At 43.3% G+C, this 57671-nt stretch carries 55 protein-coding genes, 3 tRNA genes and 1 pseudogene (1 of these 59 only partly in view); 36 read left to right on the top strand and 23 right to left on the bottom strand.

Going from position 1 to position 57671, the window contains the following annotated elements:
* The first annotated feature begins 1240 nt into the window (after nt 1–1240).
* On the top strand, nt 1241–2200 hold the full coding sequence (locus BB427_RS03655; protein WP_069018975.1) for a glycerophosphodiester phosphodiesterase family protein: 960 nt from the start codon (nt 1241–1243) through the stop codon (nt 2198–2200).
* Between the two features lie 21 nt (nt 2201–2221).
* Here BB427_RS03655 and BB427_RS03650 read toward each other — a convergent pair whose 3' ends face one another.
* The gene (locus BB427_RS03650) at nt 2222–3118 is read right to left on the bottom strand and encodes a LysR family transcriptional regulator (protein WP_069018974.1); all 897 of its coding nucleotides are present in this window, start codon (nt 3116–3118) and stop codon (nt 2222–2224) included.
* A 131-nt stretch (nt 3119–3249) separates the two neighbouring features.
* On the opposite strand from BB427_RS03650, the gene BB427_RS03645 reads away from it, so the two are divergent.
* The gene (locus BB427_RS03645) at nt 3250–3693 is read left to right on the top strand and encodes an SRPBCC family protein (RefSeq protein WP_045990473.1); all 444 of its coding nucleotides are present in this window, start codon (nt 3250–3252) and stop codon (nt 3691–3693) included.
* A gap of 347 nt (nt 3694–4040) precedes the next feature.
* Here BB427_RS03645 and srmB read toward each other — a convergent pair whose 3' ends face one another.
* A complete protein-coding gene (srmB, locus tag BB427_RS03640) occupies nt 4041–5267 on the bottom strand; it encodes an ATP-dependent RNA helicase SrmB (RefSeq protein WP_010375986.1) in 1227 nt (408 codons plus the stop codon).
* A gap of 67 nt (nt 5268–5334) precedes the next feature.
* Here srmB and BB427_RS03635 point away from each other — a divergent pair, with 67 nt between their 5' ends.
* Nucleotides 5335–6039: a tRNA1(Val) (adenine(37)-N6)-methyltransferase gene (locus BB427_RS03635; protein ID WP_069018973.1), complete on the top strand. Its 705-nt coding sequence runs from the start codon at nt 5335–5337 to the stop codon at nt 6037–6039.
* Nucleotides 6040–6168: 129 nt separating this feature from the next.
* Complete coding sequence (locus tag BB427_RS03630) at nt 6169–7767, top strand: hybrid sensor histidine kinase/response regulator (protein ID WP_010606191.1); 1599 nt, start codon at nt 6169–6171, stop codon at nt 7765–7767.
* Between the two features lie 49 nt (nt 7768–7816).
* On the opposite strand, the gene fldB is transcribed toward BB427_RS03630, so the two are convergent.
* A complete protein-coding gene (gene fldB, locus BB427_RS03625; protein WP_010375981.1) occupies nt 7817–8341 on the bottom strand; it encodes a flavodoxin FldB in 525 nt (174 codons plus the stop codon).
* 80 nt (nt 8342–8421) lie between these two features.
* Between fldB and xerD the strand changes: the two genes are divergently transcribed.
* The 10 genes from xerD to BB427_RS03575 all read left to right on the top strand — a co-directional run bounded on the left by xerD (nt 8422) and on the right by BB427_RS03575 (nt 17652).
* A complete protein-coding gene (xerD, locus tag BB427_RS03620) occupies nt 8422–9345 on the top strand; it encodes a site-specific tyrosine recombinase XerD (RefSeq protein ID WP_069018972.1) in 924 nt (307 codons plus the stop codon).
* Nucleotides 9346–9443: 98 nt separating this feature from the next.
* Nucleotides 9444–10181, top strand: a complete 738-nt coding sequence (gene dsbC, locus BB427_RS03615; protein ID WP_045990471.1) for a bifunctional protein-disulfide isomerase/oxidoreductase DsbC — start codon at nt 9444–9446, stop codon at nt 10179–10181.
* A gap of 101 nt (nt 10182–10282) precedes the next feature.
* A complete protein-coding gene (gene recJ, locus BB427_RS03610) occupies nt 10283–12013 on the top strand; it encodes a single-stranded-DNA-specific exonuclease RecJ (RefSeq protein ID WP_069018971.1) in 1731 nt (576 codons plus the stop codon).
* A 173-nt stretch (nt 12014–12186) separates the two neighbouring features.
* A protein-coding gene (prfB, locus tag BB427_RS03605) for a peptide chain release factor 2 (protein ID WP_139052416.1) occupies nt 12187–13285 on the top strand; the annotation gives its coding sequence in 2 pieces (ribosomal slippage) (nt 12187–12261 and nt 12263–13285; 1098 coding nt in all).
* 27 nt (nt 13286–13312) lie between these two features.
* On the top strand, nt 13313–14863 hold the full coding sequence (gene lysS / locus BB427_RS03600) for a lysine--tRNA ligase (RefSeq protein WP_010375973.1): 1551 nt from the start codon (nt 13313–13315) through the stop codon (nt 14861–14863).
* A gap of 238 nt (nt 14864–15101) precedes the next feature.
* Complete coding sequence (locus BB427_RS03595) at nt 15102–15284, top strand: hypothetical protein (protein WP_010375970.1); 183 nt, start codon at nt 15102–15104, stop codon at nt 15282–15284.
* 119 nt (nt 15285–15403) lie between these two features.
* Nucleotides 15404–15496: transfer RNA gene (locus BB427_RS03590), tRNA-Ser, on the top strand.
* Nucleotides 15497–15517: 21 nt separating this feature from the next.
* Nucleotides 15518–15594: transfer RNA gene (locus BB427_RS03585), tRNA-Arg, on the top strand.
* Between the two features lie 136 nt (nt 15595–15730).
* Nucleotides 15731–15807 (top strand) — tRNA-Arg (locus tag BB427_RS03580).
* Nucleotides 15808–16491: 684 nt separating this feature from the next.
* Nucleotides 16492–17652, top strand: coding sequence for an exo-beta-N-acetylmuramidase NamZ family protein (locus BB427_RS03575; RefSeq protein WP_069018970.1), 1161 nt, complete (start codon nt 16492–16494; stop codon nt 17650–17652).
* 55 nt (nt 17653–17707) lie between these two features.
* Here BB427_RS03575 and BB427_RS03570 read toward each other — a convergent pair whose 3' ends face one another.
* Entirely contained in the window at nt 17708–18556 is an 849-nt protein-coding gene (locus tag BB427_RS03570) for a MurR/RpiR family transcriptional regulator (RefSeq protein WP_010375966.1), read from the bottom strand.
* A 212-nt stretch (nt 18557–18768) separates the two neighbouring features.
* Between BB427_RS03570 and BB427_RS03565 the strand changes: the two genes are divergently transcribed.
* Complete coding sequence (locus BB427_RS03565; protein ID WP_069018969.1) at nt 18769–20145, top strand: Na+/H+ antiporter NhaC family protein; 1377 nt, start codon at nt 18769–18771, stop codon at nt 20143–20145.
* A gap of 9 nt (nt 20146–20154) precedes the next feature.
* Here the strand turns inward: BB427_RS03565 and BB427_RS03560 are convergent, their stop codons facing one another.
* The 3 genes from BB427_RS03560 to BB427_RS03550 form a co-directional block, all read right to left on the bottom strand.
* Complete coding sequence (locus BB427_RS03560; protein WP_069018968.1) at nt 20155–20760, bottom strand: hypothetical protein; 606 nt, start codon at nt 20758–20760, stop codon at nt 20155–20157.
* Nucleotides 20753–21310 (bottom strand): RNA polymerase sigma factor, encoded by a 558-nt coding sequence (locus BB427_RS03555; RefSeq protein WP_069018967.1) that lies wholly within the window; start codon nt 21308–21310, stop codon nt 20753–20755. Before BB427_RS03555 ends, BB427_RS03560 begins: the two co-directional genes overlap by 8 nt.
* A gap of 106 nt (nt 21311–21416) precedes the next feature.
* Nucleotides 21417–22052 carry an energy transducer TonB gene (locus BB427_RS03550; protein ID WP_069018966.1) on the bottom strand — a complete coding sequence of 212 codons (636 nt, stop codon included), beginning with the start codon at nt 22050–22052 and terminating at the stop codon, nt 21417–21419.
* 169 nt (nt 22053–22221) lie between these two features.
* Between BB427_RS03550 and BB427_RS03545 the strand changes: the two genes are divergently transcribed.
* Both BB427_RS03545 and BB427_RS03540 read left to right on the top strand, forming a co-directional pair.
* Nucleotides 22222–22728: a DUF3087 domain-containing protein gene (locus BB427_RS03545; protein ID WP_069018965.1), complete on the top strand. Its 507-nt coding sequence runs from the start codon at nt 22222–22224 to the stop codon at nt 22726–22728.
* Nucleotides 22729–22838: 110 nt separating this feature from the next.
* On the top strand, nt 22839–24653 hold the full coding sequence (locus BB427_RS03540; protein ID WP_254663574.1) for a DUF3413 domain-containing protein: 1815 nt from the start codon (nt 22839–22841) through the stop codon (nt 24651–24653).
* Between the two features lie 229 nt (nt 24654–24882).
* Here the strand turns inward: BB427_RS03540 and BB427_RS03535 are convergent, their stop codons facing one another.
* Genes BB427_RS03535 through BB427_RS03525 form a run of 3 tightly spaced genes read right to left on the bottom strand, consistent with a single transcriptional unit; the run spans nt 24883 to nt 28086 of the window.
* The gene (locus BB427_RS03535) at nt 24883–26448 is read right to left on the bottom strand and encodes a sensor domain-containing diguanylate cyclase (protein WP_069018963.1); all 1566 of its coding nucleotides are present in this window, start codon (nt 26446–26448) and stop codon (nt 24883–24885) included.
* Entirely contained in the window at nt 26441–26863 is a 423-nt protein-coding gene (locus tag BB427_RS03530) for a hypothetical protein (RefSeq protein ID WP_069018962.1), read from the bottom strand. Before BB427_RS03530 ends, BB427_RS03535 begins: the two co-directional genes overlap by 8 nt.
* The gene (locus tag BB427_RS03525) at nt 26863–28086 is read right to left on the bottom strand and encodes a hypothetical protein (RefSeq protein ID WP_045989898.1); all 1224 of its coding nucleotides are present in this window, start codon (nt 28084–28086) and stop codon (nt 26863–26865) included. Before BB427_RS03525 ends, BB427_RS03530 begins: the two co-directional genes overlap by 1 nt.
* A 160-nt stretch (nt 28087–28246) precedes the next feature.
* Between BB427_RS03525 and BB427_RS03520 the strand changes: the two genes are divergently transcribed.
* From BB427_RS03520 to csrA, 6 genes are all read left to right on the top strand, one after another.
* Nucleotides 28247–28873: a GTP cyclohydrolase II gene (locus tag BB427_RS03520; protein WP_010606207.1), complete on the top strand. Its 627-nt coding sequence runs from the start codon at nt 28247–28249 to the stop codon at nt 28871–28873.
* Nucleotides 28874–29114: 241 nt separating this feature from the next.
* Nucleotides 29115–29912: a BPSS1780 family membrane protein gene (locus BB427_RS03515; RefSeq protein ID WP_069018961.1), complete on the top strand. Its 798-nt coding sequence runs from the start codon at nt 29115–29117 to the stop codon at nt 29910–29912.
* On the top strand, nt 29912–30400 hold the full coding sequence (locus BB427_RS03510) for a regulatory protein RecX (RefSeq protein WP_010375943.1): 489 nt from the start codon (nt 29912–29914) through the stop codon (nt 30398–30400). The genes BB427_RS03515 and BB427_RS03510 overlap by 1 nt, the downstream gene beginning before the upstream one ends.
* Before the next feature lie 4 nt (nt 30401–30404).
* Nucleotides 30405–33008, top strand: a complete 2604-nt coding sequence (gene alaS, locus BB427_RS03505; protein ID WP_069018998.1) for an alanine--tRNA ligase — start codon at nt 30405–30407, stop codon at nt 33006–33008.
* 7 nt (nt 33009–33015) lie between these two features.
* The gene (locus BB427_RS03500) at nt 33016–34239 is read left to right on the top strand and encodes an aspartate kinase (RefSeq protein WP_069018960.1); all 1224 of its coding nucleotides are present in this window, start codon (nt 33016–33018) and stop codon (nt 34237–34239) included.
* 90 nt (nt 34240–34329) lie between these two features.
* Entirely contained in the window at nt 34330–34515 is a 186-nt protein-coding gene (gene csrA / locus BB427_RS03495; RefSeq protein ID WP_010375935.1) for a carbon storage regulator CsrA, read from the top strand.
* 75 nt (nt 34516–34590) lie between these two features.
* Here the strand turns inward: csrA and BB427_RS03490 are convergent, their stop codons facing one another.
* Entirely contained in the window at nt 34591–35103 is a 513-nt protein-coding gene (locus BB427_RS03490) for a YcxB family protein (RefSeq protein WP_254663573.1), read from the bottom strand.
* A 440-nt stretch (nt 35104–35543) separates the two neighbouring features.
* Between BB427_RS03490 and BB427_RS03485 the strand changes: the two genes are divergently transcribed.
* The 5 genes from BB427_RS03485 to BB427_RS03465 all read left to right on the top strand — a co-directional run bounded on the left by BB427_RS03485 (nt 35544) and on the right by BB427_RS03465 (nt 39897).
* A complete protein-coding gene (locus BB427_RS03485; RefSeq protein ID WP_010375931.1) occupies nt 35544–35792 on the top strand; it encodes an OadG family protein in 249 nt (82 codons plus the stop codon).
* Nucleotides 35793–35804: 12 nt separating this feature from the next.
* Nucleotides 35805–37586: a sodium-extruding oxaloacetate decarboxylase subunit alpha gene (oadA, locus tag BB427_RS03480; protein WP_069018958.1), complete on the top strand. Its 1782-nt coding sequence runs from the start codon at nt 35805–35807 to the stop codon at nt 37584–37586.
* Nucleotides 37587–37596: 10 nt separating this feature from the next.
* The gene (locus tag BB427_RS03475; protein WP_069018957.1) at nt 37597–38727 is read left to right on the top strand and encodes a sodium ion-translocating decarboxylase subunit beta; all 1131 of its coding nucleotides are present in this window, start codon (nt 37597–37599) and stop codon (nt 38725–38727) included.
* 120 nt (nt 38728–38847) lie between these two features.
* Entirely contained in the window at nt 38848–39570 is a 723-nt protein-coding gene (bla, locus tag BB427_RS03470) for a subclass B1 metallo-beta-lactamase (protein ID WP_069018956.1), read from the top strand.
* A gap of 9 nt (nt 39571–39579) precedes the next feature.
* Entirely contained in the window at nt 39580–39897 is a 318-nt protein-coding gene (locus BB427_RS03465) for a hypothetical protein (RefSeq protein WP_069018955.1), read from the top strand.
* Nucleotides 39898–39983: 86 nt separating this feature from the next.
* Here the strand turns inward: BB427_RS03465 and BB427_RS03460 are convergent, their stop codons facing one another.
* Nucleotides 39984–41528 carry a basic secretory protein-like protein gene (locus BB427_RS03460; protein WP_069018954.1) on the bottom strand — a complete coding sequence of 515 codons (1545 nt, stop codon included), beginning with the start codon at nt 41526–41528 and terminating at the stop codon, nt 39984–39986.
* A gap of 249 nt (nt 41529–41777) precedes the next feature.
* Nucleotides 41778–42785 (bottom strand): alpha/beta fold hydrolase, encoded by a 1008-nt coding sequence (locus tag BB427_RS03455; RefSeq protein ID WP_069018953.1) that lies wholly within the window; start codon nt 42783–42785, stop codon nt 41778–41780.
* A gap of 212 nt (nt 42786–42997) precedes the next feature.
* On the opposite strand from BB427_RS03455, the gene BB427_RS03450 reads away from it, so the two are divergent.
* On the top strand, nt 42998–43180 hold the full coding sequence (locus BB427_RS03450; RefSeq protein WP_069018952.1) for an alternative ribosome-rescue factor A: 183 nt from the start codon (nt 42998–43000) through the stop codon (nt 43178–43180).
* Between the two features lie 3 nt (nt 43181–43183).
* Here the strand turns inward: BB427_RS03450 and BB427_RS03445 are convergent, their stop codons facing one another.
* On the bottom strand, nt 43184–44596 hold the full coding sequence (locus tag BB427_RS03445; protein ID WP_254663572.1) for a sensor domain-containing diguanylate cyclase: 1413 nt from the start codon (nt 44594–44596) through the stop codon (nt 43184–43186).
* A 249-nt stretch (nt 44597–44845) separates the two neighbouring features.
* Entirely contained in the window at nt 44846–45253 is a 408-nt protein-coding gene (locus tag BB427_RS03440) for an MAPEG family protein (protein WP_045989911.1), read from the bottom strand.
* A 94-nt stretch (nt 45254–45347) separates the two neighbouring features.
* Between BB427_RS03440 and BB427_RS03435 the strand changes: the two genes are divergently transcribed.
* Nucleotides 45348–46301, top strand: coding sequence for a GlxA family transcriptional regulator (locus tag BB427_RS03435; protein WP_069018950.1), 954 nt, complete (start codon nt 45348–45350; stop codon nt 46299–46301).
* A 131-nt stretch (nt 46302–46432) separates the two neighbouring features.
* On the opposite strand, the gene BB427_RS03430 is transcribed toward BB427_RS03435, so the two are convergent.
* The 4 genes from BB427_RS03430 to BB427_RS03415 all read right to left on the bottom strand — a co-directional run bounded on the left by BB427_RS03430 (nt 46433) and on the right by BB427_RS03415 (nt 48787).
* Nucleotides 46433–46720, bottom strand: coding sequence for a hypothetical protein (locus BB427_RS03430; RefSeq protein WP_069018949.1), 288 nt, complete (start codon nt 46718–46720; stop codon nt 46433–46435).
* 310 nt (nt 46721–47030) lie between these two features.
* Nucleotides 47031–47585, bottom strand: coding sequence for a hypothetical protein (locus BB427_RS03425; protein ID WP_069018948.1), 555 nt, complete (start codon nt 47583–47585; stop codon nt 47031–47033).
* A gap of 117 nt (nt 47586–47702) precedes the next feature.
* Nucleotides 47703–48437, bottom strand: a complete 735-nt coding sequence (locus BB427_RS03420; protein ID WP_069018947.1) for a helix-turn-helix transcriptional regulator — start codon at nt 48435–48437, stop codon at nt 47703–47705.
* Between the two features lie 32 nt (nt 48438–48469).
* Nucleotides 48470–48787: a hypothetical protein gene (locus BB427_RS03415; RefSeq protein WP_010606230.1), complete on the bottom strand. Its 318-nt coding sequence runs from the start codon at nt 48785–48787 to the stop codon at nt 48470–48472.
* Between the two features lie 256 nt (nt 48788–49043).
* On the opposite strand from BB427_RS03415, the pseudogene BB427_RS24835 reads away from it, so the two are divergent.
* From BB427_RS24835 to BB427_RS03405, 3 genes and pseudogenes are all read left to right on the top strand, one after another.
* Nucleotides 49044–49230 (top strand): annotated as a pseudogene (locus BB427_RS24835) (hypothetical protein).
* Nucleotides 49231–49272: 42 nt separating this feature from the next.
* Complete coding sequence (locus BB427_RS03410) at nt 49273–50283, top strand: hypothetical protein (RefSeq protein WP_069018946.1); 1011 nt, start codon at nt 49273–49275, stop codon at nt 50281–50283.
* A gap of 132 nt (nt 50284–50415) precedes the next feature.
* Nucleotides 50416–50802 carry an MmcQ/YjbR family DNA-binding protein gene (locus BB427_RS03405; RefSeq protein WP_069018945.1) on the top strand — a complete coding sequence of 129 codons (387 nt, stop codon included), beginning with the start codon at nt 50416–50418 and terminating at the stop codon, nt 50800–50802.
* Here the strand turns inward: BB427_RS03405 and BB427_RS03400 are convergent.
* Nucleotides 50780–51661, bottom strand: a complete 882-nt coding sequence (locus BB427_RS03400) for a LysR family transcriptional regulator (protein WP_083229830.1) — start codon at nt 51659–51661, stop codon at nt 50780–50782. The genes BB427_RS03405 and BB427_RS03400 overlap by 23 nt on opposite strands.
* Before the next feature lie 373 nt (nt 51662–52034).
* On the opposite strand from BB427_RS03400, the gene BB427_RS03395 reads away from it, so the two are divergent.
* Together BB427_RS03395 and BB427_RS03390 are read left to right on the top strand one after the other, a co-directional pair.
* A complete protein-coding gene (locus BB427_RS03395; protein WP_069018944.1) occupies nt 52035–52418 on the top strand; it encodes a rhodanese-like domain-containing protein in 384 nt (127 codons plus the stop codon).
* Nucleotides 52419–52522: 104 nt separating this feature from the next.
* Entirely contained in the window at nt 52523–53968 is a 1446-nt protein-coding gene (locus BB427_RS03390) for a serine hydrolase domain-containing protein (protein WP_069018943.1), read from the top strand.
* Here BB427_RS03390 and BB427_RS03385 read toward each other — a convergent pair.
* Together BB427_RS03385 and BB427_RS03380 are read right to left on the bottom strand one after the other, a co-directional pair.
* The gene (locus BB427_RS03385) at nt 53922–56129 is read right to left on the bottom strand and encodes a tetratricopeptide repeat protein (RefSeq protein ID WP_254663571.1); all 2208 of its coding nucleotides are present in this window, start codon (nt 56127–56129) and stop codon (nt 53922–53924) included. The two genes, BB427_RS03390 and BB427_RS03385, sit on opposite strands and share 47 nt — an antisense overlap.
* Before the next feature lie 96 nt (nt 56130–56225).
* Nucleotides 56226–56816, bottom strand: coding sequence for an acyl carrier protein phosphodiesterase (locus BB427_RS03380; protein ID WP_039496754.1), 591 nt, complete (start codon nt 56814–56816; stop codon nt 56226–56228).
* 155 nt (nt 56817–56971) lie between these two features.
* On the opposite strand from BB427_RS03380, the gene BB427_RS03375 reads away from it, so the two are divergent.
* The gene (locus BB427_RS03375; protein ID WP_069018941.1) at nt 56972–57553 is read left to right on the top strand and encodes a YqaA family protein; all 582 of its coding nucleotides are present in this window, start codon (nt 56972–56974) and stop codon (nt 57551–57553) included.
* On the opposite strand, the gene BB427_RS03370 is transcribed toward BB427_RS03375, so the two are convergent.
* Nucleotides 57550–57671, bottom strand: the end of a protein-coding gene (locus BB427_RS03370) for a hypothetical protein (protein ID WP_069018940.1). The gene runs 937 nt beyond the window's last position; only the last 122 of its 1059 coding nucleotides appear in the window; its start codon lies off the right edge, out of view; its stop codon occupies nt 57550–57552. The two genes, BB427_RS03375 and BB427_RS03370, sit on opposite strands and share 4 nt — an antisense overlap.

The raw sequence follows: 57671 nt of genomic DNA, 5'->3' as shown, positions 1-57671 counted from the left end.
CTTGGTTCGTTCTTTTGCGTCGTTTCAAAAGAATGAACGAGAAGCGCATGGATGCGCTTTGATATTAGCCAAGGAGGGTAAGGCTAATATGTCCTCCTGACTAGTTTCGACGCCCATCCATGGGCTACGACATACTTTTCTTTGATGCCCAAAGAGAAGTATGCAAAAGAAAGGGCACTCCCAACATCACACTGACTCCTCAAGCAAATTGCCAATATGAACGTCACCGCCGTGTAAGGGCCATCCTTGGCCCTGTCACAGCTTTTCACGCATCCATGCGTTGAAATGACTCATTGGCAATTTACTTTCGGGTGTGATGAGGGAGGAAAACGGTGCTGATAGTGTTGTTTGGTGCTTGCAGGCAAATTTGCTGCTTTGAGAGAAAAACTAGAACTCGCAGTCAAAACCAATCCCCCTCCATCACACCCGAAAAGCATAAGCTGATATGCAATGCGCCGACAGGATGTCGGCCAAGTCTTGTCTGGTATAGGGATGTGCCTTACAAGGCGGTTGCGATACCAATTGTATTAGGTAAATGAGCAATTTGAAGCGGAGAAATAGCTTTAGTAGCTAGGCAAAATTTTGCTATTTAGTTGTTCTAAATGAGAAATTTTTAACGACGCTAATATGGTATTTCACCCTTCAAATTGATTGGAGACTTAGTGCAATTGGTATTATATATCTGTTTAGGGTTTGAGGATTAAGTGTGATGCTGGGGCGACGTTTTCTTGGTTCGTTCTTTTTCGTCGTTTAAAAAGAATGAACGAGAAGCGCATGGATGCGCTTTGATAGCAGCCAAGGAGGGGGGATGCTTGATTAGGGGGATGGCTGTTAGATCCGATGTTTGGTCGACATTTATATATCTACTATAAGCGAACGAGTTAGCAGCTCGATAGCTACTTAAAATCAATTAGTTAACCTGCTTAATTGCTCAGGCTAGCGGCCTCTGTGCGCGTAAAAAATATAATTGCTTATTAAGGCAAATTTAGGTGTAATGAATACATAATAAGCGCTGAGCAATGCAGGGAAAGCTTACATATGATTACACTAACTAGGAAAGTGAGTGCCTCCAAAAAGCCTATTTTTTCTAAGTAAGCCATAGCATAGACAACATCAACTCTGCCATACCGAGCAGGTAGCGGCTCAGTCCAACATGCGATTATGCAACACAAACTGCGTGTCGCATAAATACTAAAATGTTAGCTTTTCATCGACCATCGACCGAGGAATCAGGTAATAAATGTTTATAAAAATAGTTAAGACGTTTTTGATCGCACTGTCTTGCATAATCACACTAGGAGTTGTTAACGCTTATATGTTCGTTCCTGACCTTCAGCGACATGGCGAGATCGTGGCCTATCGAGGAGGCGGAAGCGCGGTTAATTATGAAAAACTAAAGAAAACTGGCTGTACCGCCCTTTCAATAAAAGCATCAAACATCAATAATTCTGTTGAGAACACACTAGAAGCTGTGGCTTCTTCCGTTGCAGCCGGAGCGAACGTAATTCATCTAAATGTTCACAGAACTCGTGATGATCAACTGGTTGTTTTTCATGACTGGACGTTAGATTGTGCTACAAACGGGTCTGGGCCGGTACATAAAGCATCATTTGAGCAGTTGAAAAGTATTGATGCAGGATATGGATATACGTTTGATGATGGTGCGACCTTCCCATTTCGAGGAAAAGGTTTTGGGATTTCTAAGTTAGAGGCGTTTTATAAACGGTATCCAAAGCATGAGTTTTGGTTAAACCTAAAGGATAACGACATACGTTCATTCGAAACTCTATATGAGTATCTAGCTGGAAAAAAATCTAACCATATTGTGATTACCTCTTCAAAAGGTATGGATTGGTTTCGAAACAAGGATTCGTCTTTACGGTTAGCAAGCGTTGGTAGCGTAAAGAGTTGCGGCATAAATTATCTTTTAGTTGGATGGGCGGGATTAGTTCCTGAGTCCTGTAGGAACACCATTCTTTTTATACCTCCCTCGATGACAAAGTTTTTTTGGGGCTATCCTAAACGCCTCGCATCAAGATTACAGAGTTATGGTTCGGATGTTTATCTTTGGTCTCGACATGAATCGATTACCCAATCCTACTCTGATGTAGTCGCATCGGGTATTGGAGTTATCACTAGTGATCTTGATTTTATTCGTGCAGCACAAGCTAACAAACGCATCAATCAGGACGCTCGCTAACTCGCGCTTATTATGCGGGCGTTACATGTTAAGTTCAGAAAGTGTAGCTTTTATATGATCTTTAAAGGCTCGCTGCTTCTTAGTTTGCCATTGACTTTTCTTTGAAAGGAGATGTAAACGCTTTCTGGGAAGATTGCGCTCTGATAGGATCGAGACAAACCGGCCTTCATCTAGCTCTTTATGGATTGAGACATCAAGCATCATGCCTATCCCTAAACTTGCACTGACTAGCTGATACACTCCTTCGATGTCATTTGTCGTATGTGAAACAGAGTGGGTGTAATCAAACTTTTCTTTGTTTAAAAAGCCTTTTAACTCGCCTGCAGGGTTTAGGGCGGACATAAGTATAAACTTCGCATTACCTAGTTTGGAAAAGCTTTTTGGAATGCCGTGTTTTTTAAGATAATCCGGAGTTGCGCACGCAACAAGCTGTGTCTCAATTAATGGCATAGCAGTCATTGAACTACTATCATTTAACTGTCCCAACCGAAATGCAAAATCAATATCTTTGTCATATAAGTCTTCTAGTTTATCGCTAAAATAAATGTCAAACTCAATCAAAGGATGGATGTCTACAAAGCTAGACAAAGTATCAAGTACTTTGGAACGGCACAGGGCTTTAGAAAGCGTGACAGAGATAACTCCACTCATGGCTTCTTGCTCTGATAATAGTTCCTCTTCTGCTTGAGATATAGATGAAAGTATCGCTTTACATTTGGAGTAGAACTGTTTACCAGCCTCTGTAATATCCAGTTTTTTGTGAGAACGGTGAAATAATTGTACCTGCAAACTCTCTTCTAATTGCATTAATTGTTTGCTGATAGCAGGTACCGACAGGTTTAGTACTGACGCTGCTTTAGTAATGCTTCTCCCTTCAAAGACAGCGATAAAGGCCTGATATTGAGTAAATTTTGACATATTTTCTATCTTAAATGCAGTTTGGTTTCCATTTGGTTAATCTGGGGTGTTGTATTGTTCAATTTATATTAATCTAAATCACCTATATAGTCACATCTTGATCTGTTTAAAGAAACTAATGTGAGAAGGAAATGATTGAACTTACCAAAGCCAGTGGCACTATCTCTGCGACTGTAAATACTGTATTTAAATATGTTACTAATATGGAGAATTACGGGGACTGGTTTCCCGGAGTGCAAGCTATAAAGTCAAAAAACAATTTGCCTCATGCTACCGTTGGAAAAACCTATTTAGAGACATTGTTGTTTCCAGATGGCGAATATGAATTAACCATCGAAGTTGCCCACTGTGAAGTTAACCGCTTTTTCTTAACAAAAGGAGATTTAGAAGGGGTATTGCCCCAAATGACGATCGAATTTTATGCTGATGAAGAAAACAAATGCTGCATGACTTTGCAATACCACAGTCGAAGTTCAAGTTTAACTGAGGAGTCTGAGGCTATTATTTCATTAAGGAAAGATCTGGCAGATAGAGTTTCTGTTGGAATAGCTAACCTGAAGAAAAAATTGGAATAATGAACAAAGATATGGGATATCTTTAAGGTAGTAAATATGTGCGTTAGAATATCATCTAGAAGTCAACACATAACAAGCTCATTAAAAGTCGCCGGCAAAATTACGCCAGCTGGACGCCCAACACTCAGGGTAAATAAGTCACACCCATCACTATTAACATCCAAGCTGAGGAAGTGAAGTAAACACTTAATGCGATGTTTCCATCGCTCGCTATTGGTACATATACGACCGTTAGATTTAGCTAAGTTCTACCAATCAAATCTAACATAGCAAGTTAAGGCTTATCCAGATTAGCACTTGCTCAAATTAACATAAAAAAACCAGCGTACTGACGCTGGCTTTTTGGGTTACTTTTTCTTTTTAACCTTGGCGGCTTTCTTTTTCGCCTTGATTTTCACCGGATCTTTTTTCTTCTTCGGTGCTTTTGCTTCTTTATGTTTAGGTTCAAGGCCTTTAATTACACGGCGCTTAAGTTTTTGGTCGGTGTAACGCTCAACCTTACCTAAAACTTCAACATCGTGGGCTTCAACCAAAGAAACCGCGGTGCCTTTTTTACCAGCGCGGCCTGTACGACCAATGCGGTGTACATAAATATCTGCGGTGCGTGGCATATCAAAGTTAAATACGTGGCTGATATCCGCAACGTCGATACCACGGGCTGCAACATCTGTTGCCACTAAGATATTCGTCTTACCACTGTGAAAACTTGCCATCGCAGCCATGCGCTTGTCTTGTGGCATTTCACCACGCAGCCAAGTGGTTTTAATGCCTTTAGCAAATAGCTCGCCAACGAGTGTTTCTAGGCGTTCACGCGTTTTTACGAAGATAACCGCTTTGGTTACTTCTTCGTCATCTAGTAGTTGTGCGAGCAAATTGACTTTGTGCTCGTAGTTATCAGCAAGATGAACCCACTGATGGATTTTACCTTTTTCTTTACGTGATGGCGTGGCTTCAAGTAGTGCTGGGTCTTGTAATATACGTTCAGCAAACTTCTCAACGCTTTCGCCCTCAAGGGTCGCGGAGAACAAAAAGCACTGACGACGGTTAACCGCTTCAGAGCAAATACGTAGCATTTCTTTTCGAAAGCCCATGTCTAGCATGCGGTCGGCTTCATCTAAGATCAGTAGCTCAACATTTTCTGCGTGGAAGTTCTCGGTTTCAAGATATTCCATCAAACGACCTGGGGTTGCGATGAGGATATCATTGTTCTTTTCGAAGATTTCTTTGTGACTGCCGTAATTAATACCGCCAGTTACCACGCCTATCTTAAGGTTAACACCCGCGGCAAGGAGTTCACATTGCTCGTGTATTTGATAGGCAAGTTCACGCGTTGGCGTCATGATAAGTACGCGGGCAAAGCCTGGCTCTTTACGAGGGAAATCAAGCAAATACTGAATCGCAGGGATCAAGAATGCAGCGGTTTTACCCGTACCGGTTGGTGCGCTGGCGAGAATATCTCGGCCAATTAACGCTTCAGGAATAGCCATCTGTTGAATGCTGGTGGGAGTATCGAAACCCATTTTTTTAATCGCACTAATCAGCTTGCTGTCTAAATCAAATTCAGTAAATTGCATATTGCATCACAAATAAAGGACAATAGCGGAATTATACGTTGCTATTGCATTTTCTCAAAGGTATAGGATGTCTCAGTTTGCATTTAAACAGTTTTCGGTGACCCAGCATCATGCGGCAATGAAGGTTTCGACGGATGGTATTTTACTTGGCGCGTGGGTTCCGCTCGCTGAAGCCAACCGGGTTGTTGATGTCGGAACGGGAACTGGGCTTATCGCATTGATGTGTAAACAGCGAAGTCCAATGAGCACAGTCCATGCGGTTGAGCTTGATGACGATGCGTTAAAGGATGCAGAGTTTAATATCAAGCACAGCCCGTGGCCTGATATTGAGCTGCATCGCTGTGCAATACAAAAGTTTGATAGCGAGCTGCGCTTTGACCTCATGGTATCAAACCCACCTTACTTCAACGCGAGTTTGAAAGGAGAAAATCAAGCGAGAAATAGAGCTAGACACACGGACAGCCTAAGTTTTGATGCGTTGCTTGATGCCTTCGAAAAGTTTACGACGGATGCTGGGCAACTTGCGGTAATTTTACCCTATCAAGAGAGTTTGCTCTTTTGTCGGCTTGCCAAAGCGCGAAATTGGTTTCTTGTTTCAAGCTGTGCGATTAAAACTACCCCGAGTAAATCTTACTCTCGCAGATTGCTACTGATAGGCAAACAAAGCATAGCACAACCAAGTCATGAGCAATCGTTGGTGATATACGATGTAGATAACCAATATACGAATGATTTTGTTTCTTTATGTCATGAGTTTTACCTAAAAATGTGATGGATATTTTTTGTTCGTATCGTGATTTATCTTCTACACTTTAGCTGAGAAATAGTCAGAATCATCGTGTCAAAAGTGCAGTCTGATTTACGTGTACTTAGCTGGTTTAATTCGCTTGTGTAGGTGTTCATGAAAAAAGCCGAGATCCCAAATAACGAAGAAAATCGTCTCAAAGCGCTGCGCGAATATAAGGTATTGGATACTGCTGCAGAAGCAAACCTTGATGAAATTACGCAGCTGGTGTCAGAGATCTGTGAAACGCCTATCGCGCTTATTAGCTTGATAGACACAAATCGCCAATGGTTTAAGTCTAAAGTGGGGCTGGATGTGGATGAAACCCATCGAGATATCTCCTTTTGTTCTCATGCTATTTTGCAAGAAGATGTATTTGAGGTGCAAGACGCCCTAGAAGATGAGCGCTTTTTTGACAATCCACTGGTTACTGGCGGCCCGAAAATCCGTCACTATTCTGGTGCACCGCTGATTAGCTCAGGCGGTTATAAGGTAGGCACTATTTGTGCTATCAGTGATAAGCCCAAAAAACTCACCGATTTGCAAAGGAAAACACTCGCCACCTTGGGTCGTCAGGTAATTCGGCAACTTGAACTGCGCAGAGAAGTAAACGTACTTAAGCTGCTCAATGATTCCAAGGACAGTTTTTTATCTGATATCAGCCATGAATTACACACTCAACTTAACGCCATCATTGGCTTTAATGATGTGGTACTCAACTCAGCTGAAGCTGAAGGGTTTTCTGAATCTACGACAAGCTACCTGCAAAATATAGAAACGGGGGGGAGTAAACTGCTTACTGTCATTGATTCCGTATTAGAGCTTGAGCTTATTGAAGGTGAAAAAGTTCAGTTTGAACCCATTCTTTGTTCATTATCTGATCTACTCAAGCAGTCAGTTGCTCGCTTTGCTACTGAGGCAAAACAACATGATATTACGATTACGCACTCTATTGCTGGCGTCTATAAAGGTGAGGCTTTGATGCTCGATAAGGATAAAGTGTCGCGCGTCATAGAGACTTTACTCGACACTGCAATTCAGAGCAGCGAGGCTGGGCAAGAAGTGGTGCTCAGAGCATATGTCATTGGTAATGAAATACAGTTTATTGTAAAAGACAGTGGTAAAGGCCTTTCGGCGCTTGAGCAAAGTAATCTATTTGACCGCTTTAGCATGTTTGAGGGCAGAGGAAACTTAGGGGTTGGATTAAGCCTATGTGTGACTAAAGCACTTATTGATATTATGGGGGGGCGGATCAGCGTTTCCAGCCAAGAGGGTGAAGGGACTGAGGTGGTGTTTATTATTCCATGCAAAAGCGAAAGTGGAGTAAAAGTCGCTTCGCCACCAAAAACAGAGCATATCGCCATTTTCTATCATCAGATTGGTGTAATAGAAGACAATCCGCTTAATCAGCTACTGATCACTGCGATACTCGACAAACTTAGTTGTAGCTATGATATTTTCGAATCTGCTGAAGCCTATTTTGAAGTGGCAAAAGAAAAACACTTTGACATCATTTTTATGGATGTGAATCTTCCGGGTATGAGTGGTACAGAGGCGGCACATTTAATCAAACAAGAAAATTCAAGGTTACCGATCTTGGCGATAACCGCTGATATTTTCTTAACTCAAGCTCAAAATGAAGTTTTTGATAATGTGATCCATAAGCCGTATAAGCTATCACAAATTGAGGCTGCATTGAGTCAGTTTTACAGATGATATTAGGAATGGGCGTTAACACTTTGGATTAGTGCTAACGCTTACTGCGCTAAACATCTAATTCGGCGTATTCCGTCATGATTTGCTCTATCCAAGTTGCGATACGCTCGTCGCTTTTGTCGTATTGACTGTCTTCATCTAGTGCCAGGCCAACGAACTGACTTTTATCTTCGGTAAGTGCTTTTGACGCTTCAAATTCATAGTCGTCTGAATTTGGCCAGTAACCTAAAAAGGTGACGCCTTGAGGGGCAATTTTTTCATGTAGCATGCCTAGTGCATCTTGAAACCATTCACCATAACCTTGTTGGTCACCCATGCCGAATAGCGCTATGACTTTGTTGCTCAGATCAACGCTGTCGATATCGTCCCAGTGAGACTCCCAGTCTTCCTGAAGTTCGCCGAAGTCCCATGTTGAGATACCAAAAATGAGGAAGTCAAACTGCTCAGCTTGTTTTAGCGGCTCGTCCTTAATATTAAATAAGGTAATTGTGTCTTTGCCGATGATTTCCTGAATCTTTTCTGCGGCCATTTCTGTGTAACATGTTGTCGAGCCGTAAAATAACCCAATTTGCATTGTATTTATCACTTTCAATTTGACTGGTATTATAGGTGGCAAGTCTACATCATGACGTTAATAATTAATACAGGTACTCTGTGAGCGAACACCAAGCAACTACCCATACACTGTCCGATCTGCAATATATAGAAGCCTTTTTAGATGCGCTATTTTTGGAGCAAGGGCTCAGTGAAAATACCATTGCAGCCTATCGCAGTGACCTTGAAAAGTTTCTCTTATTTATAAAAACAGAAACCTCGGTGTCTTCTTTACTGGCAATCACAAGCCAAGACGTCGAGGCTTATTTGGCACACAGAATAGACAAGGGCTTAAAAGCAAAGAGTAACGCGCGAGCCATCAGTGCATTAAAGAGATTTTATTTATATTGGTTGCGAGAAAAACAAATCGCGCAGTCTCCACTGGATACTATTGCGCAACCCAAAACAACCCCGTCGCTGCCAAAAACCTTGTCAGAGCAAGAAGTTGAGGCCTTGTTAAATGCTCCTGATTGTGACGACCCGATGGGGTTGAGAGATAAAGCAATGCTCGAGCTCTTGTATGCCACGGGGTTGCGCGTGACTGAGTTAGTCGGGCTAAGAATGGAGCAAGTCAACATGAGACAAGCTGTTGTACTTGTGCGTGGTAAGGGAGGCAAGGAGCGCTTAGTGCCTATGGGTGAAGAAGCATTGCATTGGATCGAACAATTTCTCAAAAAAGGGCGGGGCTTAATGATCAAGCATGCTACCGATTTTGTCTTTCCATCCAAGCGAGGCATAGGTATGACGCGACAAACTTTTTGGCATCGCATAAAACACTATGCTATTTTGGCAGACGTTAAGTCGCCGTTATCGCCACATACGCTACGTCATGCTTTTGCAACACATTTATTGAATCATGGCGCTGACTTGCGAGTTGTGCAAATGATGCTTGGCCATAGCGACTTGTCGACGACTCAAATTTATACACATGTTGCCAGTGAACGTTTAAAAACATTGCACCAGCAGCATCACCCAAGAGCTTAATTTTTGTTGCTTGGGAATTATTTATGGTTACTCCGGTCTTAGTGAGTAGCACAAAGGGGCGCGTGAACCCCTCAAATAACAGGTTTAGAGAGAACATAATGAAAAAACTAATAGTTGCCGCTTCACTGGCATTGAGCTTTGGCGCTTTCGCTGAGCAAGTTGAGGGTCCTGTCGCACCAACAGCACCAGTAGACCCAATTACGACGCAATTTAGCGGATTAGGTATAACGGTTAAGCAAATCAAAGATAGTCCGCTTGCGGGCTTAAAAACAGTGATCACAGATAAAGGGGTACTGTATTCAAGTGCTGATGGTAAATACCTAATTCAGGGCACTATGATTGATCTTGATAACCGCCGTAATATCACCGAAGACGCGTTGAGTGATGTGCGCCAAAAAGGTATTGCAGAATACGAAGACTCAATGATCGTCTACAAAGCGGAAAATGAAAAACATCAAATCACGGTATTCACAGACATTACTTGTGGCTACTGCCGCAAACTTCACCGTGAACTAGAAGATTACTTAGCAGCTGGTATTACCGTGAAATACCTAGCTTTCCCACGTGGTGGTTTGCGTGGTTCAGGCTATGAAGATTTGAAAAATGTATGGTGTGCAAAAGATGCCGCTGCTGCACTTACTGAGGCGAAAGCTGGTGGTGAAGTGAAACCAGTTGAAAACTGCCAAGCGCCAGTAGCCGAGCACTATCAACTAGGGCAAAGCTTTGGCATTTCAGGAACACCAGCGATCATTCTTGAAGATGGCTCAATGATCCCAGGTTATCAACCTGCAGCAGCTATCGCACAAATGCTAGACGCAAATAGCCCTAAGTCATAATGACTCACGCTTAGCGATGGAGTTCGCGTTGAGAACTCGATAAGATAGCAAGATAAAGAATATAAAAGGCCATTTTGGCCTTTTTTGTTTTGTGAAAAAGTATGCATACAGAAATTAAACCAAGAGAGCGGGTTGATGACAGCCATTTACCGGCTTCACTACATCCCGTGATCAAACAGCTTTATGCTGCCAGAGGGGTTAAATCGGTCGTTGAACTCGATAATAGCGCCGCAACCTTACACGATTTTAAATTATTTAAAGACATCGAGCTTGCAAGCCAAATTCTGGCTGAAGCACTTTCTTTGCAACAACAAGTGTTGATTGTTGGTGACTTTGACGCCGATGGCGCAACGAGCACCGCCGTATTAATGGAGGGGTTGCCTCAGTTTGGTTTTCAGCGTGTGGATTACCTCGTGCCGGACAGATTTAGCTTAGGATACGGCCTAAGCCCAGCATTGGCTGAGCAAATCGTTGCAATAAAACCTGATTTGGTGATCACCGTAGATAGCGGTATTTCCTGTATTCGCGGTGTCGAAATCGTGAAGCAGGCGGGTATTAAAGTGATTGTTACCGATCACCATTTACAAGGTGATGAGTTGCCGATTGCCGATGCGATTGTTAATCCAAATCGTGTTGACTGCGATTTCCCATCTAAGTCTATCGCGGGCGTTGGGGTTGCCTTTTATCTGCTGATAGCACTAAGGCATTACTTAAGAGCGCAAAACTATTTTGTGGAACAAAACGTCGCGATGCCAAATTTGGCGACATTATTAGATATTGTTGCCCTAGGAACCGTGGCTGACGTTGTGGCTCTAGACGCGAATAACCGCACTTTGGTACACCAAGGGCTCGCCCGGATCCGCAGTGGTCAAACGCGACCAGGGATCCAAGCACTTATCGAAGTTTCTAACCGTAATAATGCAAGATTAAGCGCCAGTGATTTTGGCTTTGCGTTAGCGCCAAGACTCAATGCCGCGGGTCGTCTTGACGATATGAGTTTAGGTATTGCTTGCTTGTTATCGAAAGACATTACTCAAGCTCGTCGTATTGCGTCCGAGCTCGATAGTCTAAATATAGAACGACGCGAGATTGAGCAAAGTATGCAGCAAGAGGCGCAAGCGGTATTGGAGCGTTTGGTACTTAAAAGCCAAGAAGTACCAGATGCCTTGTGTTTGTATCAAGATGATTGGCATCAAGGTGTGATAGGCATTCTAGCGGGACGCTTAAAAGAAAAATATCACCGCCCGTGTATTATTTTTGCACAAGGCGACAACGGCGAGATCAAGGGCTCATGTCGTTCTATTGAAGGTCTACACATGCGCGACCTGCTGGAGTCAATCAATACCCAGCACCCAGAGTTAATTGTAAAATTCGGTGGTCATGCGATGGCAGCAGGATTGACCATTTTAGAGTCTGAATTTGCGCGGTTTAAACAGGTATTTGAACAAAATGTTAGTGCGACGCTGAGCGAAGAAGCAAAGCAAAGCATTCTGTTGACGGACGGTGAACTGCCGGGCGATTGCTTTACCATGGATTTTGCTTTTGAACTACAGCAGGCAGGTCCGTGGGGGCAGCAATTTAGTGAGCCGGTATTTCAGGATGTATTTGAGTTGGTACAGCAACGTATTGTTGGCGACAAACATCTAAAACTTGTGCTTAAGCATCGTTCAGGCCGATTGGTTGATGCGATAGCATTTAACGTTGACGTTCGGGCTTGGCCAAATCTCCAGGTAACCCATGCTTTATTTGCTTATCAATTAGATATTAATGAGTTTCGTGGTAAATATAATTTGCAGCTCATTGTGCGTGAACTTCAGGCGCAACCGAATTAATAGAGATGTGCGTACTGAGTTTGTTAAAAAACTCCCAAAATTCTCACTTTAAGGGATGCTAAGCGCGGTTATTATTTGATACTATTGGTCGCTTAAATCTATGGTCTGACCCGTTGTCAGACCTGTTTGTGTGAATTCACAAACCGACAAATTTAGTTCTGGAGTAAAGGTAAATGTTTGAAGTGAATCCTGTGATTAACCAAATCAAGGAAATTCGCGAACGTACAGAGCTTCTTAGGGGGTATCTTTGACTACGCTCTAAAGCAAGAGCGTTTAGAAGAAGTTAATGCCGAATTAGAAGATCCTGCTGTATGGAATGAGCCGGAAAGAGCCCAAGCACTGGGCAAAGAAAAATCGAATTTAGAAGTGATTGTTGAAACCATCGATAATCTCGTGTCTGGTGCCGATGACGCAGAAGGTCTGGTTGAGCTTGCTGTAGAAGCCGAAGATGAAGAAACCTTCATTGAAGCAGAGCAAGAGGTCAACGGCCTTGTTGAGCAGCTGGAAAAACTAGAGTTTCGTCGTATGTTCTCAGGCGAGCAAGATGCCAACGATGCGTACATCGACTTGCAGTCAGGCTCTGGCGGTACTGAAGCCCAAGACTGGTGTAACATGTTGCTGCGTATGTATTTGCGCTGGGCTGAGGCGAAAGGTTTTAAAGCCGAAATCGTTGAAGCGACCGATGGCGATGTTGCTGGTATTAAGGGCGCAACAGTTAAAGTTACGGGCGAATATGCTTACGGTTGGCTTCGTACAGAAACGGGCGTACACCGCTTAGTACGTAAGAGTCCTTTTGATTCAGGCGGCCGTCGTCATACTTCGTTTGCTTCTGTATTCGTTTACCCAGAAATTGACGACAATATCGAAATCGATATTAATCCTGCAGATCTTCGTATCGATGTATATCGTGCATCGGGCGCAGGTGGTCAGCACGTTAACCGTACAGAATCAGCGGTACGTATTACGCACTTACCAACCAATACGGTAGTGCAGTGTCAGAATGACCGTTCGCAGCACAAGAACAAAGATCAAGCGATGAAGCAGTTAAAGGCGAAATTGTTTGAACTTGAACTGCAAAAGCAAAACGCTGAAAAGCAAGCCCAAGAAGATGCAAAATCTGACATCGGCTGGGGCAGCCAAATCCGTTCATACGTGCTAGATGATTCACGTATTAAAGATTTGCGTACAGGTATTGAAAATCGCAATACCCAAGCCGTACTAGACGGCGATTTAGACAAATTTATCGAAGCAAGCCTGAAATCAGGCCTTTAATCCACAAGCTAAACTAAGAGCTAAACAATGACAGATCACAATCAAGACGAAAATAAACTTATTGCTGAGCGTCGTGGCAAGCTAGATGCGATCCGGGAAAATTGCCCTGCGAATGGCCACCCGAACTCATTCCGCCGCGAAGACTACACACAAGATCTACAAGCTAAGTTTGGTGATAAATCGAAGGAAGAGCTAGTAGAACTTGATCATCATGTTTCTGTTGCGGGTCGTTTGCTTGCGAAACGTGGTCCTTTCTTAGTGTTGCAAGACATGAAAGGTCGTATTCAGGCTTATGCTTCAAAAGACGTACAAAAAGACCTAAAAGAGAAGTATGGTCAATTAGATATCGGCGATATCGTTGGTGTTAAAGGTCCGCTTCATAAATCTGGTAAAGGTGACTTATATGTCGACATGGTTGAGTATGAACTACTGACTAAGTCGCTACGTCCACTACCTGAAAAGTTCCACGGTCTGACTGATCAAGAAGCAAAATACCGTCAGCGTTATGTTGATTTGATCACTAACATGGACACGCGCGAAACATTCCGTATTCGTTCAAAAGTGATTGAAGGTATTCGCCGTTTCTTAGCTGAACGTGACTTTATGGAAGTGGAAACGCCGATGCTACAGGTTATTCCGGGCGGTGCGTCTGCACGTCCTTTTGTAACGCATCACAATGCATTAGATATTGATATGTATCTACGTATCGCGCCTGAGCTATATCTTAAGCGTTTAGTGGTTGGTGGTTTTGATCGTGTGTTCGAAATCAACCGTAACTTCCGTAACGAGGGTTTATCTACGCGTCATAATCCAGAGTTCACTATGATTGAGTTCTATCAAGCATACGCGGATTACAATGATTTGATGAACTTAACTGAAGACATGTTACGCACCGTGGCACAAGACGTGTTAGGCACTACTACAGTTGTTAATACTGTAAAAAATGCTGAAGGCGAAGTGACAGAGACGATTGAGTATGACTTTGGTAGTGCGTTCCAGCGTTTGTCTATGGCTGATGCTATTTTACAATACGGCCCAGATGCTGAAGCACAAGCTGAAATCTTTAAAGATCCAGAAAACCACTTTGAAGCACTAAAAGCATACGCTAAGAAAGTTCACGTTAAGATCCCTGAAAACTGTGTATGGGGCCCAGGTAAGTTCCTATGTGAAATCTTCGAAGAAGTCGCTGAGCACAGACTTATCCAACCGACGTTCATCACTGAATATCCTTGGGAAGTGTCTCCGCTGGCGCGTCGTAACGATGAAAATCCATTTATCACAGACCGTTTCGAGTTCTTCGTGGGTGGCCGTGAGCTTGCAAATGGTTTCTCTGAGCTTAATGACGCTGAAGACCAAGCTGCGCGCTTTGCGCGTCAAGTGGAAGAAAAAGATGCAGGTGACGATGAAGCAATGCACTACGATGCGGATTATATTCGTGCGCTAGAACATGGTTTACCACCAACAGCAGGTGAGGGGATTGGTATCGATCGCCTTGTGATGTTATTCACAGACTCACCGACTATTAAAGACGTTATCTTGTTCCCACACATGCGTCCTGAAGTGCAAGCTGAACAGTAAGTATTTTCATGTAATCTGAAAGTACATCTAGAAAAGCGCCTTATGGCGCTTTTCTGTTATTTTCGTAAGATAAATCTCACAGTATTTTTAAATACTTAGTTTTATTATGTAGTTATTGCCAACTCCTACTCATCATAAAAGTTGTTTCTCTTTTGAAACTAGATTATCCCAATTTCCTAACTAGTCTTTTTCAAGTTCTAATGCTGCGTTAAAAATAACAAATAGGGAATCCGATAAGATGAGCAATAATGAGTTTGAAAATGTCGATGAGCACGAGCAAGCGAGAATTTTATATTATCGGGCTTGTATCGCTGAGTTTCAGCAGCTTGGTTATCAAGAAGCATTTTTGGACGAAGTTTTGCGTCAACAACGTGCATTAAGAAATACCTACAGCGATCCTAACCCCCTACAAAATGAGTAAAAATTGGCGTTAGTGCCGAGTAACTAAGCAGACTGCACAATCTATCACCATTCAGTGCTTTTTTACAAGAAAAGTATTTGACATATTTTTTCTAACCTATATTATACGCCCCACAAGACGGAGAGGTGGCCGAGTGGCCGAAGGCGCTCCCCTGCTAAGGGAGTATAGGGTTTGTAGCCCTATCGAGGGTTCGAATCCCTCCCTCTCCGCCATTTTTAATGGTTGTCTTGTACGGACGCATAGCTCAGCTGGATAGAGTACCTGGCTACGAACCAGGCGGTCGGAGGTTCGAATCCTCCTGCGTCCGCCACTTCTCCTTGAGTGGTTAAATAATAAAGGTAGGAAACAGGAAGTCGGAGGTTCACCTTCACAAAATACGTCCTGCGTCCGGCACTTTTCTTTAGGTGGTTAAATATAAAGCAGTTGGAAAACTATACATTCATAACGGACGCATAGCTCAGCTGGATAGAGTACCTGGCTACGAACCAGGCGGTCGGAGGTTCGAATCCTCCTGCGTCCGCCACTTCTCCTCAAGTGGTAAAATAAAGAGATAAACAAGCCGACGACAGTCGGTTTTTTTGTGTCTAATATCCATGTAGGAGCAGGTTTACCCCGCGATCTTTTGCGGAAGTTGAAGACGACGACGCTCGGAGGTTCACTCTCCACAATATATGTCCTGCATCCGCCACTTTTCCTCAAGTGGTTAAAGAGTGAAGGTAAAAACAGGCGGTCGGAGGTTCACTCTCCACAACATACGTCCTGCATCCACTACTTATCTCAAGTGGTTAAAATAAAGAGATAAACAAGCCGACGAAAGTCGGTTTTTTTGTGCTTAAATGTCTCGTGTAGGAGCAGGCTTACCCTGCGATCTTTTACGAAAGTTGAATATGACGGCGCTCGGAGGTTCACTCTTCACAACACACATCCTGCGTCCGCCACTTTTCCTCAAGTGGTAAAATAAAGAGATAAACAAGCCGATGAAAGTCGGTTTTTTTGTGTCTAATATCCATGTAGGAGCAGGTTTACCCTGCGAGCTGTTACGAAAGTTGAATACATCGACGCTCGGAGGTTTACCCTGCGATCTGTTACGGAAGTTGAATACGACAACGCTCAGAGATTCACTACTGCATGATTAAACTCCCGAAACACTTTTCATTTTTTTTCTGACTGATACCCTAATCGCGTATTTATTTAGAGAAAGCGTTATATGTTTCAATCACTCAGAATTTGTTTACTACTTGTTTTTTGTTGTGTTCCTTTAACTGTTGAAGCGCTTACATTAGGTGCTGAGCGCGCAGAAGAGTATTTACCTGTGTTAAAAGGTAAGCGCGTCGGATTAATCGTAAACCAAACATCCCGCGTTGACGACCAACATCTAGTTGATTACTTACTTAATAAAGAAGTGGATGTTAAAAAGGTCTTTGCACCGGAACACGGTTTTCGTGGTAATTATGATGCGGGTGCTAAAGTAGATGATGCAAAGGATGTGAAAACTGGGCTACCAATCATTTCGCTTTATGGCAGTAATAAAAAGCCAAGGCCTGAGCAGCTCAAAGATATTGATGTGCTTATCTTTGATATTCAAGATGTGGGGTTGCGCTTTTATACATACATCAGCACTATGCACCTCGCGATGGAAGCCGCAGCCGATGCAAATATTGAATTTTGGGTTTTTGATAGGCCAAATCCAAATATCGCATATGTTGATGGCCCATTATTAGAAAAACCATTTCAATCTTTTGTTGGTATGCATCCCATTCCCGTATTGCATGGCATGACCGTTGGCGAACTGGCGACTATGATTAAAGGAGAAGGGTGGTTAACCTCGCTTACAGCGCTACAGTTACGTGTATTTCCAATGCGAAACTATAGCGGTAACACTGAATACAGATTGCCGATCCCGCCAAGTCCTAACCTACCAAACCAGCAAGCAATCTACTTGTATCCATCTTTATGCTTTTTTGAAGCGACACCTATTTCTGTTGGTCGTGGAACGGATTTTCCATTTCAAGTTTTTGGCTACTCAGATCCTAAATTGGGTGAGTTTCAGTTTACTCCTCAACCAGTGCTAGGTGCGGCTTCCAACCCTAAATTAAATGGTGTGACTGCGTTCGGGCAGGATTTAAGAAACAGCAATGTACGAGGTTTTGATCTAACTTGGTTTGTTGCTGCATACGCACAGTTCAAGCACGAGAATAAAGCGTTTTTTCAGTCCCCCGATTTTCTCGATAAGCTTGCAGGCACGGACAAAATCCGCAAAGCCATTGAGTCTGGCCAATCGGCATCAGAGTTGAGAACACTGTGGCAGCAGGATGTACAAGATTTTTTAAAGCAGCGGAAAAAGTATTTATTATACCCGAGACTGTAACGGGTTTTTGCTAGAGGTAAACGGCAGCACGAGTCTGCCGTGAGTGGCTTAAGTCTTACTCGCTACGCAATACTTGCATGTTTTCATTGGCCTTATCCACGCGTTTTTGCCAATGCAGGTTTGATTGGGCAAGTGCCGTGAATAACACATCAATAAGGTAGGCTTGAGAAGTACGAGACAGCATGCCTGAATGTTTAAGTGGCTCTCCTTCATTGATACAATACAGTATCGCATCTGCCATTTCCGCAAGTGAGTGGCTACCATAACGAGAAATGGCAAGACATTTACAACCATTGTCCAATGCTTGATTAGTCAAGGTTAGCAAGCTCTTACTGGTTCCTGTATTGCTGATCACAATAAAAAGATCGTCCTTCCCCATCGTTGCAATAAAGCTAGAGGCGCTGATTTCATCAACCTGAGCAATTGCCGGAATACCAAGTTTTTGGAGTTTCCAAGTTAAATCTTGGGCCATAGTGAAAGTACTACCAAGTGCACACACAATGACTTTTCGTGCGTTCTTCACCAACTGAATTGCGTTCTCAAACTGTTTTGCTGAGTTAAGTTTTCGAGTTTCGGAAATAACATTTTGCTGTTTTAGTTGTAATTTATCTGCGATTAACTCGATGGAGTCATTACTGGAAATTAACTCATCAATTGGTGCGCTGGTATCCGTTTGCTCGTTGAGCGCATCAACAACGGCAAGTTTAAATGCTGGAAATCCTTTATAACCCAGCTTTTGGGCAAATTTTACGACGCTAGATTGGCTGACACCGGCTTCGCGTGCCAGCTCAACGGAAGAAAGCGCACGGATTTTATCGCCCGAGTTCAAGGTAAAGTCAGCAAGCTTTGCTTCACTATTTGATAGTGATGGACGAAGTGCTTTTATTTTGACAAATGTAGACATGCGATACTCAATCCGAACTAAATTAATCTGTCCATATTATAGGTTCAATTGGAACGTTACGATAGACCAAAAAGGAATATAATTGCACAAAACACACTCATTGTACCAGTATTGGGGTTAAATGTTGACTTAAATTTAATTTAGTCGCAAAGACTTGGTGTTTTAAACCGCTTAACTTAAGCTAAGTGTTTTGAATTTATAGATTAAACTATATGGCTTGGTACTCGATTTTGCCACCTTTGATTGCAATTGCAGTCGTGTTTTGGCGTAAAGAAGTGATTATCGCATTGATTTTAGCGCTAGTTTCTTCCGAATTTTTATTGGCTCTACATGGTCAGCAGTCGCTAATTGCCGGCACATTCGTAGGCAGTATTGAACGTGTTATTGAGGTTGCGACATCGGCAGGTAACAGCCGGATCTTGATTTTTAGCATCGTGATAGGTGCATTGCTCGCCTACATTAGAGAGTCAGGTGGAGTTGCTGCAACGGTGAATATGCTGCTTAATCGAGGCGTCGCTAAAAGTAAACGTCAGGTTGGCTTACTAACCATGTTTACTGGCACGGCAGTGTTCATCGAATCAAATATGAGTGTACTAACCTCTGGTATTGTTGCGAGGGGACTATTTGATAAGTTCAAGATGAGTCGGGCTCGCTTGGCTTATATCATCGATAGTACTAGCGCTCCTGTATGTATTTTGATTTTGCTTAATGGTTGGGGTGCTTATGTGCTTGGATTGCTAAGTAACTACGAACTTGAGCAGTCGGCAGTGAGTATTTTATGGGGTAGTGTCGCGTTTAATTTTTATGCGATTATTGCACTGTTAATTGTTCTCTATACTATTGTCTTTGATAAAGTTCATGGACCGATGAGGGCCGCAGAGCAAGAGTTAAAGCACCATACAGCTGAAATAGGTAGTGGGCCAAGTGCCACCAAATCGCGTTATATGCTGATCCCTTTATTAACGCTGATTGTAAGTATGATTGGATTTATGTTTTGGACAGGCGATGGTGTATTGGCAAATGGTAGTGGTTCTAAGTCAGTACTTTATGCCACAATTTTAGCTTCAACCGTTGCGTACCTGCTGCTTTTAACTGGTAAGAGATTTAGTCATCACGAGCTAATGGATGTTGGCTTTAAGGGGATGGGGGAGCTGCTGCCATTGGTAAGCATTGTGTTACTCTCTTTGACTCTAGGTGCAAGTTTAAAAGAGTTGGGAACAGGGACTTTTGTTGCGTCTTTAGTTGGTGACTATCTGCCTATTTACTTGATAGTACCTGTACTCTTTATTACAGGTGCAATCATGTCATTTACAACTGGCACATCATGGGGCACCTTTGCCATATTAATACCGATTGGTGTGCCACTGATTCAAGCGCTTGGCTTGCCGCCGTCGCTTGTGCTTGGTGCTATTTTAAGCGGTGGTATATTTGGCGATCACTGCTCGCCTATCTCTGATACCAGCGCGGTATCGGCACTGGCATCAGGGTGTGACCTACTGACTCATGTTAAAACCCAATTACCCTATGCACTGGTGGGGGGCGTATTAGCTATTATCTGCTTCTTTATTGCCAGCCTTATTATGATTTAAGAGCGCCTGTTAGGGGCAAGCCAAAACTTGGTTTTGCCCTATACTTTCAATTGCAATAATTTGCCCTTGGTTGGTGGTCGACAGTGCTAGCATAACTGGCGTATTAAAATTAATGACACTGGTTTTTGGTTGCGGCATGGCGCTAAGTAAGCTCTGTTTTAACTCGATGAGAGTATGGGTATTACACTCTTCAATTAACCAAGCATCATCGTTAATCGCAACGAGTCGACCGTAACGCTGTTCTTGAACTTGTTGTTGCGCAGCCTCAAATCTAGCATCCAGCACTTTTTTCTGTTCGTCTATACGGGCAAGATACTGGCCCTGCTGTAGCTCATGCGTTTCGATGTGTTGAAAATCTCCATAACTGACTAAATGAGCACTTGAGTTATATTCTTTATCAATATCAACATGTTGATTTTGATACCATAAGGTGAAAAGTAAAGCGACTGAACAAGTAACCGCGCTCCACTGCCAAGTTTCTATACGACCCAAAAAATGATGGGCAAAGCTAACTAGTCGCACCTTGATGCGAGTAGCCAAAGTTAACGGTTTGTCCTGCTTGCTAGCTTGGTAAGCCGCTTTTAACTTGGCGTCAAATTTGTCTAAATTACTCATGGTTTTCACCCACTTGAGACTTTAGTGTCTCTTTTGCGTATCTAATTCGAGTTTTTACAGTCTCTTGTGTGGCCCCTACAATTTGCGCTATTTCAGCTAAGCTGAAGCCCTCTAACTGTAAGCTTAGCGCCTCTTTTTGTAATAAAGGAAGTGCAGCAATTTGCTGGTATAGCCACTGTTCCTCCGATGTTTTTGTAAACTCATTGGAGTTGGTCATACCTACTTTACTATCTGTCAACTCAGAGAGTTTACCTGAGGCCCTGATTGAATCGATTAGCAAGTTACGTGCAATGTGAAACAAGTAAGCCTTGGGGTGACCCTGCTGTCGATAAGCGCTTTTCTTTTCGATGATTTTTAGCCATGTTTTTTGACATATATCTTCTGCCGACGCCGCCTGTGTTTGTGTTTTTAGAAAGTGAAATAAATCACTTTGATAGCGCTCAATGACTTGCTCTAGGTATTTTACTTTACCCGTCGTCGCATATTCATAAAGCGGATCTTCTACGTTGCTGGTGGCGCGAGCACGCCACATTTTCAAGCTACTCAGCATAGGCAATCCTAAGTCTCAAGGGTCAACAGACCCTAATATCAATAAGCTAAATTAAGAAGTTTACTTCGTGACTCAGCGACTCAAATTGATTACGTATCAATGGCTGTTATTGTTCCAGTGTAAACTCTAATACAACGCGCTGAGCGTATTGCGGCTGCGGTTTTCCATCAACAATAAGTGGTCTATATTTCCATTTCCTTAGTGCTCTGACAGCAGCCTGATCAAATACTCTTTTAGGCTCCGCATTCGTCACTTTAACATCAATCACTTCGCCTTGTGGAGAAATGGCAAACTCCATTTCTACCCAGCCTTCCACTCCATCTCTAGCAGCCGCGGGCGGATAGTTAGGGTTGCTTCTAACAAGTGGAGTCGCTTGCCCATCGGTGGAGAATTGCAGCGTCATTGTGTTAGTAAACTTACCTAAATCTAAGCGAGGTGTCTCGCTACTAATTTGTAGATTATCTCCTGTATCAACGATATTTTCAGTAGGTCTAATCGGGGCCGTTATTGGTTTTGGTGGTTCTGGCATTACCCTTTTTTCTTCGACTGGAGAGTCCTCTCGATCCGCTGCAATAGTAAGATCAAATACTTCTATGTCGATAATGGGGCGAGTGAGCTCTTGAGAGACCAAGTTTTGCATAAAGCCAAAGGTGGCAAAAGTAATAATAACTGCGCCAACAAGCGATAGTGCGAGTTTTGGAATTGCTGAATTAGGCTGTTGAAGAGTGGCTAATGTCGTCATGATTTTATCCCCGTTATGTTGTTTTCGTAACATAGAACGTTTGAGTAACGGAAACGGGGTGAAAGTTTTTAGATTTTTTTGATATGTATCTTGGTTTGGTTACAGGCCTTGGATTACAATGCACGAGGAGCAGAGTACATTATTTAATTTTTCGTGATCATAGGTTGTTATGAAGTTAGTTGAGATCAACAAGGCGCGTTATCGCAAACATCTAAATCAAGTTATCATTGCTTGCGTTGCAGCGCTAACAATCGGTAGTTTAGGGATTGCTCAGTTATTGATCCAATTATTTCCTGATGTTGATGGTAGCCATTTTCATTGGAATTTAACTGGTGTAGTCGTGACCAGCATCGTCATTGGGCTCGTGCTCAAAAAGCACAAAGCGCATCCCTTTATGACCGAAGTAAGTTATGTGTGGGACTTAAAGCAATCACTGAACAAAATCACCCGTAAAATGGCAAAGTTAAAACAGGCAGCGCAGCAGGGGGATGTAGATGCGATGGCGGCGATTCAGTATAGCTATGCGGGATCTCGTCAGCTATGGCAATTGGATGACAATACCATAACGATGGATGATTTGGCGATGTGGCAAGCAGAGCTGGATTCACTGGCTAGCAAGTATCAAGTTGAAATAAAAGCAGAAAACTATAAAGAAACGATATTGAAACAGTACTAACAAAGCGACTTGTTTCGGCGTTAAACTTTTTCACAATTTTTAATGTGACACTAATATGTCAGAACGGTAATATAACAGTCAAATTTTCTATTAAAGGAACAATTTGAACTGTGCTATTGCGTCATCGGTTTCACCAGTTCGGCTGGTTGGTTCTTATCAACTCTCTTTGCTCAATCTTAATTACCATAAACGTTGTAAATACCAACCCTGCCGATTATCAAGGACTGACATTATTTTACGTTTCCGTATCAACGTGGAGCCATATGGCTTTACTCACAGCATTAGTGAGTATTGTCGCTATGCCTTTAGTATGGTTACAGTCAAATAAAGTGAGATCCGTATGCTTTGCTTTATTTTATGCATTGTTTTTCGTAGCACTTATTGCAAATAGCTTGTGCTTTGAGCTTTACAAGTTTCATATTAACGGTGTTATTGTCGATATGCTGCTTGCTGGCCAAGTTATTGAGTTCTCGCCAATTGCATGGGCTCAAGCGGTAGCCATTTTTGTTATGATATTTGTTGTCCAGTTTTACCTGTCAACATGGTTAAGTAAGCCCCGAGCCGTAATGCAGCTGCGTTTTGGTCGAAAGTTTACCAGCGTAACCATTTTTGCGCTGTTGGCGAGCAATACTATTCATGCTTGGGCAAGTGCGACGGTATATCAACCGATCACAGGTTTCAGTAAGTACTTACCTCTCTACAAACCCGCAACAGCAAACTCCTTTTTGCGTAGATATGATTTGCTAGATGAAGCTGCATTGGCGCAGCAGAAATCTATGTCTTTAACACAAGGACAATTTAACTATCCTTTACAACCTATTGAAGTGGAGCCAGTTAAGAAGCCTCTTGATATTGTTTTTGTGGTGCTGGATTCATGGCGGTATGATGCTTTTACAGCGCAAGTGACTCCCAATATTTGGCGATTCTCACAACAGGGAGTGGTCTTCAATCAACACTTCTCTACTGGAAATTCTACACGCACAGGGATAACCGGGTTATTTTATGGCTTGCCTGGCACCGCTTGGCAGGACATTTACAACAATCGTGTTACACCGTTATTGATGGACAGAATGCGGGAGTTGAACTACCAACTTGGAATATTCTCTTCTGCTCAGCTTGTTCGCCCTGAGTTCAATGAAACAGTCTTTGCCAACATTATAGGCTTGAAAACACATACTGAAGGTGATGACGTTTTAGCTAGGGATGAGCAGATCACCAAAAATTGGGCTAAATGGTATGCTAATAAAGATCCAAACCAGCCGTCTTTCAGTTTTCTCTTTTATGATGCAATCCATGGCTACGCAGTTCCTGAGGGTTACCATGCCGGGTTTGAGCCAATGCACGGTCCCATTAACCATATGTTATTGGACAACGATTATGATAGAGAATCAATTTTAAATCGTTATCTTACCAGTACACACTTTGTAGATAGTCTTGCTGCATCGGTATTAGCGCAGCTTGATATAGAGAATACACTGGTGATTATCACGTCAGATCATGGTGAAGAGCTGAATGACAACAAGCTTAATTACTGGGGACATAATAGTAATTTTACTGAGCCGCAGATAAAGGTGCCATTTATTGTTGTTGGACCAAAAAGCGAAAAGTGGCAGCATTGGCAAGCCTCAAATGTGATAACCAGTCACTTAGACCTGGCTCCAACGTTGATGAATGAGTATTTAGGGATTAAAAACACGCCTGAAGAGTATAGTACGGGTTATAACCTAACCGGGCCCGTTAAAGAGAGAAATTGGTTACTACTTAGTAGCTACAACAAATATGCGGTTGTGAGTAAGCAGCAAATTATTGAAGTCTCGCCCATGGGAACCTACGAGACGCTCGATGAAACTAACAGGCCATCAGAGCAAGAGCCAAACTTTGAATATATTCAAGAGGCAATGCAGCAGATAAGTCACTTTCAGTAGATAAAGGCAAGTTAGGTGTGCTGGTGGACTGTCGTACATCGGTACACACTAATACCAATTAGTCTTAATACTTGCTCAATTTGAAGGAGTAAATCTGACGCTAACAGCGTTAAAAATTTCTCATTTAGAATAACTAAATAGCAAAATTTTCGCCTAGTTATCGACAAGATTCTCTCGCCTCAAAATAGATCACTTAATTAAGCGAATTGGTATAACTTGAGCGGTATAATTAAGCGCTTAAAGAGTAAAATTGAAAGGCGTTTTTCTTGTCTTTTTTTACCGTATACATAGCGACATCAGCACACTCAATTAATTGGCTTAGCTCAACCGCGTCTCTTGGATAGCTTGCAATACCTATGCTCGCGCCAACTCGCAGTGGCAGTGATTTCCCTTCTGGCGTTTGCCAAATCATCTCGGTGTTTATCGCCTCTAGCAGGTTTTCAGCGATGCGCTGCAACTTTTCATTTTTGGCACAGTGCAAGGCAATTAAAAACTCATCACCTCCCCAGCGACAAACCACATCTTGTTCTCTAACCTGAGTACTAATTTGAGTGGCGATATGCTTTAACATAGCGTCTCCGGCGTTATGGCCATAAATATCATTGATTGGTTTAAACTCATCTAAATCAATAATAAATAAGCTAAACGGAGTTTCGGTATCTAACCACTCGTTGATCTTGATCTCAGTACCATGGCGATTATAGAGGCCTGTTAGCTTATCGCGGTTAGCCTTTTTATTGAGTTCTTGAAACACGGTTTTTCTCAGCGTGATATCTGATAAAAACACCTGTAAATAGAATTGTCCGCTGCTTTCCACTCTCAGCATGATGACACTCAGCCAAACAGGTTGTTCGGTCATGGGGTTGATAAACTCAAACTCTGATTGAGTTGGCTGGTTAAGCTCCAAGGTATGCTCCGTAAAGGTGTAGAGAATATCCGGAGTTTTGCAGTAGCGACCGAAGCTTTCGGGAAAATATTCATCAAGGTCAATTGCCATACCTGCCAGCAAATCACAAGCGGCATCATTAGCTAATATCACTTCACCTTTGTCTTTTACCAGTAGAGTGGGAGAAGATGAGCGCTCAAACATGAGTCTAAAGCGCTTCTCAAGGATTTCGATATCAGCTCGTAGTTGCCGTTCTTGCTCGAACATAGAAGCGGTTTTTGCAATAAGTTGATTGGTATTGCTTGCAATATCACCTATTTCACTTGATTCATGTCCTTTAGGCACGACTAAATTCAAGGGGGCTCCAGGAATAACCCTAGCAATTTGACTACTTAAATAACTCAGGGGTTTCGTTACTATGAAGTGTGTCACGACGGTAAAGATGATTAATATCGGGATGATGACGACCAACAAAGTTTGAACGCTTGAACGAGCGATATCTCTAGCACTTTGCTCGATAAAAACGGAATTTGGTTGAATATAGATCTCACCTACGATTTCACTCAACAAAAACGGATGATTAAGCTTAATAATGGTCGCATTTTTCGGCTTAAATCCTACGCTTTGAGCGAGCCACTTTTCTTCACTTTTGATTGCGGCAGAAGAGATAACGTCGTTACTGACTAGGCCATTAATAACTTCTACAGCAAGGTCTTTGTCATTGAGATAAGTCGCAATAGAGGAAGAAGACGACACGGTTTGGCCAATTTGCCCGATAATAGTATTAGAGCGCCGAAGTTCACGCTCAACAATATGGTCGTGATATAACTTAGCGTAAAGCATTGAAAAAATTAAAGTCGAGACAACAAGCACGAGTGCTAGTCGCACGATCAGCCCATATTTAGTCATCGATTTGGTAAATTACCTTCACATCACCGGTCACAAAGTCTGCTGGAACATAGCCGATTGCATTTGGCGTATTTCTGATATTTTCAAGTATAGTCGACGGTGAGGAAAATGACTGAGGGGGAGAAACTTTGCCGCTGAATTTTATTCTTGACCAATAGGCGTTGATTTGGCTTTCATTACGTCCTGTCAGTGCCAGAAAAAAAGGGCCTCTTAAAGGATGCGATTTTTCGTAGTCATAGGTCACGGCCATATCGCCGTTGGGAAAAGCAACGTATTTTCCCATGTACATGTCGATGAGTTGGCGCTGCGATATCGACTCGATGGGGTTGTCTTTGTTAACGATGACGGCAATATCGGCTGTTGCTGAAATTGGGTAAGAAACAAGGAAGAAAACAGCAATAAGTAACCTATTCATCAGAACACCCAATTAAAACTAAGCGTAAATGTGTTGAAGGAAAGGTCAGGATCACTAAATTGCTCTGTATTGTGAAGGTAGAAAGCGCTGGGCAAATGGTCAGCAGAGGTATGTTTCCAATTGAACTTTAGCGCTAATGTCGGGCTCAATTCACGTCGCCACGTTAGGGAAGTGCTATGCTGATCCAGTTGATAAAAACCAGAGTGCATGGAAGCCGCCTCGTAAATTTGCATTAATTCAGGTAATGGGACGAGTGGACCAGGCTCTACACTTGGCTCATTATCGGACTTGGCAACTGAGTAGGTGAAAGACAAGGTATTTAAATCAAAGCGCTTGCCCAGAGTGATGTAGCCTGCTTTTAAGTGGTTGAGCACGCTGGAGTTGGAATCCGTCAGCGATATTTCACTCTGTAGTAGCCAATTTGAGTCATCATATCTCATACTGACTGCGCTGTAGGTGAAGCGTTTGTCGATGATATAAAGAGAATCGATCAGCTCATTTTTGGTTGGCCAAACTTGTAGGGGAACTTGCGTGAGTGCATCACGTAACTGCTTTTGCTGCTCGTGTTCATTGGCTGCTTGTGTTGTTGTATAGTTGGCTCTAAACAGCCAATTTAACGTTTCGTACTGTACCGCTACACCCAAGATAGATTTGAGTTCTACATTCCAAAAAAACTCATAATCGCTGTAGATCGGTGACTCGGAGCGCCCCCAATATGCCTTGATACTGGCGATGCCCTGATCAAGCGGCGTGCGGTACTGAATGTCAACGCCATCCAAGTTCTGATGTGGGATAATAGAGTAAAATTCAACGGGAGGGTGTTCCATATCCATCGAGTAGCCGATATCTCGATATTCAGTCATTAAGAATAGATCTAACCCGGTACGTCCTGCCCGGAATTGCCAATTTGAGTTTAAGTGGTAACGTAAAAATGCCAGTTTAATAGCGTTTTTCACTCGGTCATCATGTTGTTCTTTTAACAGCAGCTGTCCAACAAGCTCCAAATTATCACTAGCATGCCATTCGGCTTGTAGGCCCAAAGATGAAAATGAAAAGTCGAGTTCATCTCTTTCTACACCGTGTGGTTGTGAAATGGACTCTCTGATTTTGGCAGTATGGGAGTCTGTTTTAACCGCCTTGAGCGTAGCAAAGCCACTGAAATCGATGTCAGAGCCGTAGCTGAATGTGGTTAAAAATAGTAGGCAGATAAAAACAGAGCGCATGAGTTATAAATGTTTTCGCTTTCCTTTTTATATAGCCTAGTTCGAATTTTGACATTTACCAATGCGATGTCCGTCTTGCCCTTGTATAATGAACTTAGAGACACCATATCCCATTTATGGTAGCATATTGTTATATTATCACATTAGGCAAGATTAAGACGTGGCAGAAGTAAGAGCGAGAGTCGGGCTGAATGTAGGGCAGCATAGTAATATCCCTGCAGAAATAGTTTCTTTTTCAGGGCTAAAAGACGGCCAAGAACATGTTGCGCTGGTATTTAATAGCGCAGACAGTCAGCAGCAAATTCCCCTAATTCGTATGCACTCAGAGTGTTTAACCGGCGATGTCTTTCATTCTTCTCGTTGTGATTGTGGCGAACAGTTAAATGAATGTATCGAGGCGATGCATAAGCAAGGCGGCATTTTGTTATATTTGCGCCAAGAAGGTCGTGGCATTGGCCTGTACAATAAAATCGATGCTTATGTATTGCAATCGCAAGGGATGAACACTTACGAGGCAAACAACCACCTTGGCTTTGAAGATGACTTAAGAGACTTCTCTGATGCCGTGTTGATGCTTCAGGCGCTAGGGTTAAACCATGTTAAGTTAATGACGAACAACCCTAGAAAGCTGAAGGCGTTGAGAAATGCGGGTATTACCGTCGATGAAGTAGTCGGCACTCAGGCGCATGTTAAGGCTGGGGTTTCTGGTAATGAACAGTATTTAAAAACCAAGATCCAACACGGTGCCCACATGCTGGATATCAAAAAGATATCAAAAGCGGATTAGCCTAAGCGTATATGCTTATCACAACAAGCCGACTAGGTAAGTGCTTCGGTTGGCTTGTCATATCAAACATTCTATTCTCTTTCCAATCCCTTAAAACTTAAGATGTCCAAGTAGGTTACGTCTACCATCAGTATTTGTTTAAAATATGCTAAAAAGCGCTGACAAATCCGCCTTTCATGCCTTTTCACTCGACGCGGTAATCAGTATAATCAAAGACGTTATAGCTTAAATTAAGTGGACTATGTCGACACCAATTAGAACATTCAAAGCAAGCATGGGCGTGCAGTGGCTAAAAGCCGGGTGGGCAATTTTCAAAACCCAGCCTATGACTTTCATGCTGATGTACATTTTCATGGCGGTAGTAAGCCTATTACCCCTGTTCGCACCTATTTTTCATATTATCGCAGCCTTGTCAGGTCCTTTTTTAAGCGCTGGCTTCTATCTTGCCGTTATCAATAAACAGATCAATAAACCAATAAAGTTGGCTGACATTTTTGAGCCTTTTGCAGCAAAAGGCCGCCGATTACACTTGTTCCGAGTTGGTATTTATCAAATGGCAGGTGCACTGTTGCTGACTATGGTTGCCGGTGTGCTATTTAGTGATGTGGCGACTGCGCTCGAGAGTGTTGGCCCAAACACCGATCCGAATGAACTTATCGGACTTATCGCGGGCAATATTAGTTTTGCCGAAGTTGCAGTATTTGTGATTGCACAATCGGTCATTATGATGGCCTTTGCTTTTGTTGTGCCTCAGGTCTTTTTCCAAGGTGAAAAACGTATTTTTCATGCGATGAAGTGCTCGCTTGCCGCTTTTTATCATAATATGGCTGCGCTGAGTATTTACGGCTTAGTCGTCGCAGCGCTTATCGTCGCGTCTATACCGCTATCGATGATCCCGGCGATTATTATCATGCCAGTCGCCATGATAGGCTTTTTTGTTTCTTTTCAGGCGATGTTTATGCCAATTATCGTTGAAAAGAAGGAAAATGATGAAAATGCTAACATCTCTCAGTCTGACTCAGGACGCTTTGACGCCTGATGGATGAACAAGAAGTTAAAAAGCTAAAAAACTATGCGGTTTGGTTATTGTCGAGACAAGAGTATTCTGAGTCAGGGTTGACGCAAAAGCTACTGCAAAAAGGGGCTACAGCGGCAGTCGCGGAGCAATTGGTATCTTGGCTAAAGTCGCTTGATTACGTTAATGACGACCGCTATGCAGAGAGCTTTTTAAACCGCCAGATTGCAAAAGGACTTGGAGAAAAGCGTGTATTAATGGATGCAGGGCAAAAGGGTGTGAGCCGAGAGACTTTGCATACGCTAATCGCTGAGCGTGAAATTGATTGGTACATGCAAGCCGCAAAAACCTATGAAAAAAAGTACGGTCTTTGCGCACAACCGATAGAATATAAAGAAAAAACTAAGCGCGTACGTTACATGAGTTATCGTGGTTTTAGTTTTGATGAAATAGATTTTGCAATTGAAGCTGCAATGACTGCAGCAGAGCAAGAAGAAATAAAGGGTGAATGATCACATGCAGCATATGACTACCGCACAAATCAGGCAAAGCTTCTTAGATTTCTTTGCTAAACAACAGCACCAAGTGGTGCCTTCAAGCTCGTTAATTCCGGGTAATGATGCCACCTTACTGTTCACCAACGCTGGTATGGTGCAGTTTAAAGATGCATTCTTGGGTGCAGAAAAACGCCCTTATACGCGAGCAACCAGTTCACAGCGTTGTGTTCGTGCTGGTGGTAAACATAATGACCTTGAAAACGTAGGTTATACCGCAAGGCACCATACTTTCTTCGAAATGCTAGGTAACTTTAGCTTCGGTGACTATTTTAAAACCGACGCAATTAAGTTTGCTTGGGGTTTCCTTACGGATGTGATCAAGCTGCCAAAAGAAAAGCTACTAGTCACGGTTTACCATGAAGACGACGAAGCATTTGATATCTGGTCAAAACAAGTTGGTGTTCCTGAAGACAGGATCATCCGTATTGCGACGGCGGATAACTTTTGGTCAATGGGCGACACGGGTCCTTGTGGTCCTTGCTCTGAAATCTTTTATGACCACGGTGAGCACATTTGGGGTGGACCTCCGGGCTCACCAGAAGAAGACGGTGATCGCTTCATTGAGATCTGGAACTTAGTATTCATGCAGTACAACCGTCATGCAGATGGCACAATGGAGCCGCTGCCGATGCAATCGGTTGATACCGGCATGGGCCTTGAGCGTATCTCTGCAATTATGCAAGGTGTGCACTCAAACTATGAGATTGACCTGTTCCAAGCGCTGATTAAAGCCGCTGCAAAAGTAACAGATGCTCAAGATTTAGAAGATAAATCACTACGTGTAGTTGCTGACCACATTCGTTCGTGTGCGTTCCTTATTGCTGACGGCGTCATGCCATCGAATGAAGGTCGTGGTTACGTGCTACGCCGTATCATTCGTCGTGCAGTTCGCCACGGTAATAAACTCGGTGCAAAAGGGGCATTCTTCTATAAGTTAGTTGCTGCACTCGCTGAGCAGATGGGTGAAGCTTACCCTGAATTAGTGAAGCAACAAGCAATTATCGAAAAAGTATTGCGTATCGAAGAAGATCAGTTTGGTAAAACCTTAGACCGTGGTTTAACTATTCTAGAAGAAAGCCTAGCTGGTATTGAAGGTGACGTTATTCCAGGCGATTTAGTGTTCAAACTGTATGACACTTACGGCTTCCCTGCAGACTTAACGGCGGATGTGGCGCGTGAGCGCTTTATGACGATCGACGAGCGCGGCTTCCAAGCATGTATGGAAGAGCAGCGTAAAAAAGCGCAAGCGGCTGGCAAGTTCGGTGCAGATTACAACGAGCGCTTGAAGTCTGATAAAAACACTGACTTTAAAGGCTATGACGCTGAGCACTATACCGGCACTGTGGTTGAAATCTTTAAAGAAGGTCAACACACCAATACGTTAGAAGATGGTGAACAAGGTGTGGTTATCCTTGACCGCACGCCTTTCTATGCTGAGTCAGGCGGCCAAGTTGGTGATACGGGTGTACTAAAAGTGGCTAACGGCGAGTTTGTGGTTACTGACACGCAAAAGCTAGGTAATGCATTTGCACACCATGGTCATGTGGTTGGCCGCATTGGTGTTAACGATAAAGCCGATGCACGTATTGATGCTGAGCGCCGCGAGCGAGTGAAGAAAAACCATACTGCAACGCACTTAGTACATAAAGCACTGCGTGATTTACTGGGTGATCATGTTACTCAAAAAGGTTCATTGGTACTGCCAGATCGTTTGCGTTTCGACTTTTCACATTTTGAAGGCGTTACTAAAGCACAGTTGCAGCAAGTAGAAGATGCAGTGAACACAGAGATCCGCCGTAACTTTGCTTTGCAAACTGAGTTGATGGATATCGATGCTGCCAAAGACAAAGGAGCGATGGCGCTCTTTGGTGAAAAGTACGATGATGAAGTTCGAGTCGTTTCAATCGGTGGATACTCAATTGAGCTTTGTGGTGGCACACACGTAAAACGCGCAGGTGATATTGGTCTATTCAAGATTGTTTCGGAAGGCGGTATCGCAGCGGGTGTTCGTCGTATCGAAGCAGTAACAGGTGCTGATGCTATCGCTTATGTTAATGAGCAAGAGCAAGTGCTTTCTGAAATTGCGGCTTTGGTTAAGGGTGATACCTCATCAGTGCTAGAAAAAGTATCTGCGCTACTTGAAAAGTCAAAAGGCCTTGAAAAGCAAGTTGCTCAACTAAATGACAAACTAGCAAGTGCCGCGGGTGCAACGCTACTTGACTCTGTAACGGAAGTGAATGGGATTAAATTACTCGTAGCGAACGTTGCAGGAACTGAGTCTAAAGCACTGCGTGGCATGGTCGATGATCTGAAGAACAAGATTGGCTCAGGTGTCATTGCGCTAGGTGTAGCAAATGGCGATAAAGTAAGCCTAATCGCTGGCGTAACGAAAGACTTAGTTGGTCAGGTAAAAGCAGGTGAGCTAGTTAATCACATGGCTTCTCAAGTCGGTGGTAAAGGTGGCGGTCGTCCTGATATGGCGCAAGCGGGTGGTTCACAACCAGAAAACCTAGACGCAGCACTAAACAGTGTTCCAACTTGGTTAAATGAAGTAACGCAGTAATCAGCAAGTGGCGCTGATTGTACAAAAGTTTGGTGGCACCTCGGTAGGTTCGGTAGAGCGTATTGAGGCGGTTGCCGAACACGTTATCAAAACACAACAACAAGGCCACCAAGTGGTGGTCGTGTTGTCTGCAATGTCAGGCGAGACAAACCGTCTCATTTCCCTTGCCCAACAAATCGATGCACGTCCAAGTTCCCGTGAGCTAGATGTGTTGATCACCACCGGCGAACAAGTTTCTATCGCGTTATTGGCGATGGCCATCATTAAGCGTGGGCATTCTGCCGTGAGCTTACTTGCCGATCAGGTTGGTATTAAAACCGATAACATGTTCTCTAAAGCGCGGATCACGGAAATAGACACGGCCCGCTTAAAGCAAGAGCTTGAGCATAACCGAATAACCATTATTGCCGGATTTCAAGGACGCGATGAAGAAGGCAATATCACCACGTTGGGGCGTGGTGGTACAGATACCTCAGCAGTTGAAATCGCAGGGGCTTTGCAAGCAGACGAATGTCAGATATATACTGATGTCGACGGTGTGTACACTACCGATCCACGAATAGAGCCAAATGCAAGGCGTCTATCACATATTACCTTTCCTGAAATGTTGGAGCTGGCCAGTGTGGGTGCTAAAGTTTTGCAGATCCGTTCGGTTGAAGCGGCCGGTCGATATAATGTACCACTGCGCGTACTTTCTTCGTTTTCTCCTGATAACGGCACCTTAATTAGCTATGAGGAAGGTAAGATGAAAAACACTAAAGTGGTCTCTGGGGTAGCGAGTGTCAAAGACGAAGCGCTTATCTTAGTTAACAATGTAGATGCAAAACCTAGTAATCTTGCCAATATACTTTCTCTTCTTGGTGAGCATAATATCGAAGTCGATATGATTAACCATTTGAACCACAGTGAGAAAAAAATAGACTATGCTTTTACTGTGCACACAAATGATTGTATTCTGGCGGAAGAAGTTTTAGCGCAACATGCACAAAATTTAGGTGGCGCAACGGTAGAGGTTAATGCTAACGTGGCAAAAATCTCAGCGGTTGGCATCGGAATGAAATCTCATTCAGGTGTTGCTGGTCTCTTTTTTATGGCATTGGCCGAAGAAAATATTCACACTCTATTAGTATCTACATCAGAGATAAAAATCTCGGCACTAGTAGAAGAAAAATATTTAGAGCTAGCTGTACGGGCTTTACATGCCAAATTCGAATTGGAAAGTACTGAGTAAAAGAAGTTTTTGCTTACTTTTCTAGGAACTTTTATTTAAAATGGATTTGACGCGGAATCTTTTAAATTTTGGAATAACAGGAGCAAGAGAATGCTAATACTAACTCGTCGAGTAGGTGAAACCCTGATGATTGGTGATGAAGTGACTGTAACAGTACTAGGTGTTAAAGGTAACCAAGTACGTATTGGTGTAAATGCGCCTAAAGATGTTTCAGTTCACCGTGAAGAAATTTACATGCGAATTCAGGCTGAGAAATCTAGCCCGGGCAATATGTAATTGACCAAATACTGAATTACGATGTTAGTTAACATGGTTTGACTGGCATAAAAAACCCCGCCACTGCGGGGTTTCTTATTTCAGGCTTTGCTCAGACAAAAAAGCAATCGCTCCTTCGTTAAGTCCAGATTTACTGATATAGCTCGGTTTGTTTTGGTGAAATACCAAAAAACCTCTGTTCGTTTCAACGAGTTTATCTAAGTCGTCAAATGGGTAAGAAAATTCGGCATGTGTCGCTTTGGTGTTAATACCTATTTTAGAGATTGAAACCTCGACGATATTACCGGCAGCGCGAGAATATGACTGTCTTATCACCCACCAAGCTTTACGATAGTAGAAAGCGACGCATTCAACCACAGCCAATAGAATAAGAAAGTTCCCGACGTAGTGCTCCTGCAATCCGTAAATAGCAAACAGCCCCAGTGTAATTAGCAGCACAAGCAAGCCATATTTCGGTTTAACAGCAAGCCCATTGGCTTCAGATTCTTCAAAACACTCTCGATAATAGGCTTTATCTAACTTAAATTGGCTTTGAAAAGATAAATTTTCATTTTGTTCAAGGGAGGGCATAGACGTTCGTTGTGGCAAAAATTTCCCCTTATTATACCCATCTATATTGAAAAAGCTGTAATGCGAATAAATTGTTTGCAGTTCCCTTTTACTATATCCAGCGAAATACGTGTTATACAGCATGACGCTTACGTAAACGTTAACTTTTGGTCAGTCCAATTTACAATTTATCTTGCGTAATCAAAAATCCATTCTATATTCATTAAAATCACTGTATTAGTCGGCGCTATTTTGAATATTTTTCATATTTATTACGTTGGTTTTCCATATTTATTAGTGATTTCAAAGCTAACTTACTGATTGTTTATAAGTTAAGTGTTTTGGTAATACCAATTTACAATGCACTTTACAGTGGAACATTTTTTGTTATAAGGTGAATAAATATCTACAAAAAGTGAAGGTTTATACCGGTTCGTTAACATCGAACAGGAAAACCAAACAGCAAGTAAGGGGTAAAAATGGATATTGGATCGCAGCTACTGCAAGCAGGAAATCTCATGCTGACCGGTATGGTTGGTGTTTTTGTTTTTCTGTCCATTTTGATTTTTGCGATGCGACTGTTGGCCAACTTTGCTGCTCAATTTAAAGAAGTAGAGCCAAGTACCACAAGATCAAAAACAACCAGAGCAACATCGTCACAGGGTGTGCCACAGGCACATATTGCAGCCATTAGCGCTGCCGTTGCAGCCTACAGAAAAAACAATTAATAGGGGTTTTGCATGTCACAGTTAAAGCTAACCGAATTAGTGCTGCGCGATGCGCATCAGTCATTACTCGCCACCAGAATGCGCTTGGAAGATATGCTTCCTATCGCTGAGAAGCTCGACAATATGGGCTATTGGTCTGTTGAATCATGGGGGGGAGCAACCTTCGACTCGTGTATTCGCTATTTAGGCGAAGATCCATGGGAGCGGATCCGTGCACTGAAAGCTGCAATGCCAAAAACCAAACAGCAAATGCTACTGCGTGGTCAGAATCTATTGGGCTATCGTCATTATGCTGATGATGTTGTCGAAAAGTTTGTTGAACGTGCCCACCATAACGGGGTAGATGTATTTAGAATATTCGATGCAATGAACGACGTGCGCAACTTAGAAACGGCTATTAAAGCGGCCATCAAAGTGGGCGCGCATGCGCAGGGCACGATTTCGTACACCGTAAGCCCTGTTCATACGCTGGAAATGTGGCTCACGCAAGCTAAGCAGCTCGAAGATTTAGGCTGTCATTCCATTTGTATCAAGGACATGGCTGGATTACTGAAACCCTATGATGCCGAAAAGTTAATCTCTGGGCTCAAAGCGTCCGTCTCTATTCCTATCGCAATGCAGTGCCATGCAACCACAGGACTCAGTACTGCAACTTATCAAAAAGCCATAGATGCGGGTATCGATATGCTCGATACGGCGATATCTTCGATGAGTATGACCTATGGCCATAGTGCAACAGAAACTATCGCGGCGATTGTGGAAGGTACAGAACGTGATACAGGGCTTGATTTACTAGAGCTAGAAGAGATCGCAGCCTATTTCCGTGAAGTGAGAAAGAAATATGCAGCTTTTGAGGGCAGCTTGAAAGGAGTAGATGGTCGTATTCTATCTGCACAAGTGCCTGGTGGCATGTTAACCAATATGGAAAATCAACTGCGAGAGCAAGGTGCAGGTGACAAGCTTGACGCGGTACTAAAAGAAATTCCAAGTGTGCGTAAAGAACTTGGCTACTTACCGCTCGTAACACCAACTTCACAGATAGTCGGGACGCAAGCGGTATTAAACGTACTTACCGGTGAGCGTTACAAGTCTATAACCAAAGAAACGGCTGGCGTGCTGAAAGGCGAATATGGAGCGACACCAGCGCAAGTCGACCAAGCTTTGCAACAACGAGTGCTTGAAGGCGCAGAGCCTATTACCTGCCGTCCTGCAGACTTAATTGAACCTGAGCTGGATAGTTTACAAAGCGAACTAGTCGCGACGGCAAAAGAGGAACAAATTACCTTAGCCGACGAGGTTATTGATGATGTGCTTACCTATGCATTATTCCCGCAGATTGGCCTTAAATTTCTGAAAAATCGCAATAACCCAGATGCGTTTGAGCCAAAACCGACGCTTGTTGAAAGCAAACAACAAAAAGCTGCAGCGGCGCCTGCTAAAGCTAAGTCATCAGCTACTGAGCGTTACAGCGTAAAAGTGGATGGCAAAGTATATGATGTGGTAGTTGCGCCAGGTGGTGAGTTACAAGAAGTACAAGTCAAAGACAGTGAGCTTATACCGCAATCAACCTCGGTAAGCTCCAGTGAAACTTTGAATGCGCCACTTGCCGGCAACATCTTTAAGCTTATGGTGCGCGCAGGAGATGAGGTGCAAGAAGGCGATGTAGTACTCATCATGGAAGCCATGAAAATGGAAACCGAGGTGCGTGCAACACACAGTGGCCAAGTCGCAGAGCTACTCGTCTCTGAAGGCGATTCCGTCAGTGCTGGCGATGCCATCATGTCTTTAGCATAAGGATGTCGTGATGGAAGGGTTACTTAATTTATGGCAAGCAACAGGGCTTGCCAACTTCACCGTGCCTGCACTTTGCATGATGGCAGTGGGCTGCGGACTTTTGTATCTTGCGATCGCTAAAGGCTTTGAGCCGTTGTTATTGGTGCCTATTGGCTTTGGTGCCATACTCACGAACATTCCTGTTGCTGGGCTTGCCGATCCAGGTGGGCTCTTATACTACGTGTATTACATTGGTATCGACAGCGGAGTATTCCCCTTGTTGATCTTTATGGGGGTGGGCGCGATGACGGACTTTAGTGCACTGATAGCCAACCCCAAGATGCTGTTGCTTGGTGCCGCGGCGCAGTTTGGGATTTTTGCCACTTTGTTTGGGGCTATTTTGCTGAACTATATTCCGGGTTTTGAATTTACCCTGCAAGACGCTTCAGCAATCGCTATTATTGGCGGTGCAGATGGACCAACTGCGATATTCCTCGCGTCTAAGCTTGCACCAGAGTTACTAGGGGCAATTGCGGTGGCAGCCTATTCGTATATGGCGTTAGTGCCAATTATTCAACCACCAATCATGAAAGCACTCACGACGCAAGAAGAGCGTCAGATTGCGATGCCGCAGCTGCGCCATGTATCAAAAACCGAGAAAATCCTCTTTCCTCTGGCGGTACTGGGCTTAACGATACTGTTTTTACCTGCAGCAACACCTTTAGTTGGTATGTTCTGCTTGGGTAACTTGATGAAAGAGTGCGGTGTAGTAGACCGCTTGAGTAAAACGGCGCAAAACGAGTTGATTAATATCACCACTATTTTCCTCGGGTTGGCGGTGGGCTCAAAGCTGGCCGCTGATCAATTCTTAACGGTTGAGACGTTGGGGATTTTAGCGCTAGGTGCCGTGGCATTTGGAATTGGCACAGCTGCTGGGGTGCTAATGGCTAAAGCGATGAATAGATTTAGCGATACCCCCATTAATCCGTTAGTTGGCGCTGCTGGGGTATCCGCAGTCCCGATGGCTGCGCGCGTGGTCAATAAGGTTGGCCTTGAAAGTAATCCGCATAATTTCTTGCTGATGCATGCGATGGGCCCCAATGTAGCGGGTGTATTAGGCAGTGCGGTTGCTGCTGGTATTTTGCTTGCGCTGGTAGGTTAATTTACACTTCTCCAACCATTTGCGTGGCGATTTTAGATTGCCGCGCATTTTTATTGCTGGACTTTATATTCTTGAACTTGATAGTCTTTCGTCACTTTTAATTAACACGAACAACTTCAGATGAAGTTTTTAGCTCCTTTCTTATTCTTGTTACCCTGCGTGACAGTTGCAACAGAAGCATCGACTTTAGTGGTAACGCCGATTGCAGAGCATGTTTATAAACATGAATCTTCGCTACACGTTGAACCTTGGGGGTTAGTGGCAGGCTCTGGGCTGGTTGTGGTCGACGGTCAAGATGCGTACATTGTTGATACACCTTGGACCGAGCAAGACACAGAAGCGCTGCTTTTATGGACTGAAGACCGCAAGCTCAATGTTAAAGGGGCGGTGATCACGCATTATCATCAAGATGCTAGCGGTGGCCTAGCGGTATTAAATAAACATCAGATCCCAACCTATGCATCAGCCCAAACTAACCATCTATTAGCCCAAAAACACAGCGCTATCGCGTCACATAATTTGCCGCAAGCCTCATCAGCGATAAAGTCAGGTGTCGTTGAAACCTATTACCCAGGTGCAGGGCACTCGAAAGATAATATTGTCGTGTGGCTGCCACAATCTAAGATTTTATTCGCAGGATGCTTTGTGAAAAGTGTGGTGAGTAAAAGTTTAGGTAACTTGGAGGATGCTTCGGTTGATGAGTGGCAAGCGTCTATACACAAGGTATTGAGCCGATATCCAGAAGCAAACATGGTTGTCCCTGGGCATGGTAAAGAAGGGGGTTTATCTTTGTTTCACCATACTGTTGAGTTAATCAAAATCGAGCAATCAAAAGGTAGATAAAGGACTGACATGAAATTTATTCCATTTCGTAATTTACGCTGTCCGGGTTTAGAAACTGCGCTGTGGTATTGTCGCTTGTTGTTTTTAACGGGCGTAGCCTTGATAGTGCTCGGGGTGATCAAAGAGGGGATTGCAATCTATCATTGGCTAGTCGCCATGGTAGAAAACGGCGACGCGCCAATAAAAGCAGCCTATCTCTATGACTTAGATTTGCTTTCCCACCCAAACTTTCATTTGATCATTGTTGGAGTGGTGAAGATCTACTTCTCCTGTGGCCTCGCGATTAAACTAAAAACAATGTCCCACGAGCAGGCGTTACAAAAATAACGAATACCACGTAAAGGAGTCTCATAGAGGAGTTTCTCAGAGAAATTTGTTAGACCCTTTTACGTGGCGGAGTTACTATTTAAAAATTAATACTCCAGCTGTCCACCATTTTGGATAAAGGCGACATATTCGTTCCAAACATCTTCAACACTTCGGCCCAAGATGTGTTGAAATGCAGCATCAAATGACCAAGTATAATTGCCCATATCTTTCGCCGCTTTATTAAACTTGTAGATAAACTCTGAGTCGTGCTGTTGTTTGACGTAATGCAAGAAAAACCCAGTTGTGGTGTAGCCACTAAGCCAGCGTTTAGCGTTGATGATATCTGGTGAGCGTGACTTATGAAAACCCGCACCGATCCGCACGGCATCAGCTAAGCCTTCGGTGTATGCCCAATTTGCCTTGCCATCACCATAGCTGTCATGAGTCAGCGGCGAGTTATTGTAACCATGGGTAACTTCGTGGAATAAAATGCCGTCGATTTCATCACGGATCACGGCATCGTTGTTATTATTATCGCGATAAATACGCTCTAAGTGCGCGGTGCTAACGACAATAGTCATCTCACCCGAACCGTCTTGTCCCATCTTATAGGCAACGAAATCCTTACCCCAATGATCTTTGGCTCTCAGCTCAAACTGCAATTTTCTAAAACGCTGGGATTCACTGGCGTTGCGGTATAGCACTTTTGCTACATCCACGCAGCGTTCGGCCATGTGTGTAGCTGGGTTTGGAATGATCCGTTTAAATAATGCCGAGCCTTGTGTTTCTGGGTTAACATCAACAAAGTTTACTTCCGGACGTTGCCATGTGTCGTTTGGTGGTGTGTTATCGCTACTGACGGTTAACTCATAATTGGCGCTTTGGAAACCGTATACAGAAACATAAACCGGCGCATTTGAGCTTATATCACAGCGCTCGTTCGAGCTGGCATCATTGATACTTTGGCAGTCATAACTTGCGGTGGTCGGTTGGCTATTTGCTTTTAGGTATAGATCTGCATCACCGCTGCCAGTCAAGGTTGCTGTGATGGGAGCTGAGCTTGTAAATGGCCCAAAATGCGCCCATTGACCAGGGGTAACGCTACCACTTCGATTAAATGGCAAGGTTGTATCACCGTTTGCCGGAGCACCGATAAATTCGATTTCTGCAAGCTGTAATAAATTGGCACCTTGCGTTGCGGTAACATTTAAGCGCACAAAGCGGTACGCTTGATTGGTACTGACATCGAACTGCTTAGTTTGATGTCTCGAAGCAAAACTTTGATTGTTTTGCGAATCTATAGTGAACCACACTTGACCGTCTTGAGAGCCTTGAAGCGTCCAATTTTTGGGATCTCTTTGTGGCGCATCGTTCGCAGAAGTGAGGGTGTAAGCTGTTAAATTCACCGCTTCGCTAAACGCATAACTTATCCAACCGAAAGCTGAAAACGTAAGCCACTTGCTGTAGTGGTTATTATCAAATGCGTTGACTTTGCCCTCATAGGGTTGGTTTTCTCCTGAAACGCTGATAGCAGCGGCATTGGCAGTAGTCAGATCGCTGTTTGCGTGCGCCGAGCTTAAGCCCAGGCTCACTAAAGCGGCTGCTATAAAAGAACGTTGGAAACGCGTTTTAGCTATAATGATGTTCATGTTGACCTCTTTTGTATCGTTCCACTTTTTGTGGGTAGATATCTGTTGATGTTGTATCCATGGCTATTTTTATTTTGGTGTCCAAATTAATTTGGAACGGTTTAATTGTTGTTGCTTTTATGTACGTTTGTCAAATGGAAATTTACTTTAATTTAACGATAAGGATAGAATTGGTGTTCCTGATTTAGCTTGAATTACGATGCGAAGGCTAGCACTGTCAGGCGTTACAGGGCGTAATGTCAGGGAATGTTATTTATTTTGGACTGTGTTTTGTTGGGGCGTGTTTGATTGATTTTTCGGGACTTTTTTATTCGCAGTCTCTTGAGTTGCAATTTGTTTGTGTTGTTTCTTTTTTAATCGCTTTCGCTCTGCTTTAGTTACGTGTTTTGCCACCCATTTAGCAATCTTTTGCATGAGCATTGGAGGGAAGTCATGACCCATCCCATTGACCAGTTTTAGTTTGGATTTGCGAATAGTAGCGGCGGTTTGCTGGCCAGCGGCCGCCGGGAAAATAGGGTCGTCTGTACCATGGATAACAAGTGTAGGCGTTTTGATCTTTGCCAGCGTGTGCTTGCGACATTGGCTTGCGACAATCGCCGCAAGCTGGCGCTTAAATCCTTGCGGGTTATGTGCGCGTTCAATACTGTGTTTGGCTTGTTGATGTAGCGTCCCTTCGTCTTGAGGGTAGGCGGGACTGCCGATCAGCTGGTTGAGTTTTATATTGTATTGAATGGCAGATTGGTGGCAGTCTGACTTTGGCCGTGCTTTTGCCAGTTGCAGCATGACTTTTACATTTGCTGCGGTAAACTTGGGATACGCTGAGGTTGACATAATTGAGGTCAAACTTACCACTTTCTTTTTATGCTTAGCAGCAACGATTTGTGCAATCATCCCGCCCATAGAAGCACCAACAAGGTGGGCGCGTTTAATCTTAAGCCCTGCCATCAAAGCGACAACATCTCCGGCCATATCTTCTAGGGTATAGGGAACTGAGGCGCGGATGGGAAGCTTTTTACTCAGCATGGTTTTTATCACACTCGGTGAACCAAGATGATCCAAGTGGCTCGATAATCCCGTGTCGCGATTATCAAAACGTATCACCCGAAAACCTTTACTGACTAGCCCAAAGTACAATTCATCTGGCCAAATTGTCATTTGTGCCCCAAGACCCATTATCAAAATAATTACGGGGGCGTGAGGCGCTCCCTCGTCCTGATAATGTATGCTGATCCCGGTTGCAATCTTGATATCGGTCATTGTCGCGAACGTTTAGCTTGACTTGAAAGGGCTGCATTTAAGTATAGAGCGTGGGTATGAACTTAACTTTAAAATAGCAGTCAAAAAAGACGAAAATTTATTGCTAAAAGCCATTGCGCTTTAAAACATTTAGGTTAATATTTGCGCTTGTTGATGGTCGGAAATTATGCATCAACACTATCAATTTATATGATTCTTATTTGGAGTAAGTCATGACTAAAAAAAGCAAATTTCAGCATGCTCATCAGCGTGGTGAAATTAAAGACAACGCACTAAAAGCGTTGGTGACCAGCCCGTTGTTTAAGGCGAAAGTTGAAAAGAGCAAAAAAGGCAAAGGTAGTTATCAACGGAGCGTAAAGCACAAAGGCCAAGAGCCTTACCTTAAGGCAGCCTAAGCTTTAAGATAAGGTTTTTTGCTGATACATTTGCTTGTCAGCTTGTGCGATTAAGTCGCTGATATCTGTTATCGGGTGTTGGGAAAATGCTCGCCCGACACTACCTTGAATTGCTACCTCTTGTTTTCCATGACTAAATTGCAAGGTATTGAGTTGTTGTTGCAGCTGTTGTGCTTTTTCTTCTGCAGATTGTGTGTCGTCAAATAAGCAGAGCGCTGCAAACTCATCGCCACCTAGGCGTCCTACAATATCTTGTTTTCTGATGCTTGATGACAAAAACGTCGCAACATGGGCAAGCGCCTTATCTCCAGCATCGTGACCAAATTGGTCATTAATCAACTTAAACTTATCTAAGTCAATGTAAAATAATGCCAAAACACCACCACGTTTATTAAATTGCTCGACTAGCACGTTGGCTTGTTTGTACCAGCCTCGACGGTTAAAAATTCCGCACAATTGATCATAATTTGCTTCATTTTCAGCTTGTTGCTTTTGCTGTCTGAGTCGTCCAATGCGTTTAGATACCGCAACGGCAAGCAGTAAAGACTCAATGGCAAACGCAAAAATAAGTGCATAGCGCTGCATAAATGGGCTATATCCCACTAACAGCACGCGAAATACCATACCGACTAATACTAGGCTCAGTGCCGCAAAAACCAAACTTGCTTCGCCAATTTTACGCTTGGTTTGAAGAGCTGATAGCACAAAGATAGTGGCGACAATAACGAGGGTTATATAGGCCATAATTTGGCTTAATAAGTAGGACAATTGTGCTTGTTGAGTGGGAATTTTAAGTATGCTCAGGAGCATCACGATACCCGCGGCACTTTTAAGTAACAACACGAGTTTTGGCCACTGTTTATCAACAAGTAGGATACTCAACATAAACCAAGTTGCTGAAACCACAGTGAGACCAATACTAAGTAAATATGCGTGTTTGAGTAATGGCTTATACTGAGATGAAACAAAAAGATTTAATTGCCCTTCTTGGAATAATACAAATCCACAAAGGCAGAAGATATAAGCGCCGTAAAGCCTAAATATAGGATCATTGAGGCGACTACCCATGATCAATACATAGCAAATCAAGGTAAAGCAAAGGCCATAAAATGCGCCCATGACTAGGCTGCTTTTTTGACTTTCCCAAATAAATTTCCCCATGCTCATCAGCCTAAATCTTGGCGTATGAATTTGCATAGAATCTAAGCTTAAGGTTGCTGTGTATTTACCTTTTGGAATGATAAATGCGGGCTGTGAGAACTTAACGGGCGAAGGGGCGTTGACTCGCCACTGATAGTGATTAAGACCAACATCTACAAATGAAAAAACGCTGTCTTCATGTAAATTGCAGGCTACCGAGACGGTATTGTTGCCGCGTTCAATTTTGCTATAAGACGTGGTATTGATAGTAAGCAAAATTGAGTTGCCGTGAGCGGTCGTGAGCGAGCAATTGTCATCAAGCGCAAAAATTGAGGGGCTAAACAAAAATACGGCGCCGTAAATAACAGCGAGTAGGAGCGTAAGCTTCCCACTAAAGTTGCTGTGTATTTTGACGCCATTCAACCTAGACTGCAGCACAACCAAAACCTAAGGTTATTGTTGTAGATAATGTAACAAACTTGTACGTAACTTAGCCAGTGTAAAATCCCTTTAACCTGAGACTTTTTACATCCTATCGAACAAGAAGCTAAACCAGGCAAAAAATAAGCAAAAGCTACTTAATCCAAATGCTAGGGTTCGTAACCGTAAGTTACTGCCCAGTATGTGCTCGTAGCTGTGCCAATATCTTGCTGCGACAAACACGGTGCTGAGCACAAACCAAAATTGTCCCGTCATTTGCTCAGTATGCAAAAGTATCAGTAGTGCAATAAATAAAACTGGTTGCTGAAACTGGCTGTCATAGCTATTACCTAATAATCTTATGCGCTCGGGGAAGGCGTGTTTTTCAACATAGCGAATATCTTGAAGTGCAATATCACCATTTTTGACTGCGCGAATTCTACTCGTTGCGGTCAGAAGAAATAATAGCAGCGTTAGGCTAAGCAAAAATAAAATCGGAATATGGATCCACATAGTAAAGCTCCTGAGTTTAAAAGAGGTTTTACTTTAACTAGATTGATTGCTAACTTATCGTGTCAATAATGACTAGTTTTGGTTTGATATTGTCATGAAGGTGGTTTTGCTATGTCCTGAACATGTGTTTGCGAGCGCATTAACAGGTGTGATTGATATTTTGAACGTGGCAAACAAAGTCGCTGGTAAGGCGGTGTTTTGCTGGCAGACGGTTGCGCTTTCAGGGCAAAAGTCGGTGATGAGTAGTCAGGGTTTAGAATTTGTTTGTCATGCTGAATTTAGCGCATTGGCTGGTGCTGATGTCGTTATCTGGCTCGGCAGTCACTTTTCGTCAGAGCCTTTGTTGTGGCAACAATGCCTGCAAGTCAAAGCCCAATTAAACAAGCATGGTATTGAATTTCATCCCGCGACTTATCAACTTGCCGGATGTTGCGGTACAGCGTTTTTAGCCACAGCAGGATTGTTGGATCAAAAACAATTTACATGTAGCTGGTGGCTCACGCCTTTTTTTACACGATATTATCCAGTTCTAAAGCCCAACAGCCAAAAGGTAACAGAGCAAAGCGATATGGTGTATACCGCGGGCGCAGCTCATAGTTACTTGCACTTGATGCTGCGGTTTATTACCGACGTGCTGGGCTCTGAAGTGGCAAAAACAATCGCCGCATGGCTGGCGATACCAAACGAGCAAGCGAGTCAAAATGAGTTTGTGCAGCTCAGTGGCTTTTTACAACATAGAGATGCGCAATTGCTTAAGGCACAGCATTATATTAGCGATAATCTCGATGTTTCACATAGCTTACAGAGCCTTGCGAAACAAGCTTGTATGTCAGAGCGTACGTTAATTCGACGCTTTAAACAGCACACGAGTATGACGCCGTTTGAGTATGTGCGACTTGCGCGACTCGTTCGCACCAAACAGCTATTGCATGGCACAAACTTGAGCGTGGATCAGATAGCCAATCAGGTTGGCTATCAAGACAGTCAGGCTTTAGCGAAGCAATACAAAAAGCACTATAACCAATCGCTTAATCGAGTGAGAGGGTAGTCATAGTGGGTGTTAACCTTTCTCTTTGTGCAATAAATAACACCGGCTGTTATCGCTATAGTCAACTGCAAAATATGAGTACTACAGGAAACCAAACTATGGCAATACTAACTTGGACATGTGTTATATGTTTACTCGTAAAGTTTCTCTGTTGCTTCTTTAAGCCCTGAGTGGGGTAAAAATTGATCTGTGATTGTTAGAATTGAGTGCAGGTTATTTTTTAATTTATCAAGCTCTATGTTACCTGGCTTAATAGCCGTTTGTAATAGATGAATAGCCATATCAGCTAATAGAATACGCTGTTTTTCTAGCCATTCTTCATCGCCTTTGGTAGCGGGATTGCCAAGGTAGCTATTTTCTACCAAACTATGCAAATCCCAGCTAGTTTTGATTAACTTATTCCTTTCAATATCATTCACTGCCGACCTTCCGAAATATAGATATAATGACTCCCACACCGTGCTAGCTTTCTCTTTTTCGTGGGTTCGCTTTATATAAAGCAGAGCCATAATTAATTTGTTAAATAACTAAACAGCTGAGCCTAGCATGAACAAACATAACATATTTTATATGTGAACTAATACGCATAAGGCATTTAATGAAGTAGCCATATTTTGCTCAAAACCGCCTGCCTGTTAAAGTCCATACCAATTTGTCTAAATAGTAAGAGCAGCGATGAGCAAATACAGTTGGAGGAATATTTTCCTCCATTCAGTCAGTTCAATTTGCTTAGCTTGAAGCGAGGCAACGGACACTCGGAGTTTCACCGGGTTCGATGATATTAATATTGACCTCTTTTAAGTCACCAATTATGGGTTTTAAAGCTTTATCAAAACGATTTGCTGCGGCTTCGATTTTTTCGGCATAGTCGTCAATGGCATCAAAATTAGCGGCGTGACTTTCAATTACTGCCTCAATTTGCTTGGCCTTTTCTTCTTGTTTTGCCAGTAGCGCTTTATTGATCACAAGTCGATCGTCGTCTTCTTGTATCGCCTCTTTACTAATGGCTTCCATTTCTTTGCTGAGCAGTGCGAGCTTGTCTTCAATATCTTTCATTGGTAACTCAGAAGCTGACATATCAAGCTCTGCCGCTTTGAGTGCTTTGTATGCAGCCACCTGTTCGGCGTCCATGGTGTGTTTGATTATTGGGTTACAGTCTTGGTAAGCGATAAGCTGGTAGCTGCCTTGCGTTTGCGGCTCTGTTGGATTGGCATTGGAGTAGCCAACGCAGGCACTCAAAGCTAGTGTTACCGAAATAATGAGTATTGATTTTGTGGTTTTCATAAGCACCTCGAAGGAATAAGTCTGATTTACAAAATTAGTCGCGGTGCAGTTTGAAAAGGTTGGTTTTAGATGCGCAAGTATTAGTAACAAAATATGAATCGGGCAGTGAGCTTAGAATTAGTTGCTACTTTTATCAGGCGCTTGGCATTGGTACTGTGCAATTTCTTCGGCGTATTTGGCTTTAACTAACTCAACATAATGATTGAGGTTTTTATCAGGACGTACGGTAAAGGTCAGCTCACTTTTATGTATCGCGGTGATACGGTCCAAGCGAAATTCACGGTAATCACTGCGGAGCTGACAAAATGCGACCAGCGTCCACTTTCCACCCCAATAAACCAATCCGAGTGGCTCGATAATACGCTGGGTTTGTTGCTTTGCAACGTCTTGATATTCAAGTTGTACACACTGCTTAGCCGCAATGGCGAGCCTAAGTGTAGCGCTAAAGGATTGTTGTTGTGGTCCGTGCTTAAAACTCGAGACCAAATAAGGGGAGTGGTCATGCTGTTGTTTGAGGTGAGCGGGTAGCACGGCCTCTATTTTGGCAATGGCCGCTTTTGCATGCGCGCTTAGTTCGGGATCCGTCCATGCTCCAACCATTTTACTACCAAGTAACAATGAGGTGAGTTCATCATAGCTAAACATCATAGGGGGCAGTGGGTAGTCACCAATAATATAGCCGACACCTGCTTCCCCCTCAATTGGCACGCCAGAACTTTGTAAGTCCTGAATATCGCGATAAATCGTACGCTCAGATACCGTAAAGTGATCGGCCAATGACTTGGCGGTAACCGCTAATCGTCGACCCTTGAGCAGATCCACTAACTGAAAGAGACGTTCTGATTTATGCACGAGTTTTCCTTGTTATTCAAATCTCAGATTAATTAACCGCTACATGGGGTTTGAGAGAGCACATTACTGTGACTAATGGTGACACTCTCGCTGTCTATGTATTGCGTTAATCTTTGGCATACTTCGGTTGTTGGGAATTGTGCCGAAACCGCTTTAGCATGCTCCATCGATTGCCAATAAATAATATCTAAATACTCGTCAGTCTGACTGTCTTTAGTCAACGAACGATATAGTAACCCAGGTTGCTGTTCAACCCACTCGGTAAAAGCTGGGTTTACACCCATAATGTCACTCTCTGTAGCACCAAGAGCCAATTTAAATTTTACAATCTCTACGACATTTTGTTGCATGGTCTTTCTCCTTTTTGAGTTCAAAAAGAGTAAACCACGATGTTGTGTCAGGGAGTGTCAGTAGTGTTTAAATATACAGTGCATTTTATATCGAGGGCCTGTTTATCTTTCAAGTTTGTTTTTGCAGCAGCTTGATTGGTATTTATACAAGGCAGAGTCTGCGTAGCATAGTTGTTCTATGTAAGTCAGGCGATAAAGACTTTGTGCTCCTGCAAAGTCACCTTACCCCACATCCTTGTGGGGCAACACAGAAGAAATGCCAATCAAGCACTGCCCTTTGGGTTCACCTGAGTGAGTGCGCTTTGTTCATTGTTGCTCAACTTTTGCCTAGATTACTAGGCGGCAAGTCGAGCGTCGCGACCAAAACACACTCAGGAGAACAAAAGTCAAACAGCAAAGATCAACAGGCCCTGGCAAAACAAAGGATCTGTATTAGGATTTAGGGTACTGCAATTGGCAGGATTAACCGTGTAAAGGATAAGGAAATGAAATTAAGTACAAGCATATTTGCAACCAGTTTGGTTGCATCCGCTATCTGCGCTTCCCATGTTTTTGCAAAGGATATAAATGACAGCGATGTCAAAAGGCTGCATGTCTTGGCAAAGCAAGTCGCATCACAAAGTATCAGTGGGTCGTATACTTTTGTTATCAACTGTCATACTAACCCCAGCTTACTGAAACGTGCCGTTGAGCAAGTAAGTTGGCCTGTCGATGAAATTACCTTTGTTATTCAAGGACAATGTCAGGGCCCAATTAAGATCACGAGACGTGGTATCACCATTTCAGGGTCTGATAATACTCAAGATGTTATCTCTGCGGCGCTAAACGGCGTGCAGCCGACCATATTAGTGGAGTCTGGTTCGGTTAAGCTCAATAACTTAGGGGTTGTTAGCACCGCTCAGCAAAGTAGCGTAACGGTGACGGCGCAGGGAATGGCAAGATTGGATAATGTCGCGACTCAAGTGCAAGGCACTGAGCCTGAATACCACTATATCGTGACAGATAATAGTAATCTTTACTTAAGTAATCTTAACCAAGCTAAAGTGAAAATAGCAGGGGGCGCTTTTGCTGAATTTGTAGCCGGAAATCAGGCGATGACAGCATATGTGTTTGACACCGCTAATGCTAGAAGTACCCAAGGGAACCAGTTCGACGCAGTACAAGTTGCTGGAAATGGCTACTTTTTAGCAGATGGGCAGTCGCATATAAACCTATTAATGATCTGGAGTAAAGGCGCCGCCGAAATCGACCAGCAAAGTAGTGTTGGTGAACTGATGATGGGCGGTCAAACCTTGTTTGCTGCTTATAGAAACTCGACTTTGTCAGGTCCTTACAGCTTCTTTGGGAACGTGGTTTTTGAGTTGGAGCACTCCTCTGCGACAAATTGGGTAACGCAAGAAAGGCCGCATTCGCTGTTTTCTGGTAATAATGCTGTCGTGAATGGCGAACTATTTCCAAGTTGGAGTTGGCAAGGACAGGCACCACAACCTGAGTAACCTGAGCTTCAAAACAATGAGTTAGCGTATTTTTTATTCAAACCTTTGGTTGAGTAATTTATGCTACTTCGCCGCTTGGTATTATGCTTTACTACTAAGCGGCAACGATTAATCTAAAGGTAGAAGAATAAGATGAACCATCAACAAGTACACGACTACTTGCTTGCAAAACCCTATACCAGCGTAAGTCAGCCTTTTGGTGAAGGCGTTGATGTATATAAAGTGAAAGACAAAATGTTCGCGACGTTGGCGCTTGGTAAAATGGGCAAAGAAGATGACGAGCACCCCCATTGGCGCGTAAATCTCAAATGCGATCCTGACGAAGCGCAAGCGTTGCGAGATATTTTTAGTGCGGTGTTACCGGGTTACCACATGAATAAAAAGCTCTGGAACACGGTGGTGCTCGATGGTTCCATTCCTACAGGAGAACTTGAGCGGATGATGGATAACTCATTTCGCCTTGTAGTCGAAAAAATGCCGAAAAAGCAGCAGGGGATTATCCTTGCACAGCATCAATAGATGCACAAACGACTTGGTACACGGCGTTCACTTTAGGCTCTGTGAGCGCTTGATTTGCCACAACAAAATGTACGGGGAGCGAAAAGTCTAGCAAACTAGACAAGGCAACCTCTGCTCCTTGATCTGCCATGGCGTTGGCTTCAATAAAGCTCACGCCGAGTCCTGCCTTAACTAAAGCCAAGCGGGAGCGCTCATCCGCAGCATTAATATTTACCGCGTTTACTTCGCTTAGCTGTTGATCAAGTTGCTTATCAAAAGGGCAGCCTTTTCCCATACGTATCCATGTCATCTGTGCCAATTCGGCTTTATGTGATGGCACAGGCCAAGATGCAGGATAAGCGGTGGTAACTGCAACTTCTGTGAGCGGTACAGCGCTAAAATGTGCAGGTACTTCGCCATAAATAACCCCACCATCAAGTAGGCCATCACTGAGTTTGTCGACGATGACACCACTTGAGAGTAATTCCAGCGAAAAAGAAAGACTTGGAAAGTGCTGGTTGAGTGTTTTTATCAGTGTGCCAAGTTCACTCGAGGTGCCGATAGGGTGGTTCAAGCCAAGTCTGAACTCGCCTGTGAGCAGTGTTTTGGCTTGCGCTGCGGTGTGCATTAAATCATTTGCACTTGCAAGCGTTAACTTAGCTTTGTCTAGCAAGATCTTACCTTGTTCTGTGAGCTGCATCCCTTTACTAGAACGGTGAAACAACACGGTATTGAGTTCTTCCTCAAGCGCTTTGATATGGGCGCTGATAGCAGGTGGTGTGGTGTACAGTCGTTTCGCTGCTGCCGTTAGATTTTGGGCCTCTGCAACCGCAACAAACGACCTTAAATGGTAAAACTCCATTGCACTAAACTCAATCACGTATTGAATACCACCAGTTTAAATGAGCTTGCTGCGATTGCCTATTCTGAAATGATGAACATCGCCTTCAAAAAATATGAATTCATTAACGCCGATTGAATGCGTAACGTAGTTGACCTCGGGTGAGGTTAAATAACCTGAGCTTCGGATAATTAATGCCTTTCTAGCAGCCAGTTTTAGCGCTAACTGCGTTGAATTCACTTCCAATAGCCTGCTATTGGTGCGTAAATTCGCCTAGTTATCCCCAAAACTCTCTGGCTAGATAAGACGATAGTTTAAGGTGATTAAAAAACAATGAGCTAGCTCATTCCTTATCCAAACCTCAGGTTAAATAATTATCCGCAGCTCAGGTTATTTAAATAGGAGTTAAAAGATGAAAGTAGAAGTATCACAGTATTTTGCAATGAAGCTGGCTTGCGAAACGGATTGTGCTGATGTTTATCAAGCGATGTTAACGGGGCAGCAGGATTTTATGCTATTTGATGTCAGGTCGAATGAAGCCTTTGCCAAAAGTCATGCCCAAGGTGCAGTCAATATGCCAAGCGCAGACATAAGCGAGCTAACGATGGCAAAGTATGACAAGGTCACGCCAATCGTGGTTTATTGTTGGGGTCCTGGGTGTAATGGCGCAACAAAGGCCGCGTATAAGCTTGCAAAAATGGGCTATCAAGTAAAAGAGATGATAGGTGGAATTCATTACTGGGAGGATTTCGAGCGTTACCCCGTTAATCGCCGAGTGTCTCAGGCACAAAGTTGATGTAGGTGCATTTTTCTTCATCTCATGATTATACTGTTATTCATTCACGGCACATTTATCAGTGTGTAAAGTGAGTGAATAACGATAATAACAAGGGAAATATCATGTCGAAACTATTGTACTGCGCCTTATTTTGCTCGTCTTTGCTAAGTCAGACATCCTTCGCCACTGACTCAGCTCAACATCAAGTTCAACAAGTTGCACATAACCTCTTACCTAAAGTGCAGTTGGAAGGCCAAAAATATAAACCTGTAGATTTGCAGACGCGTCTTCAAGAAACGCATTTGCCGGGCTTAAGCCTTGCCGTGATCAAAGATGGTAAAGTGGTGTGGGCTGAGGGGTTTGGCATTGCAGATAAAAAGCAACATCGTAAAGTGACCACTGAAACACTGTTTCAGGCAGGATCAATAAGTAAGCCCGTTGCAGCGCTTGCGGTATTAAAGTTAGCGCAAGATGGTAAAGTCGATTTAGATGCTGACGTTAATCAATATCTCACCTCTTGGAAAGTACCAACAAACGAATTTACCAAAGCCAATCCTGTTACTTTGAGACAGTTAATGACTCACACTTCGGGGCTCACTCAACATGGTTTTCCGGGCTACGTGCGTGGTAGTAAAATTCCAACCGATGTTGAAGTCTTAATGGGTAAAGGCAATACCGACTTAGTGACGGTTGACACTTTGCCAGGTAAAGCTTGGCGCTATTCTGGCGGTGGTTACACCGTAATGGAATTGCTCGTGGCAGATGTGACAAAAATGCCATTTGAAGAGTATGTCCAACAGGCAATTTTAACTCCGTTGGGTATGCACAACAGTACCTATGCGCAACCACTACCGAAAATGTTATGGTCAAAAGCCAGTGCTGCGTTTGACGATAACGGCGAGCAAGTCGAGGGGGACTGGCATGTTTATCCAGAACAAGCCGCTGCTGGTCTTTGGACCACTCCGGTGGATCTTGCTAAATATATTATGGCCGTACAACAAGCGTATGCCGGCAATACTGTGGGGCCCATCACGCCAGAGCTGGCGAAGCAAATGCTTGAAGTTCATCATGACGTATGGGGCTTGGGACCAGAGCTTGAACAGCGTGAGCAAGGACTTATCTTCACCCATGGTGGGAAAAATAAAGGCTTTAGCAACCGTTTTGAAGCATATGTAGAAAAAGGCGAGGGGATGGTATTGATGTCCAATGGCGACTCAGCGAGTACCGTATTTGGTGAGCTTCGCATTGCCATCAGCGAACATTACGGCTGGGATTTTCTACGTAGTAAAAAAATAACAGCGATTACATTATCTGAGGCACGCGCAAAGCAATTGGAAGGTCTGTATGCTTATGAGAAAGATTATCAGTTTAAAATGAAAATCACCCGAGATGGTACGCGATTTAACGTCTTAGATATGGCCCGCGATAACCTGATGGCATTCGTTGCCACAGAGGAAGACACCCTGATTGAGCTTGAAGGGGGCGCAGATGTCACCATTGAAACGAATGACAAAGGTGAGATCACTGCGGTGATTTGGCGTGGCCTATATCGTTTTGAGCGGATTTAATCGGAAGCTTCACTTCAACGAGTAGCCCGCCAAGCGGGCTATGATTGGCGTTGATAGAACCATGATGCGCCAACACAATATGTTTGCTAATCGCAAGTCCAAGCCCCGAGCCGCCAAGATCCCGGCTTCTGGAGTGTTCACAGCGATAAAGTCGTTCAAAAATTTTATCTAGCTCCGAGGTTGCTACTCCTGGGCTTGAATCTTCCACTGTGATAATGGCATATGAGTCGGCTAAGCGTGTATGTATTAGACTGGTTCCCGCTGCATCAGTGTAAAAATGGCTGTTCCGTAAAAGGTTCAGGATGACCTGTTTTAGACGCTGTGGGTCGCCTTCTACCTGCAAGACTTGCTCACTTAAATTACAGCGCAGAGATTGCTGCTTTTTCGCAAAAACAGGCGTGAGTTCAGAGCAGCAATCCTTAACAATGGTATTAATATCAAGCGGCCTGAGCTCTAACGACATCACATTATTGTCAAACTGAGCGGACTGATAAATGTCCGAGATTAAGGTATCCAGTTGGTTGATTTTACTGTTCACTTTTTTATAGGCGACATCAATATCAGGCTCGATATTAAATTGCATCGCCTCAATTGTCAGTTTTAGTCCGGTTAACGGGGTACGCAACTCGTGAGAAATATCGGCGAGCAATTGGTTTTTTTGCTCTAAAGCTCGCGCGGCCATGTGCTGTTCTAAGGCTTCTAGTTTTTGTTTCTGGCGTTGTCTTAAAAAATATATGGCAAGCCCTGCGAGCAGCAACAGCGCAGAGGCGATGGCCAAGCCTCGCTGCAACTTTAGGTTTTCTAAATTTGCTTGTTGCAGCGACTGCTCTTTTTGTAACAGGCTAAGTGCTTGTTCCTTTTTCACAAGTTCTATGTTTAATGCCATTTTGTACGCTTTGTTTTTATCGCTAACCTTCTTTAATTCAGTTTGTGCTTGCTGATATTGTTTTAATTGAGCAAGTGCGGCTTCAAATGCGCCTGCTTGTTGATAAATTGCGGCCAGCTGTTTGTGAATATCACTTTGAGTTTGAGTGCCAAGCTGAGGTTGCTTTAGTAATAGTTCAAGCTGTTCTTTGGCGTCTTCACTTTTATCTTGAGCCAAATAGACATTAGCAAGTGCCAGCCTAACGGTACGCTCTGTTCGGTTGGCACCGGATTTTATCGCAAGCGTAAGCGCTTCATTTGCACTATTTAAGGCTTCATTCACATCACCTTGAGCTAGTTGGACATTGACTAAATTACTTAATTGCCAAGCCGTGTCGCTGTCAGCCTCCATTTTTTTTGTTAGGGCAAGGCCGTTTAGAATAAACACCTGAGCTTGCTTATACTCTCCCTGTTGATATAAAACTTGGCCAATCTTACCGTAACTGTTGGCGATATGACGCGGATTACCTAATAGCTTATCAACCCTGAGCGCCTGCTCAAAATGTGATAGTGCAAGAGGAAATTCTTCTAAATCACGGTAGAGTTCGCCGATGTTGTACAGTGAGTTGGAGATCCCTTGCTGGTTATTGCGTTTGCGCTGAAGCATAAGAGATTGTTCATGATAGCTGATAGCTTGTTCAATTTGGCCCATGTAATCGTAAACAATGCCAATTTGGTTATAGAAACTTGCGAGTCGCGGAACATCATTAATGCGTTTTGCAATTTGGATGGCCTGCTCAGCATGATTTAGCGCGCTACGGTAGTTTGCCCGAAAGCGGTTAATATGAGCAAGGCGATCATGAATATCTGCAATTAACCGCTCATCGGCTTGAGAGGTGGTGTTGAGTGCCAGCTCAAGCTTTTCTTCTGCCTCGGTCGCACGATTTTGACTAAGTAGCACCGTGGCGTGGCTCAATAGCAATTTACTCTTGGCATCAGGGTCTGCCACTTTATCTAACACCTGATTGAGCTCATCTATCGCCTGATAAGCAGTTTCATAATGGCCAAGCAAAGAGTGGGCTTCAATCTTCATTAGGCTGAGTTTAAACCAAGCTGCTGAAAGATAAGTTGGCGTCGTGTTTTTGTTTAGGAGTGTGTCAATTTCTTCAAGCGCAACAGATGGGTTATCGGCTAACAGCTGCTTTAACGTTTCAAGTGTGGGTAATAGTGCACTAGCATGGCTGGAAAACGGAGTTAAAAGTAAAAATAGCGTAAATAGTGCTTGGACAAAAAGCAACCTAACTCTGTTTAACACTGCAAAAAACCCCATTACCAACAAATATCTCTGCATTATAGTTGATAACCATAGAGCAAATATAGAGGAGTATTTACTCTAAATTTCAGATTCTATGAGTTGTTGTTGCATGTGGGCAATTAATTGTGGAAAAAAGACATTAAATCCTGACTCTAGTTGTTGATAGTGCTTTGTAATATCCCTTTCACTGCCAGCAAATTGGTTTTGAAAACGAATACGTTTAGCGATGTTATCGAGCGCATGGCCCACACCAGCCACGGATTCATAGGTGGCAAACCAATCATTTTGTGTCATTGCGCTAACGACTCGTTGCATGTGTGCAGGCATGATGTGCAAGTTATCGTGAAGCAAGGAAAAGCTCTGACGTTTAAAGTCGTCAAGCGAGGTGCTGTGATATTGCTGCCAGTGTTTAATCAAAAAGTGGTCATATAACACATCCAGTGCAATGCCTGCAAAACGGCGACGCGTGGGCGAAAAAAGTTGTTTAGCAGATTTTGTAATCGAGTGGCTATCGGTAAATTTATCGACTTGCCTATGTGTTTGTAGACCAAGTTGCACAGGTTTAGGCAGTGCTTGTATATTCACGCCTTTTTGAAAGTCACCGAGCAAGTTACCAAAGTGCGATGCGGCAGTCGGTTTGGCAAAGTACAAATGCGCCAAATAATTCACAGAAACATCCCTCCAACCATTTACTCTAAAACAGGGTACCGCATTTGTCCGCGCATACAAATACCCGCATATATAAAGCACTGCTTAATTCAGGAAGGAGAAACTTAGCTTAGACTATGCTTGTCTCCATTACTGTGAACATTAGGGGAAGTGTGATGGCGTTAACGGCTGAATTGAAGCAGAAGACCAAGCGATTAGTAGAATCAAAAAATATGCTTAAAGGGATCACGGTTGCCTCTTTTTTAGAGTCAACCATCGTGCCTATTCCGCTTGAAGCCGTGATGGTGCCGCTTATGCAAGCAAGGCGAGAAAAGCTATGGTTAATTGCGTTAATGGCGACGGTTGGGTGTGTGATTGGTGCCTTATTTGGTTATGCGTTGGGTTACTATTTATTTGATGCAGTGGGGGATTCCGTTATTGAGCTGCTGTCGAGTCCGTCTCAGTTTGAGCAAGTGAAAGCGCAGATGCAAAGTCAGGGGTTTTGGTTTGTGTTGACCTTAGGTATTGCGCCTGTACCTTTTCAGATTGCCATGTTAGCAGCAGGCGCCACAAAATTTTCACTATTACAATTTCTAATTGCAACCTGTATTGCCCGTTCACTACGTTATTTTGGCTTGGCGGCGGTCGTTTACTTTGCTGGTAATCAGGCTGAAAAGCTAATTAAACAACATAAAATAAAAGCCGTTATTCTCACAACGGCCATTGTGCTGCTCGCATGGTGGATAGCTAGTCGCTAGTATTTTCTATACAAAAACTTTGATTCATTTTGTGAGCGTGCAAAAGCGAGTAAATCATCGCTCAGTGTTAGTGGCTCTGACACTAGTATTTGATACTGTTGATAAAAGTTATGAGGGG

Origin of the sequence: Pseudoalteromonas sp. BMB (assembly GCF_001709235.1) — a bacterium.
In the GTDB taxonomy this organism is placed as follows: domain Bacteria; phylum Pseudomonadota; class Gammaproteobacteria; order Enterobacterales; family Alteromonadaceae; genus Pseudoalteromonas; species Pseudoalteromonas maricaloris.
This window is presented reverse-complemented; position numbering and strand designations above follow the sequence as displayed.

Excerpts from the sequence above, each read along its gene's own strand:
- recJ (WP_069018971.1), top strand. The coding sequence starts at position 10,283 with ATGCATACAGAAATTAAACCAAGAGAGCGGGTTGATGACAGCCATTTA.
- BB427_RS03485 (WP_010375931.1), top strand. The coding sequence starts at position 35,544 with ATGGATATTGGATCGCAGCTACTGCAAGCAGGAAATCTCATGCTGACC.
- BB427_RS03435 (WP_069018950.1), top strand. The coding sequence starts at position 45,348 with ATGAAGGTGGTTTTGCTATGTCCTGAACATGTGTTTGCGAGCGCATTA.
- srmB (WP_010375986.1), bottom strand. The coding sequence starts at position 5,267 with ATGCAATTTACTGAATTTGATTTAGACAGCAAGCTGATTAGTGCGATT.
- BB427_RS03555 (WP_069018967.1), bottom strand. The coding sequence starts at position 21,310 with ATGCTGAGTAGCTTGAAAATGTGGCGTGCTCGCGCCACCAGCAACGTA.
- BB427_RS03560 (WP_069018968.1), bottom strand. The coding sequence starts at position 20,760 with ATGAGTAATTTAGACAAATTTGACGCCAAGTTAAAAGCGGCTTACCAA.
- BB427_RS03545 (WP_069018965.1), top strand. The coding sequence starts at position 22,222 with ATGAAGTTAGTTGAGATCAACAAGGCGCGTTATCGCAAACATCTAAAT.
- BB427_RS03395 (WP_069018944.1), top strand. The coding sequence starts at position 52,035 with ATGAAAGTAGAAGTATCACAGTATTTTGCAATGAAGCTGGCTTGCGAA.
- BB427_RS03375 (WP_069018941.1), top strand. The coding sequence starts at position 56,972 with ATGGCGTTAACGGCTGAATTGAAGCAGAAGACCAAGCGATTAGTAGAA.
- BB427_RS03635 (WP_069018973.1), top strand. The coding sequence starts at position 5,335 with ATGTCTCAGTTTGCATTTAAACAGTTTTCGGTGACCCAGCATCATGCG.
- BB427_RS03410 (WP_069018946.1), top strand. The coding sequence starts at position 49,273 with ATGAAATTAAGTACAAGCATATTTGCAACCAGTTTGGTTGCATCCGCT.
- bla (WP_069018956.1), top strand. The coding sequence starts at position 38,848 with ATGAAGTTTTTAGCTCCTTTCTTATTCTTGTTACCCTGCGTGACAGTT.
- BB427_RS03525 (WP_045989898.1), bottom strand. The coding sequence starts at position 28,086 with ATGCGCTCTGTTTTTATCTGCCTACTATTTTTAACCACATTCAGCTAC.
- BB427_RS03535 (WP_069018963.1), bottom strand. The coding sequence starts at position 26,448 with ATGACTAAATATGGGCTGATCGTGCGACTAGCACTCGTGCTTGTTGTC.
- BB427_RS03460 (WP_069018954.1), bottom strand. The coding sequence starts at position 41,528 with ATGAACATCATTATAGCTAAAACGCGTTTCCAACGTTCTTTTATAGCA.
- BB427_RS03645 (WP_045990473.1), top strand. The coding sequence starts at position 3,250 with ATGATTGAACTTACCAAAGCCAGTGGCACTATCTCTGCGACTGTAAAT.
- BB427_RS03650 (WP_069018974.1), bottom strand. The coding sequence starts at position 3,118 with ATGTCAAAATTTACTCAATATCAGGCCTTTATCGCTGTCTTTGAAGGG.
- BB427_RS03390 (WP_069018943.1), top strand. The coding sequence starts at position 52,523 with ATGTCGAAACTATTGTACTGCGCCTTATTTTGCTCGTCTTTGCTAAGT.
- BB427_RS03515 (WP_069018961.1), top strand. The coding sequence starts at position 29,115 with ATGTCGACACCAATTAGAACATTCAAAGCAAGCATGGGCGTGCAGTGG.
- dsbC (WP_045990471.1), top strand. The coding sequence starts at position 9,444 with ATGAAAAAACTAATAGTTGCCGCTTCACTGGCATTGAGCTTTGGCGCT.
- BB427_RS03465 (WP_069018955.1), top strand. The coding sequence starts at position 39,580 with ATGAAATTTATTCCATTTCGTAATTTACGCTGTCCGGGTTTAGAAACT.
- BB427_RS03565 (WP_069018969.1), top strand. The coding sequence starts at position 18,769 with ATGGCTTGGTACTCGATTTTGCCACCTTTGATTGCAATTGCAGTCGTG.
- BB427_RS03530 (WP_069018962.1), bottom strand. The coding sequence starts at position 26,863 with ATGAATAGGTTACTTATTGCTGTTTTCTTCCTTGTTTCTTACCCAATT.
- BB427_RS03630 (WP_010606191.1), top strand. The coding sequence starts at position 6,169 with ATGAAAAAAGCCGAGATCCCAAATAACGAAGAAAATCGTCTCAAAGCG.
- BB427_RS03455 (WP_069018953.1), bottom strand. The coding sequence starts at position 42,785 with ATGACCGATATCAAGATTGCAACCGGGATCAGCATACATTATCAGGAC.
- BB427_RS03440 (WP_045989911.1), bottom strand. The coding sequence starts at position 45,253 with ATGTGGATCCATATTCCGATTTTATTTTTGCTTAGCCTAACGCTGCTA.
- BB427_RS03655 (WP_069018975.1), top strand. The coding sequence starts at position 1,241 with ATGTTTATAAAAATAGTTAAGACGTTTTTGATCGCACTGTCTTGCATA.
- BB427_RS03405 (WP_069018945.1), top strand. The coding sequence starts at position 50,416 with ATGAACCATCAACAAGTACACGACTACTTGCTTGCAAAACCCTATACC.
- BB427_RS03575 (WP_069018970.1), top strand. The coding sequence starts at position 16,492 with ATGTTTCAATCACTCAGAATTTGTTTACTACTTGTTTTTTGTTGTGTT.
- BB427_RS03595 (WP_010375970.1), top strand. The coding sequence starts at position 15,102 with ATGAGCAATAATGAGTTTGAAAATGTCGATGAGCACGAGCAAGCGAGA.
- BB427_RS03415 (WP_010606230.1), bottom strand. The coding sequence starts at position 48,787 with ATGCAACAAAATGTCGTAGAGATTGTAAAATTTAAATTGGCTCTTGGT.
- BB427_RS03425 (WP_069018948.1), bottom strand. The coding sequence starts at position 47,585 with ATGAAAACCACAAAATCAATACTCATTATTTCGGTAACACTAGCTTTG.
- oadA (WP_069018958.1), top strand. The coding sequence starts at position 35,805 with ATGTCACAGTTAAAGCTAACCGAATTAGTGCTGCGCGATGCGCATCAG.
- alaS (WP_069018998.1), top strand. The coding sequence starts at position 30,405 with ATGCAGCATATGACTACCGCACAAATCAGGCAAAGCTTCTTAGATTTC.
- BB427_RS03570 (WP_010375966.1), bottom strand. The coding sequence starts at position 18,556 with ATGTCTACATTTGTCAAAATAAAAGCACTTCGTCCATCACTATCAAAT.
- BB427_RS03450 (WP_069018952.1), top strand. The coding sequence starts at position 42,998 with ATGACTAAAAAAAGCAAATTTCAGCATGCTCATCAGCGTGGTGAAATT.
- lysS (WP_010375973.1), top strand. The coding sequence starts at position 13,313 with ATGACAGATCACAATCAAGACGAAAATAAACTTATTGCTGAGCGTCGT.
- BB427_RS03510 (WP_010375943.1), top strand. The coding sequence starts at position 29,912 with ATGGATGAACAAGAAGTTAAAAAGCTAAAAAACTATGCGGTTTGGTTA.
- BB427_RS03475 (WP_069018957.1), top strand. The coding sequence starts at position 37,597 with ATGGAAGGGTTACTTAATTTATGGCAAGCAACAGGGCTTGCCAACTTC.
- csrA (WP_010375935.1), top strand. The coding sequence starts at position 34,330 with ATGCTAATACTAACTCGTCGAGTAGGTGAAACCCTGATGATTGGTGAT.
- BB427_RS03550 (WP_069018966.1), bottom strand. The coding sequence starts at position 22,052 with ATGACGACATTAGCCACTCTTCAACAGCCTAATTCAGCAATTCCAAAA.
- fldB (WP_010375981.1), bottom strand. The coding sequence starts at position 8,341 with ATGCAAATTGGGTTATTTTACGGCTCGACAACATGTTACACAGAAATG.